The following is a 55,310-nucleotide window of genomic DNA, read 5'->3' on the forward strand; positions in this document are numbered from 1 at the left end:
TGTACTCGGGGTACAGATCGTCGCGGAAGGTCTTGCCCTTGGCGTCGAACACGCAGGCGATGTAGGCGGCGGGGAAGTCGGCGCGCAGGCGGCGCAGCATGTTGACCATGCCGTGCATGGCGCCGGTCGGATGGCCGTCCGGGCTGCGCAGGTCGGGCAGCGCGTGGAAGGCTCGGTAGAGGTAGCTGGAACCGTCAACCAGCAGCAGGGTCTTTTGCATATAAGAAAATTAAGCGTTCCGGCGTTATAACAATGGAGTCGGCCATTATCGCAGACTATTTTAAAACCGGAACCGTGTCGGTTTGTTACAATGGGCACATACGGAATCTAGCAATTCATCTAACAGGGCGGTATACATCATGCGTGCATCCACAATCTGGCCAGTCCTCATTCTCGCCCTGAGCAGCGTCGCCCAGGCTCAAACGCCTTCGGCCGCGCCCCCGAAACTCGACAAAATCGAAGAAGTTGACACGCCGATCACGGTTACCACCAAGCCGGCCAACGAACGCAAAGTCACGGAAAAACGCGAAGGCGGCCGGGTCACCGAGGCCAAGGTCAAGAGCGGCCCCAGCACCTACACCGTCAAGGCGCAAAACACCACCAGCACCACGGCCCTGCCCGGCGACGCCGCCGGCCAGGCCAACCGCGGACCGCAGTGGACCGTGATGGAATTCGACATCGGCAAGAAGAAGACCAAGCAGAAGGAAGACGAGGCGGCCGACGACACGCCGGCCCCGCCGCCTCCGCCAGCGAAACGCTGAGCATGCGCTGAGTCACCGGCTTCTTGCTCCCGCAGCTTAATTTCAATCATATTCGCTTCTCATGGCAGTTTTTACCCCGGTCAGCCTGGATGACGTCCGCCAGTGGATCACGCAATTTCCCCTCGGCAAACCGGTTGCGATCAAAGGCATCGCTTCCGGCATCGAAAACAGTAACTTCTTCCTCACTACCGAGAGCGGCGAATACGTCCTCACGATATTCGAGAACCTGTCTTTCGAGCAACTTCCCTTTTATTTGAACCTGATGCGCCATCTGGCCGACCGGGGCGTGGCCGTGCCCGCGCCGATCGCCAATGCCGGCGGCGAGCTGGTCACGGCCCTGCACGGCAAGCCCGCGTCTATCGTCACCAAGCTGGTGGGCAAGTCGCAGATGGACCCGCAGCCGGTGCATTGCGCCGAGGTGGGCGCCATGCTGGCCAGGATGCATGTGGCGGCGCTGGACTACCCGGCGCAGCAGCCCAACCTGCGCGGCCTGGACTGGTGGAACTGGGCCACGCCGCAAGTGCTGCCCTTCCTGAGCGAGTCCGAAGCGCACCTGCTGCGCGCCGAAATGCATTTCCAGGAAGCGTTCTACGGCTGCGGCACCTACAAGCTGCTGCAACAAGGTCCGGTGCACGCCGACCTGTTCCGCAACAACGTGATGTTCGACGGCGACAAGCTCACCGGCTTCTTCGACTTCTACTTCGCCGGCTGCGACAGCTGGCTGTTCGACGTGGCCGTGACGGTCAACGACTGGTGCATCGACCTCGACACCGGCGTGCTGGACACGGCCCGCGTGCGCGCCATGCTGGACGCCTACCACGCGGTGCGCCCCTTCACGGCAGCCGAACAGACCGCCTGGCAGCCGATGCTGCGCGCCGGCGCGCTGCGCTTCTGGCTGTCGCGCCTGTACGACCTGCACCTGCCGCGCGAAGCGGAAATGCTGACGCCGCACGATCCGACCCACTTTGAACGCATCCTGCGCGAGCGCATCGCCGTTGCGGCACCCGCACTGTACTGAAAAACCGACATGGGCAAACTCCCCGCAAGCACCGGCTGGCTCTGGATCAAACAGGGCTTTGATTTGTTCAGGCAGCAGCCTGGCAGCCTGACCTCGCTGGCCATGCTGTACGCCATGCTGAACCTGGTGCTCAGCATCGTGCCCATGATTGGCCAGCTGGCCGCCATTGTGCTGATCCCGGCGTTCTCGGTGGCCTTCATGCAGGCCTGCGCCGACGTCGAGCAGGGCAAGCGGGTGGTGCCGGCGCTGCTGCTGTCGGGCTTCCGCAAGCCGGCCCTGCCCAAGCTGGTGGCGGTCGGGCTGCTGTACCTGTCGGCCGCCGCGCTGGCCATCGGCATGGCCTCGCTGGTCAGCGACGGCATGCTGGTCAAGCTGTTGACCGGCAAGATTGCGCATGACTCGGCCGAAGCGCGCGACGCCAGCCTGGGCAGCGCGCTGCTGCTGATCCTGGCGATCGGCCTGCCGGCCGCCATGGCCTTCTGCTTCGCCGCGCCGCTGATCTACTTCCAGAACATGGGCGTGGGCAAATCCATCTTCTACAGCTTCTTCGGCGTGCTGCGCGCCTTCAAGACCTTCGTGGTGTTTGCCGTCAGCCAGTTCGGCCTGATGCTGCTGCTGTCGCAAATCGTCGGCGCGCTGTTCGGCGGCAGCCCCACCCTGTTCGTCATGGTGATGCAAATCGTGCTGGTGCTGTTCTCGGTGCTGTTCCACTGCGCCTTCTACGCCAGCTACCGTCAGATCTTCGGCAATCCCGTGGCGCCCGGCGCCGCAGCGGGCAACGCGCCGACCGACGCGCCCTGACCCCGCCGCCCCTGCTGCCTGGCGCGTGCCGCGTGGCGCCCGCTAGCCATGCAGCGCCAGCGCCCATTCAACGTGCTCGCGCACCAGCGCCGAGGGGTGCGCGCGGCGCGCCTGCAGCGCGGCCACGATGACGGGGTCGCCCCGCGCGCCGGCCGCCGCCGCGTTGCCCAGTCCGACCGCGATATTGCGCAGCCAGCGCTCATGGCCGATGCGGCGGATCGGACTGCCCTCCATCTTGCGGTTAAATTCCTCCTCGCTCCAGCCGAACAGCGCCACCATGCCGGCGCTGCCCAGGCCGTGCCGCTCGTCGAAATCCGGCAGGGTGGCGCGCTGGGCGAACTTGTTCCACGGGCAGGCGGTCTGGCAGTCGTCGCAGCCGTACACGCGGTTGCCGATCAGGGGCCGCATCTCCTCCGGTATCGCGTTCTTCAGTTCGATGGTCAGGTAGGAAATGCAGCGGCGCGCGTCCAGCCGGCCCGGGCCGAGGATGGCCTGCGTGGGACACGCCGTGATGCAGGCGCTGCACTGGCCGCAGTGGGCGCCGGCCGGTTCGTCCACCGGCAGCGGCAGGTCGACCAGGATTTCACCCATGAAGAACATGGAGCCGGCGCTGCGGTTGATCAGCAAGGTGTGCTTGCCGCGCCAGCCCAGGCCGGACTTCTCGGCCAGCGGCAGCTCCATCACCGGCGCCGAATCGGTAAACACGCGGTAGCCGAAGTCGCCCACGGCGCCCTTGATGCGGTCGGCCAGCTGCTGCAGCCGCGCGCGCAGCACCTTGTGGTAGTCGCGGCCGCGCGCATAGACCGAAATTACGGCCGCCGATGGATCGGCAATGCGCGCGGCCTCGCGTTCGCGCCAATCTGCGTCCAGCGACCCGGGCAGGTAGTTCATGCGCGCGGTGATCACGCGCACCGTGCCCGGCACCAGCTCGTCCGGGCGGGCGCGCTTCATGCCGTGGCTGGCCATATAGTCCATTTCACCGTGCATGCCGGCGTCCAGCCAGGCTTGCAGGCCCGCCTCCTGGGCCGACAGGTCGATATCGGCCACGCGCACTTCGGCAAAGCCCAGCTCCATGCCCCACTCCTTGATGGAACGGGCAAGTTCGTCTAAATTGAGGTGGGCAGGAAGTGTCGGCACAAGTGTGATCGGCTATACAATGCAACGGTTTACAACCCACATTTTATGCGATGCAGCACTTTAAATCCCACCTCCACGACGAAGCCGGCACCGCCGCCCTGGGCGCGGCCCTGTCGCGCGCGCTCCTGCCGGGCATGGCGATCTACCTGCACGGCGACCTGGGCGCGGGCAAAACCGCCCTCACCCGCGCGCTGCTGCACGCGGCCGGCCACCAGGGCAATGTGAAAAGCCCCACCTACACGCTGTCCGAACCGTACAGCGTGCAGCTCGACGGCCGCGCCGTCAACGTGATCCACTTCGACCTGTACCGCATGAGCAGCCCCGAGGAATTCCTCGACGCCGGCTTCCGCGAGGACTTCAACGGCAACAACATCTGCATCGTGGAATGGCCCGAGAAAGCCGACCCGGTGCTGCCGCCGCCGGACCTGCATATATTCTTGGCTGTGGCTGGCGAAGGACGTGATGTAGAATTGCAAGCGTCCTCCGCTTTAGGTCTGTCATGCCTGCAACGCCTCAAATTCGCACCGAACATGTAAAGTCCCGCCACCGGCGCACGGTACTGCGCGCCGGCAGCGCCCTGCTGCTGTCGGTCATGGCGCCGCTGTCGGCGCGCGCCGCCCAGATCCTGGCGGTGCGCGTGTGGCCCGCCGCGGACTACACCCGCGTCACCCTGGAGAACGATTCCAACCTGAAGGCCACCCACTTCGTGGTGAAGGACCCCGAGCGCCTGGTGGTGGACATCGAAGGCCTGGAGCTCAATCCCACGCTGAAGTCGCTGGTCGCCAAGATCCAGTCGAACGACCCCTACATCCGCCAGGTGCGCGTGGGCCAGAACCGGCCCAACGTGGTGCGGCTGGTGTTCGACCTGAAAGAGGAAGTGACGCCGCAGGTGTTCGCGCTGGCGCCGGCCGGCCAGTACAAGCACCGCCTGATCTTCGACCTGTACCCGGTCAACGCGCTCGATCCCATTGCCGCCATGATAGAAAAAGGCGACTGGAGCGACGCGCCGGCGCTGCCGGCGGGCGAGGCCATCGCCACCGCGCCCGCAGTTCCCGCCGCCGCCACACCTGTCCCCGGCGCTCCGGGTTCCCCCGGCACCGGCGTGCAGGCCAGCCAGGCCACGCAGGCCGCGCAGGCGAAGGCCGAGGCGCGCGCCGAGATCAAGGCCGAGGCAAAGGCCGAAGCGGCCGCGCAGAAGACCGAGATCGCCGCCGCGCATCCGGACGCCAGGCCCGAGGCCAAACCGGAAACGCGTGAACCGCTGCCGCAGGCCAAGCCCCTGCCGGGCCAGAAGGTGGCGCGCATGATCACCATCGCGCTCGACCCCGGCCACGGCGGCGAAGACCCCGGCGCCATCGGCTCCAGCGGCTCGCGCGAAAAGGACATCGTGCTGGCCATCGCCAAGCGGCTCAAGGGCAAGCTGGAACAGCATCCCAACATCCGCGTCATGCTGACGCGCGACGGCGACTACTTCGTGCCGCTCGGCACCCGGGTCGACAAGGCGCGCAAGGTGCAGGCCGACCTGTTCGTGTCGATCCACGCGGACGCCTTCGTGCAGCCGTCCGCGCGCGGTTCGTCGGTGTTCGTGCTGTCCGAAAAAGGCGCCAGTTCCAGTGCGGCGCGCTGGCTGGCCAACAAAGAAAACGACGCCGACAACATCGGCGGCGTGAACGTGCAAGGGCACGACAAGCAGCTCGCCAGCGTGCTGTTCGACCTGTCCACCACGGCCCAGATCAACGACAGCCTGAAGCTGGGCAAGGCCGTGCTGAGCGAGATCGGCGGCATCAACCGCCTGCACAAGGGCTCGGTCGAGCAGGCCGGCTTCGCGGTGCTGAAAGCGCCCGACATTCCGTCGATCCTGATCGAGACCGCCTTCATCTCCAACCCGGAAGAAGAAGCCAGGCTGAAAGACAACGGCTACCAGGACAAGCTGGCCGACGCCGTCGTCAAAGGCATCCGCCAGTACTTCGCCAAGAATCCGCCGCTCGCCAAGAGCCGCACCACCTAAAGGACATCCATGATCAACAGTGGAATCGAGCACGTCACCTACGGCGCGCTGCCGGCAATCCGTGTCACCGCGCCCGACGGCGCGCAGGCCATCATCACGCTGTTCGGCGCCCACCTGCTGTCGTGGACCACGCCGGAGGGCAAGGAACGCCTGTTCCTGAGCGAATGCTCGCCGATGGACGGCAGCGCGGCCATACGCGGCGGCGTGCCGGTGATCTTCCCGCAGTTCTCCACGCGCGGCGACGGCCAGCGCCACGGCCTGGCGCGCTTGTCCAGCTGGCGCCTGGGCGAGCATGGCGCCGACGCGGAGGGCGTGCAGGTGGAATTCGAACTGACGCAGGCCGACGTGCCGGCGCAACTGGCCGCCGGCTGGCCGCACGACTTCGCGCTGCGCCTGCGCTTCGCGCTGCGCGGCAACGCGCTGCAGATGCGCTTCAACGTGCGCAATACCGGACAAAGCAGTTTCGACTTCGCCAGCGCGCTGCACACCTATTATGCGGCGGGCGACTTCCTGAAAAGCGCGCTGCACGGCCTGGAGCCCGGACCCATCGCCTTCGGCCCGCCACTGGACAATATCTACGCCGCGCCGCAGGAGCTGGAACTGCACACCGCTGTCAGCAAGCTGCTGCTGCAGCAGCAAGGCTTCTCGGAATGGGTGGTATGGAACCCGGGCGCGGAAAACGCGGCCAGGCTGACCGACATGGCCGACCACGAATGGCGCGAGTTCGTCTGCATCGAACCGGCGCGCGTGGACCAGAAAGAGCTGAAAGCCGGCGCCGAATGGACCGGCCTGCACACCATTACTGCGATTCCTTGATGATGCGGCCCGATGCAGGCTGGATCGGGCGCGCATTGAGCGGATACAGGCGGCTGAACAGCGCCATCTGCGCCGGCGACGCCTGCACCGGCTCCTTCATCACCAGCCACAGCACGTTCTCGGTGCACGGCGGCTCCGTGATCGATCCCATATAGGTGAAATAGTCGCGCCGCTGCGGCAGCAGGTCGTTCGGATCGAGCACGATGGAGGGCGCCGTCACGTCCCCCTTCTCCAGCGGCAGGTTGTTCCACACGGTCTGGATGGCCGGCTGCGGCTTGCCGCGCTCCAGCAGCAGCGCCAGCACCGCCAGGCGGCCCTCGCCGTCCTTGTGCACCAGGTGCATTACCATCTCGAAACCCTTGCCGTTGATGCGCTCCTCCGACGGCCGGTGGAAATGGAACTGCACCAGCTCGTACATGCGGTTGCCCACCGACAGGAAATTCCCGCCGCCCATGGTCACCTGCACGGTCTTGCCGTTGTCCTGCACGTTGAAGGCGGACGGGCGGTAATCGAAAGTGATCTGCTCCAGGTCCACCTTCATGCCGTCGCGGATATCGATCGGCGACTGGCGGTTGCCGCTGCCGCACTTGGCCCAGTCCGCGTTGATCTTGCTCCAGTTGGCCGGGCCGAATTCGCCCTCGTAGGCCCAGTGCGTGCCGTTGGCGCGCGGCGGCGGCATGGCGGCGATTTTCGCGGCCTTGGCCGCGGCATCCTTCCTGGCCTTGGCGGCGGCGGCGGCGCGCGCGGCCTGGTTGGCGCGCATCTGCGCCAGGCGCTCGGCGATCTTGGCCGACAGTTCCGCTTCGGCCTGCTCCTCGCGTTCGCGCTCGCTCAGCTTGGGCGCGGCAGGCGCCCTGGCGCCCGGCTTGGCGGTCCCGCTAGCGGCGCCATTGGCGCCATTGGCGCCGCCAAGACCGATAGGCGACGGATTGGACGGACGGATGTTGCTGATATTGGCCTGCGCCATCTTGCTCAACGGCGGCGCATAAGGCGAAGGATCGGCGGCGCCCGCTGCCGCAATGGCAAGCCAGCTGGCACTGAAGGCGATCAGGTTACGCATGGGAGTCCAGGAATGAGAAATGCATACCTGGTTTAACGGTTGCACAGGGGGAAAACTTGAGCTGTGCAGGACGAAATCAGCCGCAGCATGGCGCTGCGGCCGTTGTTGCCATTATTACTAGTATTGCAATTGCCGCGGTCAGCGGCCCAGCACGCGGCGGCCCAGCTTCCACGCGCCGCCCAGCATCAGCGGCACGATGGCTGCGCCCACGCCCACCATGACGATGGTGGTCAGGTGGTCGCGCACGATAGGCATATTGCCAAACAGATATCCGCCGACGGTCAGCGACACCACCCACGCCACCGCGCCGGTCACGTTGTACAGCTGGAAGCGGCTGAAGGTCATGTCCGACACGCCCGCCACGAAGGGCGCGAAAGTGCGCACCACGGGAATGAAGCGGGCCAGGATGATGGTCTTGCCGCCGTGCTTCTCGAAGAATTCATGCGTGCGGTGCAGCGCGTCCTTGTTCAGCCAGCGGTAGTCGTGGGTAAATACCCGTTGACCGATGGCCTCGCCGATCCAGTAATTGACGGTGTTGCCGGTGACGGCCGCCGTGATCAGCAGCGCGATCAGGACCGGCAGGTTCATCTGGCCGGTGGCGCACAAGGCGCCGGCGATGAACAGCAGGGTGTCGCCAGGGAAGAAAAACAGCACGACCAAGCCTGTTTCACTAAAAATGATGAAAAACAGCACCGCGTAGATCCACACCCCGTAATGGGCGATCAGGGTGTCCAGGGCCTTGTCGACATGCACCAGCATGTCCAGTAATTGCATGAATTCCATAAAAATCCCAAAAAGGTAACGCCGGTAGCGCCGGAATCATACACCACACTGAGCGGTGCAAGATTGTAGTCACGGTTTAATTTTGCCCACCTGCAGTATGGGGGCGCATGCCGGTATTACAATTCCCCGACTCGCAAATGAGAAACCAGGAGACCAATAGATGCATGCGTACAACGTAGCGAAAACCGTGCTGGCGATCCCGGCACTGGCCGTGCTGTGCACCCAGGCCGTCCGGGCCGCCGAGCCGGCCAACCCGCCCAGGCCCACCGTGGCCGACGTGGTCCAAGCCTCCAGGGCGGCGGACTGGCGCCCGCTGGACCCGGAGCACACGCTGTATATGGACCTGCCCGCCGGCCGCGTGGTGATCGAACTGGCGCCCGCCTTCGCCCCGGCGCACGCCGCCAACATCCGCGCCCTGGTGCGCGAGCACTACTTCGACGGCCTGGCCATGCTGCGTTCGCACGACAACTATGTGGCCCAATGGGGCGACCCGGACGAAAAGAACCCGCGCCCCTTCAAGGCCGCCAAGGCCAAGCTGCCGGGCGAATTCACGGTGCCGCTGTCGAATGACAAGCAATTCACGCTGCTGCCCGACCGCGACGGCTATGCCGCCCAGGTCGGCCACTCGAACGGTTTCCCGTCCGCGCGCGACCCGAAAACCGGGCGCGCCTGGCTGGCGCACTGCTACGGCATGGTCGGCGTGGGCCGCGACGTGGACAGCGACAGCGCCAACGGCAGTTCGCTGTACGCGGTGACCGGCCACGCGCCGCGCCACCTGGACCGCAACATCACCGTGGTGGGCCGGGTGGTGTCCGGCATGCCGCTGCTGTCCTCGCTGCCGCGCGGCAGCGGCGCGCTCGGCTTCTATGACAAGGCCGAGCAGCGCACGCCGATCAAGTCCGTGCGGCTGGCGGCCGACGTGCCCGAAGCCGAGCGCCTCAAGCTCGAAGTCATGCGCACCGACTCGGCCAGCTTCAAGGCCGTGGCCGAAGCCCAGCGCAACCGCGGCGGCCCGTGGACCAAGGTCCCGGCCGGCTACGTCGAGCTGTGCAACGTCACCATCCCCGTGCGCGAAGTTGGCAAATAAACAAAATGGGGTCAGGGTTAATTAACTGGGCAACTAATTTCCCGGAGCACCGTGTTTTATAATCACGGCATGAACGCTCCCGCCCCACACCGTCCCATCCAGGCCCTGCCCGACCAGTTGATTTCCCAGATCGCCGCCGGCGAGGTGGTGGAGCGGCCGTCGGCGGTGGTCAAGGAATTGCTGGAGAACGCGCTCGACGCAGGCTCCACCCAGATCACCGTGCGGCTGGAGGAAGGCGGCGTCAAGCGCATCGCCATCACCGACAACGGCCGCGGCATCGCCCCCGAGCAGATGCCGCTCGCGCTGGCGCGCCACGCCACCTCCAAGATCGCCTCGCTGGACGACCTGGAAAACGTGCACACGCTGGGCTTCCGCGGCGAGGCGCTGGCCTCCATCGCGTCCGTGGCCGCCGTCACGCTCACCTCGCGCACGGCCGACGCGCCGCACGCCTGGGAAATCACCGGCTCGCACCTGGGCACCGTCACGCCCTCGTCCGGCGCCCACGGCACCACCATCGACGTGCGCGACCTGTATTTCAACACACCGGCGCGCCGCAAGTTCCTGAAGTCCGAGCAGACCGAATTCAGCCACTGCGCCGACGTGGTGCGCCGCATCGCGCTGGCGCGGCCGGACGTCGCGTTCTCGCTGGCGCACAACGGCAAGACCGTGGACCACTGGATGGTGGGCGAAATGGCCAAGCGCAGCGCGCAGATCCTGGGCGAGAATTTCGCCACCGCGCGCCTGCCGATCGACGAAAACGCCGGCCCGCTGCGCATCCACGGCTACGCCGGCCTGCCCACCGCTTCCAAGGCGCGCGCCGACGGCCAGTACTTCTACGTCAACGGCCGCTTCGTGCGCGACAAGGTGCTGATGCACGCGGTGCGCGCTGCCTACGAGGACGTGCTGCACGGCGACCGCTTCCCGTCCTACGTGCTGGCGCTGGACCTGGACCCGGCGCTGGTGGACGTGAACGTGCACCCGTCCAAGATCGAGGTGCGCTTCCGCGACAGCCGCGCGGTGCACCAGTTTGTGTTCCACGCGGTGCAGCGCGCGCTGGCGCAGACCTCGGCCACCTCGCACGGCAGCGTACCCTCGCCGCTGCCAGCGGCGGACGGGCTGACCGCCACCGCGCCGTGGCGCCCGCAGGAGCAGACCTCGTTCGGCTCCATCCTCAATCCCGACTACCAGCCGACCTTCTCGGCCTCGCCGTTCGGCCAGCCGCAGCGCCAGTTCGGCGACACGGGCAACCACGGCGGCGTGGCCCAGAGCACGGAGCGTTACGGCGCCCTGTTCAGCGGCGGCAGCGCCTTCGGCGCGCGCGCCAGTTACGGTGTTGATGGCGGCGATGGCGCCGGCAGCGGCGGCGCGGACGGCAACGGCCAGGGCGGCGCAGGCCTCGGCGGCGGCATGTCCGGCGCAGGCGCAGCGGGCGCAGGCTACGCCCTGCCCCAAGCCGCCCCCTACATCGCCTCCTCGGCCGCCATGGCCGCCGAAGAATTCCCGCTCGGCTTCGCGCTGGCGCAGCTGCACGGCATCTACATCATGGCGCAAAACAGCAAAGGCCTGGTGCTGGTGGACATGCACGCCGCGCACGAGCGCATTTTGTACGAACAGCTGAAAAACGCGCTGGACGCGCAAGTGTCCGGCCAGGACATGCAAGTGCAGCAGCTGCTGATCCCCGTCACCTTCTACGCCGACGCGGTGGAAGTGGGCACCGCGCAAGAGCACCAGGAAACGCTGCACTCGCTGGGCTTCGACATCGCCGCCCTGTCGCCCACCACCCTGGCGGTGCGCACCGTGCCTGCCCTGCTGAAGAACGCCGACGCCCAGACGCTGGCGCGCGACGTGCTGCGCGACGTGCGCGAATTCGGCGGCTCGCGCGTGCTCATCGAGCGCCGCAACGAGCTGCTCGGCACCCTGGCCTGCCACACCGCCGTGCGCGCCAACCGCATCCTGTCGGTGCAGGAAATGAACGCCCTGCTGCGCCAGATGGAAAGCACCGAACGCGCCGACCAGTGCAACCACGGCCGCCCGACCTGGGTGCAGGTCGAAATCAACGCGCTGGACAAGCTGTTCCTGCGCGGCCAGTAACCGAAAAAAAAAGCATCATGACGCAAGCAAGCAAACCGCCGGCCGCCAAGCCGCTGGCCGTGGCCATCATGGGCCCCACCGCCAGCGGCAAGACCGCCGCCGCACTGGCCATCGCGCAGCAGATCCCGTCCGAAATCATCTCCGTCGATTCGGTGCTGGTGTACCGCGGCATGGACATCGGCACCGCCAAGCCCACGCGCGAGGAGCGCGCCGCCGCGCCGCACCACCTGATCGACATCATCGACCCGCTCGACTCCTACTCGGTGGCCCAGTTCCGCAGCGACACCCTGCGCCTGGTGGACCAGATCGTCGCGCGCGGCAAGCTGCCGCTGCTGGTGGGCGGCACCATGCTGTACTTTAAAGGCCTGGCCGACGGCCTGGACGACCTGCCCGGCGCCGACCCGGCGCTACGCGCCGCACTGGAAGACGAAGCCGCGCGCCACGGCTGGCCGGCGATGCACGCCCGCCTGGCCCAGCAAGACCCCGCCACCGCCGCCCGCCTGGCGCCGAACGACGCGCAGCGCATCCAGCGCGCGCTGGAGATCATCGCACTGAGCGGCAAGCCGATGTCGGAGCTGCTGGCCTTGCGCGAGAAGACCGCGCTGCCGTTCGAGCTGCTGTCGTTCGCGCTGGAGCCGTCCGACCGCGCCGTGCTGCACGAACGCATCGCGCGCCGCTTCGACATCATGCTGCAGGCAAGCCCGGATGGCGACCTGATCAGCGAAGTGGCCCAGCTGCGCCGCCGTGGCGACCTGCATCCCGGGCTGCCGTCCATGCGCTGCGTGGGCTACCGCCAGGCCTGGGAATACCTGGACGGCAGCATCGACTTCAAGACCATGCGCGAGACCGGCATCATCGCCACGCGCCAGCTGGCCAAGCGCCAGCTGACCTGGCTGCGCTCGATGCCGGAGCGCGCGGTGATCGATTGCCTGGCGCCGGACCCGGCCGGCACCATGCTGGCCGCGATCAACACCCGGGGTCAGCCCCGGGGGGGCTGACCCCGGAAGTTATGTAATCGCCATCAAAAACAGCCCTGCAGCAAAATAATTCCGCCGTTTCCTTGACAGCCCCCGGCCCAAAACGCGATAATGCTGGCCGTTGCGGTGATATAGCTCAGTTGGTTAGAGCACAGCATTCATAATGCTGGGGTCGGTGGTTCAAGTCCACCTATCACCACCAACCTTTCGGTGATATAGCTCAGTTGGTTAGAGCACAGCATTCATAATGCTGGGGTCGGTGGTTCAAGTCCACCTATCACCACCAGGATTCATCAGGAAAGCCCTGCCCCGGAAACGGCGCAGGGCTTTTTTGTGTTCAGAACGGCTTATACGGCAGGAATTTGCCGTCCAGCGTGATGATGGCGCGCGAGCCGCCCTCGGGGTCGTCCACCTTCTGGATATCCAGCTTGAAGTTGATGGCGCTGATGATGCCGTCGCCGAACTGCTCGTGCACCAGGGCCTTCAGCGTGGTGCCGTACACCTGCACCATTTCGTAGAAGCGGTAAATGGTCGGATCGGTCGGCACGCCGCCCGGAATGCTGCCGCGCAGCGGGATGGTTTGCAGCAGCGCTGCCGCCTCCGCGTCCAGGCCGAGCCGCTGCGCCACCGCGAAGGCGGCCGCCTTCGGCAGCGCGTGCTGGCCCAGCAGGGCCGCCGTCACATACGGCACGCTCAGGCCCGTGCCTTCGGCCAGCTGCGCCCAGCTCAGGTCCCGCATGGCCTTGGCGGTGACGATACGGGCGCTCAGCGCCATGTGCGCGTCCTGGGTGTGGGTCGATTGCGGCATGGGATTCCTTTCAAGAGTGAGGTATCGGTCACTCCCACGATGCAACTACCGTGCCATTCTTTTGCACCAATTTGCGGCAGAAAACCCGCTGCTGGTAAAGTAAGGGCATGGACAAATCCGAACTGACCGGCTGCATCGCCTTCCTGCAGGAGGCCGAGCGGCTCAAAAACGTGCTGCGCACGGCACACACCTCCGAGGGCCGGCGCGAGAGCACGGCGGAACACAGCTGGCGCCTGGCCCTGTTCGCCATGCTGCTGGAAGACGAGCTGCCGGGCCTGGACTTCGCGCGCATCCTCAAAATGTGCGTGATCCACGACCTGGGCGAGGCGCTCCATGGCGACATCCCGGCCATCGCGCAAACGCCCGGCATGCCGGACAAATCGGCGCGCGAACGGGAGGACTTGCAGACGCTGGCCGCCCCGCTGCCGGAACGCCTGCGCACCCAGCTGCTGTCGCTATGGGACGAGTACGACAACGCCGCCTCGCCCGAGGCGCGCATCGTCAAGGGGCTCGACAAGCTGGAGACCATGATCCAGCACAACCAGGGCATGAACCCGGACGATTTCGATTACGCCTTCAACCTTGGCTACGGCACCCGGCACACGGCGCGCCACCCGCTACTGGCGGCCCTGCGCGAGATGGTGGATGAGGTGACACGGGAGCGCGCCGGCCAACGCCGGGCGTAAAACTTGCTAGCAACACCAGGACTACGCTACCTGGGAATGCAAAATGCCGGTGTCTGCACCAAAAACGGGCGTGGCCGATCAGGAACCGCCGCAGCGCATCGTCAAGATCCGCCGCGACTACAACACCTGGGTGGCCAACGAGACCATCGAAGACTACGCGCTGCGCTATACGCCGCGCTCGTTCCGCAAATGGTCGGTGTTCCGGGTGTCGAACACCGCCTTCGGCGCCATCTCCTTCCTGGTGCTGGAAGCGATCGGCGGCACCATCGCCGTCAACTACGGCTTCATCAACGCCTTCTGGGCCATCATGGCAGTGGGCCTGATCATCTTCCTCACCGGCCTGCCGATCAGCTACTACGCCGCCAGGTACGGCGTGGACATGGACCTGCTCACGCGCGGCGCCGGCTTCGGCTACATCGGCTCCACCATTTCGTCTTTCGTCTACGCTTCCTTCACCTTCATCCTGTTCGCGCTGGAAGCGGCCATCATGGCCTACGCGCTGGAGCTGTATTTCGGCTTGCCGTTATGGATAGGCTATATGGTCAGCGCGCTGGTGGTGATCCCCCTGGTGACGCACGGCGTGACCCTGATCAGCCGCATCCAGATGATTTCGCAGCCGGTCTGGCTGCTGCTGCTGGTGCTGCCGTTTATCGCCATCGCGGTCAAGCAGCCGGAGCTGCTCACGCAACTGGGGCAGTTCGCCGGCCAGTCGCCCGGCAACGGCCAGTTCAACATGCTGGCCTTCGGCGCCGCCACCGCCGTCGGCGTGGCGCTCATCACCCAGATCGGCGAACAGGTGGACTTCCTGCGCTTCATGCCGGAAAAGACGGCCAGGAACCGCATCCAGTGGCACCTGGGCGTGCTGGCCGCCGGCCCCGGCTGGATCGTGCTCGGCATCGCCAAGATGCTGGGCGGCGCGCTGCTGGCGCTGCTGGCGATTAACAGCGGTGTGGCGCTGGCACAGGCGATCAACCCGAACCAGATGTACCTGGCCGGCTTCCAGCAGGTGTTCGCCAGCCCCACCGCCGCCGTGCTGGTGACGGCCTGCTTCGTCATCATCTCGCAGGTGAAGATCAACATGACCAACGCCTACGCCGGCTCGCTGGCGTGGTCCAACTTCTTCGCGCGTCTGACGCACAGCCATCCGGGACGCGTGGTGTGGGCCGTGTTCAACGCGCTGATCGCCGTGCTGCTGATGGAACTGGACGTGTTCCAGGCGCTGGACCAGGTGCTGGGACTGTATTCCAATATCGCCATCTCGTGGGTGACGGCCGTGGTGGCGGACCTGGTGGTGAACAAACCGCTGGGACTGAGCCCCAAGGGCATCGAGTTCCGCCGCGCCTACCTGTACGACATCAACCCGGTGGGCGTGGGCGCCATGGTGCTGGCGTCGGTGCTGTCGGTGGCGGCGTTCACCGGCCTGTTCGGCGCGCAGGCGCAAGCCTTCTCGGCCTTCATCGCACTGGGCACCGCCTTTGCCGCCGCGCCGCTGATCGCCATCGCCACCAGGGGCAAGTATTACATTGCCCGCCAGCCGGCGCCGGCGGCCACGCTCGGCAAAGTCTGCTGCATCTGCTCCAGGGAGTACGAGTCGGAAGACATGGCGCACTGCCCGGCCTACCAGGGCCCGATCTGCTCCCTGTGCTGCTGCCTGGACGCGCGCTGCAACGACGTGTGCAAGCCGCACGCGCGCTTCACCGAGCAGTGGGACAGCGCCATGAAGGCGCTGCTGCCCAAGTCCATGTGGCCCTACATCACCAGCGGCCTTGGCCACTACCTGCTGCTGATGATGGTGACGCTGCTGTTCCTGGGCGGCCTGCTGGGACTGATCTACGTGCACGAGGAACGGCTGCTGCTCCAGGCCGGCTCCACCATGCTGCCGCAACTGCGGCTGGCCTTCATCAAGATCTTCGGCGCGCTGCTGCTGGCCAGCGGCATCGTGGCGTGGTGGCTGGTGCTCACCAGCGAGAGCCGCCGCGTGGCGCAGGAGGAATCGAACCGCCAGACCGGCTTGCTGACCCGCGAAATCGAACTGCACAGCCGCACCGACGCGCAGCTGCAGCAGGCCAAGAAGCAGGCCGACCAGGCCAACCAGGCCAAGAGCCGCTATATCGCCGGCATCAGCCACGAAATCCGCACCCCGCTCAACAGCATCCTCGGCTACGCGCAGCTGCTCGACAACGACCCGTCGATACCGGAGCACCGCCAGCAGGCCATCCGCGTGATACGCGGCAGCGGCGAACACCTGCTGTCGCTGATCGAAGGCACGCTGGACATCGCGCGCATCGAGGGCGGCAAGCTCAGTTTCAACATCAAGGAAGTGAAGCTGCCGGACTTCATCGGCCAGATCGTGCGCATGTTCGAGCAGCAGGCAGGCGCCAAAGGACTGTCGTTCCGCTACGAACTGACCGGCGAGCTGCCGCGCGTGGTGCGCGCGGACCGCAAGCGGCTGGGCCAGATCCTGATCAACATCCTCGGCAACGCGGTCAAGTTTACCCAGCGCGGCGGCATCGTGTTCCGGGTGCGCTACGCGCGCGACATGGCGGCCTTCGAGGTGGAGGACAGCGGTCCGGGCATTCTGGAACATGAACGCGAGTCCATCTTCGAGCCGTTCACGCGCGGCAGCGCCGGCGAGCACGCGGGCGCCGCCGGCACCGGCCTCGGCCTGCCGATCAGCAAGATGCTGACGCAGCTGATGGGCGGTGAACTCACGCTCAACAGCACGCCGGGCAGCGGCAGCGTGTTCAAGATCAAGCTGATGCTGCCGCGCGTGCACACGGAAGCGCGCGCGGACGGCGCGCCCGAAGCGGTGCGTACCGGCTACGCGGGCCGCCGCCGCAAGGTGCTGGTGGTGGACAATGAGCGCGTGGACCGCGAGCTGCTGGTAAACATACTGGCACCGCTGGGCTTCGAGATGGCGCAGGCCGTGTCGGGCGCGGACTGCGTGGACAACTATGCCGCCCTCGGCCCGGACCTGATCCTGATGGACCTGGCCATGCCCGGCATGGACGGCTGGGAGGCCAGCCGCATCATCCGCCAGGTGCACCGCTCCGAAGTGCCGATCGCCATCGTGTCGGCCAACGCGTACGACAAGGGGCTGGAGAACCCGGCGGCGATCCCGGCCGAGGACTTCTTCGTCAAGCCGGTGAACGTGGCGGAGCTGCTGGACTGGATTGGCCGCCGGCTGCAGCTGGAGTGGATATCGCACGCGGGGCCGAAGAGCATCAGCAGCGAGATTGCCGCTGCGGAGACGGCGCCGCCGCCCGTGCTGCTCTTCCCGCCCGCCGCCCAGTTGGTGGAACTGCGCGCCCAGCTCAAGCTGGGCTATGTGCGCGGCATTGTCCACCAGCTCGACGAAATCGCCACGCTCGGCCCGCAATACTCGGCCTTCATCGCCGCCATGCGTGGCCACGCCGCCCGCTTCCAGCTGGATGCAATGGCGCGGCTGCTGGAGCAATGCAGCGAAACAGACCAAGACTTGGGAGAACAACATGATACCGAAGCAATTTGAGCACCGCCCCGGCCACCTGGTGCTGATCGTCGACGACGTGCCGGAAAACCTGGCGGTGCTGCACGACGCACTGGACGAATCGGGCTTCACGGTACTGGTGGCGAACAGCGGCGCGGACGCGCTGGAACGCTGCGCGCAAGCGGTGCCGGACATCATCCTGCTGGACGCGGTGATGCCGGGCATGGACGGCTTTGAAACCTGCCGCCAGCTGCGCGCGCAGATCGCCACGCGGCATGTACCCATCATCTTCATGACCGGGCTGACCGAAACCGAGCATGTGCTGGCAGCCTTCAGCGCCGGCGGCACCGACTACGTGACCAAGCCGGTGCGGCAGAGCGAAGTACTGGCGCGTATCGCGGCGCACTTGCAGACCGCGCGGCTGATGAACCAGGCCCGCAGCGCGCTGGACGCGTTCGGCAACGCCACCCTGGCGATCGGGCCGCGCACCGGGCGCATCGTCTGGCAAACGCCGCTGGCGCGGCAGCTGATGCAAAACTATTTCGCGTTGCCGGGCACCGGGCAACTGGCCGATACGCCGGCCGAGCTGACGGCGTGGCTGGCGGCCACCGTGCAAGCGCGCCAGGCGGGCCTGGATTATCCGCCGCTCAACGTGATCCAGGGCGCGCAACGGCTGATCTTCAGCGCGGGCGACCTGGGTAACCCGGAGCAGTGGATGGTGGTGCTGCGCGAAGAGTCGGACGCGGCGCAGGTGCAGGCGCTGGTGGCGCTGTTCAAGCTGACCATGCGCGAGTCGGAGGTGCTGCACTGGGTCATCAAGGGAAAGACCAACCGCGACATCGGCGACATCCTCGGCACCAGCCCGCGCACGGTGAACAAGCACCTGGAGCACGTGTTCGAGAAACTGGGCGTGGAGACACGCACCGCCGCCGCGTCGCTGGCGATGAACAAGCTGCGCGGCTCGGCCGACTCGGGCGCGATGGTGGCGAGCGCCTGAGCCGGCGGCAGCTGCGCTACACCGCCAGGTGCCGCCGCACGGCCTCGCCGTCCATTTCGTCCGGCGCGCCGGCGGCCACCACTTCTCCGCGCGAGAGCACCACGAACTTGTCCGCCAGCGCGCGCGCGAAGTCGAAGTACTGCTCGCACAGCAGGATGCCGATATCGCCGCGCTGCCGCAGCAGCCGTATTACCCGTTCGATGTCCTTGATGATGGACGGCTGGATGCCCTCGGTCGGCTCGTCGAGGATAATCAGCTTGGGCCTGGCCAGCAGCGCGCGCGCGATGGCCAGCTGCTGTTGCTGCCCGCCCGACAGGTCGCCGCCGCGCCGTCCCAGCATCTCCTTCAGCACAGGGAAAAGCTCGTACACTTCGCCGCTGATGGTGGACGCTTCGCGCCGCGACAGCGTTGCCATGCCCATCTGCAGATTCTCCTGCACCGTCAGGCGCGCGAAAATTTCCCGGCCCTGCGGCACATAGGCGATACCAGCCGCCGCGCGCTGGTGCGGCTTGAGGCGCGTGATGTCGCGCCCGTTGAACGTCACCTTGCCGCGCGCCACCGGCAGCACGCCGGTCAGGCACTTGAGCAGCGTGGTCTTGCCCACGCCGTTGCGGCCCAGCAGCGTCAGGCATTCGCCCTTTTCCACCGACAGCGACACGCCGCGCAAGGTGTGCGACGAGCCGTAGTACTGGTTCACTTGTTCTACTTGCAGCATATGGCTCCCTAGCGTCCCAGATAGACTTCAATCACGCGCTCGTCGGCCTGCACCTGCTCCATGCGGCCCTGCGCCAGCACCGATCCCTCGTGCAGCACCGTCACCTCGCCCTGCTGCGCAATCTCGGCGACAAAGCCCATGTCGTGCTCCACCACCATGATGGAATGCTTGCCGCGCAGCTCGTTCAGCAGCTCGGCGGTGCGCGCGGTTTCCGCGTCCGACATGCCGGCCACCGGTTCGTCCAGCAGGATCAGCTGCGGCTCCTGCATCAGCAGCATGCCGATCTCCAGCCACTGCTTCTGGCCGTGCGACAGCAGCCCGGCCAGCCGCTCTTCCTGGCCGTTGAGGCGGATCAGGCGCAGGATCTCGGCGATCTTGTCGCGCTGCTCCGAGCCGAGCCGGGCGAACAGCGTCGGACGTACGCGCTTGTCCATCTTGGCGGCCAGCTCCAGGTTCTCGAACACCGTGTGCTGCTCGAACACCGTAGGCCGCTGGAACTTGCGGCCGATGCCGGCGTGGGCGATGTCGTATTCCGTCATGCCCGCCAGGTCGTAGGTCTGGCCGAAGAAGGCGCTGCCGGAGCTTGGCCGGGTCTTGCCGGTGATGACGTCCATCATGGTGGTCTTGCCCGCGCCATTGGGACCGATGATGCAGCGCAGCTCGCCCACGCCGATGTTCAGGCTCAATTTATTGAGCGCCTTGAAGCCGTCGAAAGACACGGTGATGTCGTCCAGATACAGGATGATGCCGTGTTCCGTGTCCAGGCCTTCGCGTTTGACGGTCATGCGGCCTCCTTGGCAGGCGTGCTCGCGTGCGGCGCCGTATCGGCTGCGGGCGCCGGTGCGGGTTCCGGCGGCGGCGCGCCGCGCTTCAGTTTCTCCACCAGGCCCAGTATGCCCTTCTGCATGAACAGCGTGACCAGGATGAACAGCAGCCCCAGTGCGAACAGCCACAGGTCGGGGAACGCTGCCGTGAACCAGCTTTTCAGGCCGTTCACGGTGAAGGCGCCGATGATGGGGCCCACCAATGTGCCGCGCCCGCCCACCGCCGCCCAGATCACCATCTCGATCGAATTCGCGGGCGACATTTCGGACGGGTTGATGATGCCCACCTGCGGCACGTACAGCGCGCCCGCTATGCCGCACAGCACCGCCGACAAGGTCCACACGAACAGCTTGAACCACAGCGGGTTGTAGCCGATGAACATGAGGCGCGATTCGGCGTCGCGCACGGCCTGCAGCACGCGGCCCAGCTTCGAGGTGACGATCCAGCGGCACAGCAGCAGCGCGCCCACCAGGAAGGCCAGCGTCACCAGGTACAGCACCGCCTTGGTGCCGGGAGCCGTCACGCTGAAGCCGAGGATGCGCTTGAAGTCGGTGAAGCCGTTGTTGCCGCCAAAGCCGGTGTCGTTGCGGAAGAACAGCAGCATGAAGGCGTACGTCATGGCCTGCGTGATGATGGAAAAGTACACGCCCTTGATGCGCGAGCGGAAGGCGAAGTAGCCGAACACGAAAGCCAGCAGGCCCGGCACCAGCACCACCAGCGCCATGCAGTACCAGAAGTTGTCCGTCATGGACCAGTACCAGGGATAGGTTTTCCAGTCGAGGAAGACCATGAAGTCCGGCAGCGTGCTCTGATAGACGCCGTCGCGGCCAATGGCGCGCATCAGGTACATGCCGTGCGCGTAGGCGCCCAGCGCGAAGAACACGCCGTGGCCCAGCGACAGGATGCCGGTGTAGCCCCACACCAGGTCGAGCGCCAGCGCGGCCAGCGCGTAGCACATGAACTTGCCGACCAGGCCCATGGCGTAGCTGGAAACGTGCAGCGCATGGCCGGCCGGGAACACCAGGTTCAGCAGCGGCAGCAGCGCGGCCACCGCCACCACCGCGCAGATCGCGCTCCAGGCGCGGGGAGAATACAGACTGAGGCTCATTCGACGCTCCTGCCTTTCATCGCGAACAGCCCTTGCGGCCGGCGCTGGATGAAGATGATGATGAATACGAGGATGGAGATCTTGGCCATGACGGCGCCCGCCAGCGGTTCCAGGAATTTGTTCACTTCGCCCAGGCCCAGCGCGGCGATCACCGTGCCGGCCAGCTGGCCGACGCCGCCCAGCACCACCACCATGAAGGAGTCCACGATGTAGGCCTGGCCCAGGTCCGGCCCCACGTTGCCGAGCTGGGACAGCGCCACGCCGCCCAGGCCGGCGATGCCGGAACCGAGGCCGAAGGTCATCATGTCGATGCGGCCGGTGGGCACGCCCACGCAGTCGGCCATGCGGCGGTTCTGCATGACGGCGCGCACGAACAGGCCGAGCCGGGTCTTGTTCAGGATCAGCCACACCGCCACCACCACCACGATGGCGAAGGCGATGATGGCGATGCGGTTGTACGACAGCACCAGCGAGCCAAGCACGGTCACGCCGCCGGACATCCACGACGGGTTGGCCACTTCCACGTTCTGCGCGCCGAAGATGGTGCGCACCAGCTGCATCAGCATCAGGCTGATGCCCCAGGTGGCCAGCAGGGTTTCCAGCGGCCGGCCGTAGAGCCAGCGGATCACCGTGCGCTCCAGCGCCACGCCGACCGCGAAGGCAACCAGAAAGGCCGCCGGCAGCGCGGCGGCGAGATACCAGTCCAGCGCGTCCGGGAAGTAATGGCGGAACAGCGACTGGCACAGATAGGTGGTGTAGGCGCCTATCATCAGCAGCTCGCCGTGGGCCATGTTGATGATGCCCATCAGGCCGAAGGTGATGGCCAGGCCGAGCGCGGCCAGCAGCAGCACGCTGCCCAGCGACACGCCGTAGAACAGGTTGCCGACGAATTCGGTGCGGGCGATGCGGCTGTCGATGCGGTTCAGCGCGTCCACGGCGGCGCTGCGCACCGAGGGATCGGGTTCGGCGAAGCTGCCGCCGTCCTGTACGAGCATAGCTTGCAGCACAGGGCGCAGCGCGGCGCCGCCGGTGTCGGCCAGGCTTGCCACGGCGGCGCGGCGCACGGCGGCGTCGGGCGAGTGCAGGTCGGCGGTGGCGACCAGGGTTTGCAGGATGGTTTTGATGTCCGCGTCCCGCTCCAGCGCGTAGGCCTTGCGTACCAGCGGCGCTTGCGCGGGGTCGGCGGATTTGGCTTGCAGCTGGAGCGCTGCGGCCAGGCGCTGTTCGCGCTGCGGCGACAGCAGCGCCAGGCCGGATAGCGCGCCCTCGACCGCACCGCGCAGGCGATTGTTGACGACCACGCCGTCCACACCGTCCGGCACGGGGCCGGTGGCGCCGGTGGCAGGGTTCCAGGCCTTGTCGCCGTCGACGACCAGGATGGCGCCGTCCGGCGTGGCGTACAGCGTGTCGCCGTTCAGCGCTTGCAGCACCTTGAGCGCATCGGCATCGGCCAGCGCGGCGATCCTGCCGACCGCTTCGATGCGCGCGTCGGGATCGTCGCCGGCCAGCGGCGCGAGCAACGCCGGAGAAATTGCGGCATGCACGCCCAAGGCGTGCAGGCAAAGCAGCGCTGTTAGCAGAATTCGTTTCATGGGATATGCCGGGTTGTCATGCTGTACGAAGGGCGGGTCGGCGTGCCTGCACGCGCAACCTGCCATGAGCCGCCGGTGGCCTGTGGTGGCGGGTTACGGCGCAAGCGCCCAGCCCGCCCGACACTGGGCGCCGGCGTTCCTTTACATCTTCTGCTTGCCTTCATTGCCCTTGATGAAAGGACTCCATGGCTGGGCGCGCAGCGGGGCCTTGGTCTTCCAAACCACGCTGAACTGCCCGTCGCCCTTGATCTCGCCTATCATCACCGGCTTGTGCAGGTGGTGGTTGGTCGGGTCCATGGTCAGGGTGAAGCCGGACGGCGCCTTGAAGCTCTGGCCGCCCATCGCCGCAATTACCTTGTCGGTATCCGTGGTGCCGGCCTTTTCCACCGCCTGCTTCCACATGTGGATGCCGACGTAGGTCGCTTCCATCGGGTCGTTGGTCACCACGGTGTTTGCGTTCGGCAGCTTCTTGGCCACGGCGTAGGCCTTCCACTTCTTGATGAACTCCGAGTTGACCGGGTTCTTCACCGACTCGAAGTAGTTCCACGCCGCCAGGTGGCCCAGCAGCGGCTTGGTGTCCACGCCGCGCAGCTCCTCCTCGCCTACCGAGAACGCCACCACCGGCACGTCGGTCGCCTTCAGGCCGGCGTTGCCCAGCTCTTTGTAGAACGGCACGTTGGAGTCGCCGTTGATGGTGGAGATCACCGCCGTCTTGCCGCCGGCCGAGAATTTCTTGATGTTGGCCACGATGGTCTGGTAGTCCGAATGGCCGAACGGGGTGTAGACCTCGTCGATGTCGCTGTCCTTCACGCCTTTGCTCTTCAGGAAGGCGCGCAGGATCTTGTTGGTGGTGCGCGGGTACACGTAGTCGGTGCCCAGCAGGACGAAGCGCTTGGCGGCGCCGCCGTCCTTGCTCATCAGGTATTCCACCGCGGGGATGGCTTGCTGGTTGGGCGCGGCGCCGGTGTAGAACACGTTCTTCTCCAGCTCCTCGCCTTCGTACTGCACCGGGTAGTACAGGATGCTGTTCAGCTCCTTGAACACCGGCAGCACGGACTTGCGCGACACCGAAGTCCAGCAGCCGAAGACAGCGGCGACCTTGTCCTTGGCGATCAGCTGGCGCGCCTTCTCGGCGAACAGCGGCCAGTTGGAGGCCGGGTCCACCACCACGGCTTCCAGTTTCTTGCCCAGCACGCCGCCGTTGGCGTTGATTTCGTCTATGGTCATCAGGGCCACGTCCTTGAGCGACGTTTCCGAAATGGCCATGGTGCCCGACAGCGAATGCAGGATGCCGACCTTGATGGTGTCGGCGGCCTGCGCGGAAACGCCTCCCATCAGCATGGCGGCGCCGGCGGCGATCTGCGTGAAGGTGGCGATGAATGTGCGGCGAGTTTGCATGGCGGTCCTCGTAATGGGTTGGGTCAGTATTGGAGTTGCAGCGCGACGACGAATTTGTTCTGGTCCGGCGCGGCCGCGACCTTGGTGCGCGAATACACGGCGCTCACTTGCGCGTTGTAGCCGTCGATGATGTAGTTCACGCCGACGTCGCTCTGGCGCGTGTTGAGATGCGTGTCGGGCGTGAATTTCTGGAAGCGCACGAAGGGCTGCAGCTTGCCCGCGCCCATGCCCTGCTCGAAAATATAGGACGCGCCGGCCGACCAGGCCTCGCCCTGCTCGGACTTGATGACGTTGTCGGTGTCGTGGTCGTAATAGGCCGCCTCGATGGCGAACGCGCCCGAGCCGGGGATGCGCTTTTCCAGCAGGAAGTCGACGTTCCAGGCGCTGTAGTCGCCCACGCCGGACAGCGTCAGCACGCCGTCCTTCTGCTGACGGGCAGCCACGCCGATGGCCAGGATGTCCTTGCCGCCGAGGTAGTTGCCAGTGCCGTAGTAGCCCGGCTCGGCGTCCCAGAAGTCGTATTGCACCCGGCCGGCGTACATCAGCGAATCGGAGGTTTTCACGCCGGCGGCCCTGGCCTGGTTCTGGGTCAGCGAGCCGATGCCGAAGGTGTGGCCTTCGAAAGCACCGAAGGAGTAGCCCAGCTTGCCGCCTTCCAGCACATTGCCCCACACGACCACGCCGTCGTCGCGGCCGCGGAAGATGCCGCCGTTGTAGCCGTAGCGGGAGGAGACGCCGGCCCAGTAGCCGCCGCCCAGCGAGTAATATGGTCCGGCCATGTTGGCGCGGTCGCTCGGCGAGAGCAGGCGGCCGGCCCAGATATTGAGTTCGGGCGAGATGGCGAACTGGCCGGCAGCATCCAGCACGCGGATCTTGTCGCCGTCCCACTCTGTGTTGAACATGCCCTTGATGTTCTTGTTCAGCGATGCGCCGAAGAACAGGCGGGCGCTGTCCAGGTTCAGGTCATTCGAGCGCGAGGTGCCATTACTGGCGCCGTCCTCGATGCTGGAATAGGAGCCGCGCATGCCGAAGCCCACGCTGACCGATTTGTCCTCGCCGATTGGTATCGTGGCGCCCGCGTGCGCCAGCATCGGCGCCGCCGCCGCGAGTGCAGCCAGCAACGCTCGTTTTCGTATCTTCATCATCCCAGGCCTCTCTCATGTTGTGGTTCACTATTGACATGAGATTAACCATTGAGGAATGACTACGACATACGTCAACCTACGTAGGAGGGCTGGCCCTGCGCTGGCGGAAACTGGCGACTTTGTGGCGGTTGCCGCAAATCGCCATGCTGCACCAGCGCCTGCGGTGCGACTTGGTGCGGTCCATGAACCACATCGAGCATTCCGGGTTCTCGCAGTGCTTCACCAGCGCAAAGTCGCCGGCAAGCAGCTCGGCCGCCGACTCGGCCAGCGGCACCAGCACCTGTTGCGCCGTATCGGCCGCGTACACCGGTCGCAAGGCCAGCGCGCCATCCTGCCCGGCCGCCAGCGCCATGTGGCGCCGTCCATACGCCAGCGCCGCATTCAGCGTCGCCAGGTCCGTCCCGTCCAGTGCCAGCCCGGCCTTGCGCGCCGCCACCAGCCTGCGCAGCAGCTCGCGCAGCGCGCGCGCCTGCTCCAACAAGTGCGGCAGCCCGGCAGCAGCAGCAGCAGCAGCAGCAGCGCCGCCCGGCAAATATCCCGCCTGCGCCAGCCATTGCGCCACGTCGGCACCGCTCTGCCAGCGCTCCACCGCCTCGCCGTTGACTTGCACCACGGTGTTGAGCAGGTCCAGCGCCGGGTGATCGCCCAGAAAATCCATCATTATTCCATTCTCCGAAAGAGTGAATTTCACTGTAACCGTTAAAAAATGATTTTACAAGTTTCAATTCTACGCTAATCTAGTAACCAGTAAAACGTAATTTAACCAGTTTCATTGAGAACGGAGCCAACCATGTCGAACCTAGCCACCTTCCGCAATGTCGAAGCCGACGGCGTGAACATCTTCTACCGCGAAGCCGGCGCGCCGGATGCGCCTGTGATGCTGCTGCTGCACGGCTTCCCCAGCTCCTCGCACATGTACCGCGACCTGATCCCGCTGCTGGCCACCAAATACCGCGTCATCGCACCGGACCTGCCGGGCTTCGGCTTCACCACCGTCCCCGGGGAGCGCAATTACGGCTACACCTTCGACAACCTGGCCGCCACCATGGAAGCCTTCGTGCAGGCGCTGGAGCTGAAAAAATACGCGCTCTACGTGTTCGACTACGGGGCTCCTGTCGGCCTGCGCCTGGCCGCCGCCCATCCCGAACGCGTGACCGCACTGGTCTCGCAGAACGGCAATGCCTACCTGGAAGGCCTGGGCGATCCGTGGACCGGCATCAAGCAGTACTGGGCGGCGCCGGACGAACACCGCGAGGCCATGCGCGAATCGCTCAGCCTTGAGGGGACCAAATGGCAGTACACCCACGGAGTGGCCAACCCGGACGCGGTGGCGCCGGAGGCCTACTACCTGGACGCGCTGCTGATGCAGCGCCCCGGCAACGCGGAGATCCAGCTGGCGCTGTTCCTCGACTACCAGAACAATCTGCCGAAGTACCCGGTGTTCCAGCAGTTCTTCCGCGACACGCAATTGCCGACGCTGGTCATCTGGGGCAAAAACGACCCCTTCTTCATCCCGGCAGGCGCCGAAGCCTACCGCCGCGACAACCCGAACGCGGTGGTGAAACTGCTGGACACCGGCCACTTCGCGCTGGAAACGCACGTGCAGGAAATCGCCGCGCAGATCCACAAGCTACTGGCGTGACAGGGATGGCCGGCCCCCTTCCCACCAAGGAGGCCGGCTTGGGATAGACTGGAGGCTGACCCGGTTTTCCCTCAACCAAAGTAAGGCAACATGAAACGCTCCCTACCCGCGCTGCTGCTGGTCGCCGCCGCCATCGCCGGCTGTGCAGGCAGCAAGAACAAACCAACCCAGTCCCAATCCGAACCCGTCACCGACAATCCGCAGGTGCTGCTGCTGGGCGAAGTGCACGACAACCCCGACGGCCACAAGCTGCGCTACCAGCAGCTGTTCCGGCGCGTGGAAGCCGGCTGGCGTCCCGCCATCGCCATGGAGCAGTTCGACCGCGAAAACCAGGAACTGCTCAGCAAGGCGCAGAAGGACTGCCGCGACGCCCAGTGCGTCATCCTGGTGATGGCCGGCCCGCGCTGGGACTGGGACCAGTACCGTCCCATCATCGACCTGGCCTTGCGCTACGAGCTGCCGCTGATCGCCGCCAACCTGTCGCGCAAGGATGCCTCGCTGGTAGTGCGCGACGGCGTGGCGTCCAGCTTCGACGAGAAGACCGTGGCGCAGTACCGCCTGAAGGAGCCGCTGCCGGCCGACATTCTCAAGGGCCAGGAAAAGGAAATCGTGGCCGGCCACTGCAATATGCTGCCTGACATGATGGTGCCCGGCATGGTCAACGCCCAGGTCGCGCGCGACATCTGGATGGCCAAGCTGCTGCGCGCCCAGCAGCCGCGCGACGTGGTGCTCATCGCCGGCAACGGCCATGTGCGCAAGGACTACGGGGTGCCGCGCTGGCTCAATGCGGTCGAGCCCAAGCTGACCGTGCGCAGCGTGGGCTACGTGGAGAGCGCCGCCGCACCCGGCCTGTACGACGCCAGCTATACCGTGCCGAAGAAGCCGCGACCCGACCCGTGCGCCAGCCTGAAGCCGAAATCGTAGATCATGAGCCGTATCAGGAGGACAAGCTAATGGAAACCACCTACAAGGAAAGCGCGCCCACGCGCGCCGACATCGACGCGCTGGCCGGGCCGGCGGTGCTGGAATTCGGCACCAACTGGTGCGGCTACTGCCGCGCCGCCCAGCCGCCCCTGGCGCAAGCCTACGCCGCCTACGAACAGGTGCCGCATTACAAAGTGGAAGACGGGCCGGGACGCCTGCTGGGCCGTTCCTTCCGCGTGAAGCTGTGGCCCACGCTGATCTTCCTGCGCGACGGCAAGGAGCTTGCGCGCGTGGTGCGGCCCGAGTCCGCCGATGAAATACGCGTAGGCTTCGCGGCCATAATACCGGCCTCCAGCGCGGCCGGGGACCAAGCCTGACCGCTGCGCCGGTCCGACATGATGCGTCCTTGGCGTTTTTCGCCGCCGGGACGTATCATGTTGGCCTCAGCAGGCCTGCCGCGCGTTCCACCCGAAACCGGCTGTCCCCGCCGCACACTGCACCTGGCACCATCCCCGCCCGTGCAGCGGCGCATTCCTTGCCGGCCATCCGCGCCGCTTGCCCGCCTGCGCCCGTCGTCCATCGCAACCAGGAGCAGTAATGAGTCAGCCTCACCCCGGCGCACCGAAGGCCAATTCCCCCGCCACCGTCTTGTTCGCCAGCCTGATCGGCACCACCATCGAATTCTTCGATTTTTATATCTACGCGACCGCCGCCGTGCTGGTCTTCCCCAAGCTGTTCTTCCCGGCAGGAGACCCCGCCGCCGCCACCCTGCAATCGCTGGCCACGTTCGCCATCGCCTTCTTCGCGCGCCCGGTCGGCTCGGCCGTATTCGGCCACTTCGGCGACCGCATCGGCCGCAAGGCCACGCTGGTGGCGGCGCTGCTCACCATGGGCTTGTCCACCGTCGCCATCGGCCTGCTGCCGACCTACGCCGCCATCGGCACCATGGCGCCGCTGCTGCTGGCGCTGTGCCGCTTCGGCCAGGGGCTGGGCCTGGGCGGCGAGTGGGGCGGCGCGGTGCTGCTGGCCACCGAGAACGCGCCGCCGGGCAAACGCGCCTGGTACGGCATGTTCCCGCAACTGGGCGCGCCGATCGGCTTCTTCCTGTCCGGCTCCATCTTCCTGCTGCTGACCCAGGTGCTGAGCGACGAGCAGTTCTTCTCCTACGGCTGGCGCATTCCCTTCCTGTCCAGCGCGCTGCTGGTCATCGTCGGCCTGTACGTGCGCCTGAAGATCACCGAAACGCCGGACTTCCAGAAGGTGCTCGACAAGGGCGAGCGCGTGAAGATCCCCGCCGTCACCGTGTTCCGCGACCATACCCGCATGCTGGTGCTGGGCACCCTGATGGCCATGGCCACCTTTGTGCTGTTCTACCTGATGACGGTGTTCACGCTGAGCTGGGGCACCACCGCGCTGGGCTATACCCGCAAGGACTTCCTGATCCTGCAGCTGTTCTCGGTGGTGTTCTTCGGCCTCACCATCCCCATCACCGCGCTGGTGGCGGACCGCTATGGCCGCCGCCTGACCTTGATCGTGGTCTCCGCGCTGATCATGGCGTTCGGGCTGGTGCTGGCGCCGCTGTTCGGCTCCGGCAGCACCATCGAAGTCACGCTGGCCATGTCGATCGGCCTGGGCCTGATGGGCATGACCTACGGCCCGCTGGGCACCATGCTGTCCGAGCTGTTCCCGGCCGAGGTGCGCTACACCGGCGCCTCGCTCACGTTCAACCTGGCCGGCATCCTGGGCGCCTCGCTGGCGCCGTACGCCGCCACCTGGCTGGCCACGCACCACGGTCTGAGCTACGTCGGCTACTACCTCTCCACCGCAGCGGGCCTGAGCCTGGTCGCGCTGCTGTTGTGCCGCTCGCGCAACTGACCGCGTGACGCCGGCGCGACAGTGCGCCTGGACGTGAGGCGGCCACGGCCGCCGTCCCTACATTCCAGGCCGCAGCTCCTTCTACAACGCACGTGCCACGGACACGGTGGCTGCGGCGCGGGCAATACACTGCCAGGCGATGGCGGCGGCGGCCAGCAGCAGCGCGGCGGAGATCGCCATTGCGGTGCGCAAGCCGGTCATCGCCATCGCCGGCGTGGCGGCAGCGACCATGGCGCCATAGACCGCCACACCGAGCGCGCCGCCCACCTGGCGTGCGGTGTTGAGCACTGCCGAGGCGGTGCCGGCCTGGCCGGCGCCGACACTGGATAAAATCGAGGTCGTCATGGCCGGCACGGCCAGGCCCATGCCGGCCGGGATCAGGGCCAGGCCGGGCAGCATGGCCCAGAAGCCGGCCTCGGCGGAGATGCCGAACACGCCCAGCAAGGCATAGCCGCTGGCGCCTATCAGCCCGCCGGCTATCATGGGCGCCCGCAAGCCGGTGCGCGCCGACATCCGTCCGCTGGCGATGTTGGAGAAGATGAACGTGCCGGTCAGCGGCAGGAAGATCATGCCCGCCTCCAGGGCGGTGTAGCCGCGCATGCTCTGCAGGTAAAAGCTGAGCACGAAGATCACGCCGTAGTAAGCGAAGTTGACCAGCACACCGAACGCCACCGCGCCGCTGAAGCCCGCGCTGCGGAACAGCGCCAGCGGCAGCATGGGCGCCTTGCTGCGCGCCTCCACCCACAGGAATATCGCCCCCGCCAGCGCGGCCAGCGCCAGGCCGCCCTGCACTATCGCATGGGTCCAGCCCAGCGCGTGCACTTCGATCACGGCGCCGATGAAGGCGGTCAGCGCCACCACGGCCAGCAGCTGGCCCGGCATGTCGAAGGCGCGCTGCGGATCCTTCCCGGCCGCCGCCGGCACGGCGCGCAGCGTCAGCCAGGCACCCGCCAGGCACAGCGGGATGTTGACCCAGAAAATGCTGCGCCAGCCGGCCAGCTCCAGCAGCGCCGCGCCCAATACCGGGCCCAGCGCGATCGAGACGCCGCCGGCCGCCGTCCACCAGCCCACGGCCTTGGCCAGCTGCACCTTGTCGTGCGCGTAAGCGGCGTTCAGGATGGCAAGCGAACTGGGCACCAGCAGCGCAGCCCCTATGCCCTGCACGGCGCGGGCCAGGTTGAGCATCATGGCGCCGCTGGCGGCCGCGCAAGCCAGCGAGGCCAGCGTGAACAGCCAGAAGCCGGCCAGGAACACGCGGCGGGAGCCGAACTTGTCGCCGAGGACGCCGGCCGATAGCAGGAAGACGGCAAAACCCAGGGTGTAGGCATCGACTACCCATTGCAGGTCGCCAACGCTGGCGCCGAGCTCCTGCCCCATGCGGGGCAAGGCGACGTTGACGATGGTGACGTCAAGCTGGACGATGATGAAGGCGAAGCTGCAGGCCAGCAATACAGCGCGCGAGGGTGGGGTGGCGGTTTTCATGGATACACTATAGGCGGGTTTGCATATCCAGAAAAATGAATAATAATGATCTTATCTATCGTATTTTGAGAATCACAGGAGAGCCATGGAACTGTCCGCACTGCGCATCTTCAAAGCCGTGGCCGAGGAAGGCAGCGTCACGCAGGCCGCCGCGCGGCTCAACCGCGTGCAATCGAACGTGTCGGCCCGGCTGGGGCAGCTGGAGGAATCGCTGGGCGTGGCGCTGTTCCACCGCGCCGGCCGGCGCCTGCTGATCACGGCCGAAGGCGAACGCCTGCTGGCTTACGCGGACCGCCTGCTGACCCTGGCCGACGAGGCGCAGGCCTCGGTGCGCGGCGACCAGAAACCGGCCGGACAGTTGCGCATCGGCGCCATGGAAACGGCCGCCGCCGCGCGCCTGCCGCTGGTGCTGGCGGCGTTTCACAAGCAGCACCCGCAGGTGGACCTGCTGCTGGAAACCGCCCCTACCGACCAGTTGCTGCAGGCCGTGCTCCAGCACAAACTGGACGTGGCGCTGGTGGCCGCGCCGGTGCTGCGGCCGGAGCTGGCGCAACTGGCGGTATTCGAGGAGGAGCTGGTGCTGCTGACCGATGCGGCGCAAGGGCCGGTGCACAGCCCGCGCGACGTGGCGCGGCGCGCCCTGCTGGTATTCCGCAGCGGCTGCGCTTACCGGCGGCGGCTGGAAAACTGGTTTGCGGAAGGCGACGTGGCGGCCACGCGCATTTCGGAGTTCGGCACGTTCGAGGCGATACTGGGCTGCGTGGCGGCCGGCATGGGGGTGGCGCTGATGCCGAAGGAAGTGCTCAAGCAGCGCAAGCTGGCCGGCAGCATCCAGTGCCACGCGCTGCCGCCGGAAACGGCGCTGGTGCAGACCATGCTGGTGTGGCGCAGCGACGTGCTGCACCATCCGGCGCGCCAGGCCTTCGCCGCCTGCTTTCAGGTGACTTGAGCCGCCCTGGGGGCAGACCCGGGGCCAGACCCCGGCATCTCAGCGGCCCAGCCCGCAGACCGAGGCGATATTGCCCAAGGAAATGCCGCTGGCAATGGCGCGGCCGACACAGCCGGCCTTCTGCACGCCGTTGTCCGACAGCGCGAAGCCGCCCACCACCAGCACCACCAGCACGGCGGCCATGATCAGCGCGCCCTTATACAGATCTTTGTTCATTTTGTTGCCGCATAGCAAATAATTGCGCCATTGTAGCGCAAACGCTAGGGCAGGGCCGCAATCACATAGTCGAACGTGTAAAAGTGCTTGCCGTCCTCGATGCGCAGGTCCAGTTTGCCGCTCAGCCCGGTCAAGTCCCCGCTGCCCGAATCCGGCACCACCAGCACGCTCAGGCTGGGCTGGCCCCGGTCCATGATGCCGCTGTGCTGCAAGGTGAAGCCGCCGCGCAGGCCGTCCAGCTTGCCTTCCACGCGCTCCATCGCCACATAGCCGGCCGAACCTTGCGCCGCGCCCATGAAGCTGAGCATTTCGCCGTTGCCGCTGGCGTCGAGCGCGCCGTGGTAGCGCTTGTCGAGCACCATGCGGTGCAGGCCGAAGCCGGAGGCCCCCACCGACATGTGCTCGGGACTCATCGTGACCTCGAATTCGCCTTCCACCAGTGCCATCATGTTCTCCTTGAATTCAAGCCGGCCGCTGGCAGGCCAGCGCGTGCAGTTTGCTGATCGTGGTCCAGTTGCGGGTGGTGACGGCGTCGCCCAGCACCTTGCCCATGGCGGCCGCCGCGCGGCTGGCCAGAATGCCGTCGGCGCACCACAGGTAGGCCGCCCAGCGCCCCAGCGCGAACGCTTCCGGCTCCCAGCTCTGGTGCGCCAGCGGCAGCAGCCGTTCGCGGTCGGCCGGGTTGTTCAGCACCGCCACCAGCAGGCGCGACGGATCGTCGGCCAGCGGATGCAGGCTGTTGTCCTCCACCACGTGCGCAAGTTGCCCGGCGTCGAGCACCGTCACGCGCGCGCCCACGCCCAGCTTGAGCACCAGCGCTTCCTCGATGCGGACGGCCGCCTCGGCAGGATCGGCGGCGTCTTCCGGGCAGTCGTAGACCACATTGCCGCTGTTGAGCACGGTGCGCACGTCGGCGTAGCCCAGGTCGGTGACCAGCTTGCGCAGATCGGCCATGGCGACGCGCTTGGCGCGCCCCACGTTGATGCCGCGCAGCAGGGCGATTTGCCTGCGTGTCTCCATCGTCGCCTCCTTCACAGCAAAACCGTAGTATGCGGCAGTTGCCGGTTCTTTGGCGGGCGCTTCGCGCCCGGTCCTATGCGTGCAAGGGCGCGTCGGCGTGCGGCCGGCCGCTGTCCTCGCCCTCGATCGGCGTCACACGCGGGATGCGCAGCACGAAACTGGCGCCCTGCCCCAGTGTGCTGGTCACCGTGATGGTGCCGGCGAACTGCTTGGCGATCAGATTGAACACGATGTTGAGCCCCAGCCCGGTGCCGCCCTGGCCCCGGCGCGTGGTCACGAAGGGATCGAACACCTTGTCCAGCATGTCCGGCGGAATGCCTTTGCCGTTGTCGACCACCTGCATTTCCACCCAGTCGCCGTCCAGCTTGACGTTGATGGCGATGCGGCCTTCCGCGTCGGGTTCGAAGGCGTGCTCCACGCAGTTCAGCGTGAGGTTGGTGATGACCTGGGCCAGCGCGCCCGGGTAGCTGTCGAGCACGATCTCGACGGGACAGTTGATGTCGACCTGGATATGGGTTTTCTTCAGCTTGGGCTGCAGGCTGGACACCACCTCGCCGATGTATTCGCGCAGTTCGAAGCGGCGCCGCACCTCGCTCACCTGGTCCACCGCGATCTGCTTGAAGCTGTGGATCAGGTGCGCGGCGCGGTAGGCGTTGTTCATGATCAGCTTGGTGCTCTCGCCGGCCGTCTCCAGGTACTTCAGGATGTCCGATTTCTTGATGGCGCCCTCGGCCACCGACTGGTGCACCCGCTCGGTGGCCTCGGACAGGATGGAGGCGCTGGTCAGCGCGATGCCGACCGGCGTATTGATTTCGTGCGCCACGCCGGCCACCAGGCCGCCCAGCGAGGCCAGGCGCTCGGCCTGCAGCAGCGATTCCTGGGTGCGGCGCAGGTCGTCCAGCGCTTTCGCGGTTTCCTGCGCGGCGCGGCGCGCCTCGTCCTCGGCTTCGCGGGTGCGGGCGATGATGGCCTTCACGCGGCGCTGGATGGCGTTGAAGCCGCGGATCACCTGGCCCAGCTCGTCGCGCCGGTTTTCCGGCAGCTCGCCCACCTCGTCCGAGCCGCGCGTGGCCAGATCGTGCAAGCCGTCGCGCAGCTGCTTGAGCGGGTCGAACACGATGCGCAGGCTCAGCGCCAGCGCGGCCACCAGGATGGAGTCCAGCAGCAGCACTTCGATGACCTTGCGCTGCACCTCGCTGCGCAAGGTGGCGTCCATCTGCGCGCGGCTGAAATTGACCACCACCCGGCCCACGATGACGGGCTTGGGCGCGTTGCCGGCCGCGCCGGCGTCGCGGTAGGCCAGGTCGGCCACCACCGGCGTGCCGCCCACCGGGACGTCGGACTCGATCTGGGTGACGCTGCCGTTTTCCTTGCGCAGCTTGCCCGAGAACAGGCCGACCGAAGTGTCGTAGACGCGGATCGCCACCAGTTCGGGCGGCAGCATTTCGGCCGCCACGATGTTGTCCACCTTGGCCTTGTCCAGGTCCCACAGCGCGGAGGGCAGGCTGGTCTGCAAGCGCGTCAGCACGCCCTGGCGCAGGCGCTGGTTGTTGACTTCAAGTTCATGGCTCAGGCTGTACTGCGCATAGGTGCCGGAAATGCCGAGCACGAGCGTGACGATCACCACGAACAGCAAGGTCAATCGACCTTGGATACCATACATCGAGCTACTCCTCCCAGTCCCGCGCGGCACGGATATGACGGCTACGCCCCAATGTAAAGTATGCCTAGCAACTTGGCAAGATTTTCGACTCGCCCGCGGCGCCGATGGTAAGATCGTGCGACGAGAACGACGGAGGCCGCAATGACTGCCACTTATCAGCACCTGCCGGTGGGCCAGGTGGAAGCAGGAATGATATTGTCGGACGAACTGCTGGATGCGCACGGCAAGGTGCTGCTGCCGCAGGGCACGGTGCTGACCGAGTCCATGCTGGCGCTGATGGCGCGCCACGGCATCGAAGCGCTGCCCATCGCCACGGTGCAGCAGCCCAGCGAGGCCGAGCAGGCCGCCGGCCGGCAGCAGCAGCTCGCCCGCATCGGGCAACTGTTCCGTAAAAACGACCCGGACAGCGACAGCGACTGGGCCACGGCGCTGCTGCGCCGCTTCGTGACCGATTACCGCCTGGGCCACGCCCCCGCTGACGAATGAGCGCCATGCTGACATACGACGACGTAGTAAAAAACCTGGATGACCTGCCCTCGCTGCCCGCCGTGGTGATGGAACTGCTCAACAGCATCGACCAGGAGGATGTGGATATTTCCGTGCTGGCCAAGAAGGTCTCGCACGACCAGGCGCTGACCGCCAAGACCTTGCGCCTGGCCAATTCCTCGCTGTACGGCCTGCAGGTGAAAGTGACCACCATCCAGCAAGCCATCACCTTCCTCGGCTTCCAGGCCACGCGCAACCTGATCACGGCGGCCGCCCTCACCGGCTGCTTCGCCGAGCGCTCTTGCGCCGGCTTCGACCACAAGGCGTTCTGGCGCCACTCGATTGCCAGCGCGGCCTGCGCCAAGGTGCTGGCGCGCCAGATGCGCTTCAACCAGGATTACGCCTTCACGGCCGGGCTGCTGCACGACATCGGCCGCCTGGTGCTGGTGGCGTGCTTCCCGCAAGCGTACCAGCAGGCCATCGCCTACCGCAACGAACATGACTGCATGCCGCTGGAAGCGGAACGCGCAGTGCTGGGCATCGACCACGTGGACGCCGGCATGGCGCTGGCGGAGCATTGGAATTTTTCGGACACGATGCGGCTGGCGATCGCGCACCACCACCACCCGGAAGCACCGGGGGCGGGATTCTTGGCGGCCATCATCCATGTGGCGGACGCCATTGCCCATGCGCTCGATTTGGCGCAAATGCCGGACGGCCTGGTGCCGCCGGTGTCCACCGTGGCCTGGACTGCGCTGGGCCTCGATGAAACGGTCTACCTGCAGCTGTTCCGCGAAACGGAACTGCAGTATGAAGAAATTGCCATGGTCCTGCTGAGCTGAACTATTGCCGCGCCGCCGCGTGCGCACCGGCCCGCCAGGCCGGGACATCGCAGTCCCGGCTCCGGCGCCGCTGCCTCGCGCCGCACGTCAGTGCGCGTAGGTGCCGGCGTCCTGCTGCTTTTCCGGACGGTCCTCTGGCTTTGGACGTCCCTGGGCATCGGACAGGCGGTACTTGGTGCGGCGGTCGCCCATCAAGTCGCGCAGGTCGCGAATGCTCATGCCGGTCACTTCGTGCATGCGGATCAGCAGCGAGGCGCCGACCGGCAGGCGGTGGTGGCGGATCTTGCTGATCACAGGCGGCGCCACTTCCAGCATGCGCGACAGCGCGGCGTCATTCTTCAGCTGCATCTTGCCCAGCAGCATATCCAACAGATGATTAGGGTTGTAACTTTCTTGAGAAGCAAGGGCGTGGTGTGCCATGATTTTTCCTCGTCTGGGTGAGTTGTCTATCCCGGAATGGCATTGCAATTTCAATAACAATTCTAATACCAAACCAGCCCGTTCCGGCCAAGCCGCGACTAGCGAAGCTTGTGTAATGTCAAGCACCCGCTAGAATTCTTAGCAACAATGCCATTTCAACACACGGACATATTCCGTGGCGCACGGAAGAACTTTTAGGAAATAATTACGGCCCGTTATGGCCGTCAGCGGCTGCTGAAAGGGCCCGCAGGACGCGGGCCGAGGCGGGATTTACGCAGTCGTGTTGATGTTCTGGCCGATCCTGGCGGAAGGCGACGTGCTGTTCTGGCTGCTCTGCTGCGATTCGAGTTGCTGCCGGCGCACCGCGTCGGCCTGCTGGGTCTGGCGTTCCTGCTCGGCGCGCGCGGCCTGCTGCGCCTGCCGGCTTTGCTGTTCGGCGCTGGCCACCTCCTGCTCGCGCCGCGCCGCTTCCTCGCGGCGCAACTGGCGGGCCTGCTCGGCGCGCGGGTCGCTGACGGCGCTGCTCTGCTGCGCGGGGTTGCTGCCGCTGACGCTGGGAATCGCACTGACTGCCATGGTTTGCTCCGTGGGAAAGTAAGACCGTTGATTCGACTGTAGGGCAAGCTGGGCCGAAAGCAATGTCTAAGCGTCAACTGGCAGGGAAAATCGCGGCGCGCGCCACGATACGGTAAACTAACGGCATTCAGTAAAACCTACCAGGCAGCGCCCTTTGAAAACCAAGACACCAAGCCAGCCGCACTATTTCATCCCGGAACCGCTCGACAACACGCGCCTGGCGCACCTGTGCGGTCCGCTGGACGAAAACCTGCGCCAGATTTCCGCCGCGCTGGACGTGACGATTTTCCGCCGGGGCGAAAAATTCATTGTCAACGGCACCAACGCCGAGCGCGCGGTGCAGATCCTGGAACAGTTCTACAACGTGGCGCAGAAGGTGGTGCCGGTGGAAGAAGTGCAGCTGGCCCTGGTCGAGCAGCGCGCCGGCCTGGCGCCGCCACTGGAACCGGACCAGGAAGAGCCGCCGTTCAACGAGCCGGACATCACCAGCCCGGTGCTGAAAACCCGCCGCGCCGACCTGCGCGGGCGCACGCCGCACCAGATCAAATACCTGCGCAACATCCTGGACCACGACATCAGCTTCGGCCTGGGCCCGGCCGGCACCGGCAAGACCTACCTGGCCGTGGCCTGCGCGGTGGACGCGCTGGAGCGCGACGCCGTCAAGCGCATCATCCTGACCCGCCCGGCGGTGGAAGCGGGCGAACGCCTGGGCTTCCTGCCGGGCGACCTGGCGCAGAAGGTGGACCCTTACCTGCGCCCGCTGTACGACGCGCTGTACGACCTGCTGGGATTCGACCGCACCCAGAAAATGTTCGAGAAGGGCGTGATCGAGATCGCGCCGCTGGCCTATATGCGCGGGCGCACGCTGAACCACGCCTTCGTGATCCTGGACGAAGCCCAGAACACCACGGTGGAGCAGATGAAGATGTTCCTGACCCGCATCGGCTTCGGCAGCAAGGCCGTGATCACCGGCGACACCACCCAGATCGACCTGCCGAAGAGCTTGAAGAGCGGCCTGGTCGACGCCAGCCATGTGCTGCGCGACGTGCGCGGCATCGCTTTCACCCAGTTCAGCAGCGCCGACGTGGTGCGCCATCCGCTGGTGGCGCGCATCGTCGACGCCTACGAGAGCGCGCACAACGCGTCCGCCGAAATCTCGCCCCTGTTCACCCCTGCCAAGACTGCCGCCGTCAAACATGCCAGAAAAAAATAAACTGTCCCTGTCGGTGCAGTACGCCGACCCGCGCCTGCAGGACAGCATCACCCGCCCCATGGTGCGCAAATGGATCAAGGCGGCGCTGTTCGCGCCGGCCGAACTGACGGTACGCTTTGTGGACGCGGAGGAAGGACGGGAACTGAACCGCGGCTACCGCGAGAAGGACTACGCCACCAATGTGCTGACCTTCGCCTACAACGAGGGCGAAGACTACGCCGAGGACGAGCCGACCCGCGCCGACATCATCCTGTGCACGGACGTGCTGCAGCAGGAAGCGGCCGAGCAGAAAAAATCGGTGGAGGAGCACACGGCCCACCTGATCGTGCACGGCGTGCTGCACGCGCAGGGCTACGACCACCTGGACGATGAAGAGGCTACCGAAATGGAAGGCCTGGAAACGGAGATCCTGGCCGGCCTGGGCTACGCCGACCCGTACGCGGAATAAATTAGCCGCCCTGGGTGCCGGTGGTGCCCAGCAAGGCGCGGTTGACGTCGAACGGCGTCTTTTCGATCAGGCGGGCGGTGGTGTCGGGCGGCGGGGCGCTGTCGAAGCGCATCGGCACCGGCGCTGCCGGCGGCGGCGCTTCGGGGCTGGCTTCGGCCGGCGGCAGGCCGCCGATGGACTGCGGATCCGGCGCCACGGTGGCCACGTCGGGCGGCGCTTCCTGCTCGGCGATTTTACGCTGCGGCAGCAGGCCGCCGGCCGGGTTCAGGGATGAAACGCTGCTGATCATGGCGGACTCCGCGCGGTTGGATTGAGCCTGCATTGTAGCCGGAAAAACGATGCTCCGCGCCATGCCATTCCGACAAAACCGGAGTGCCCCCGCCATTTGTAGTATCCTATAGACCTTCGAAACAACTGGCTCACGCCTCCTATGCAAGAGCACCCTAGTGGCGTCAAGACTGACGCCAAACCCCATAGATCGCTTTTTGAGCGACTCACCGCTTTCATCTCCCCCGAGCCCGAGAACCGCGCGGAACTGCTCGAAGTGCTGCACGATGCCCACGAACGCAACCTGATCGACGCCGATGCGCTGTCCATGATCGAAGGCGTGTTCCAGGTCTCGGACCTGTCCGCGCGCGACATCATGGTGCCGCGTTCCCAAATGGACGTGATCGACATCTCCAAACCCATCGAGGAATGGATGCCCGACGTGCTGGAAACGGCCCACTCGCGCTTCCCGGCCATCGAGGGCGAGCGCGACAAGGTCATCGGCATCCTGCTGGCCAAGGACCTGCTGCGCTACTACGCGGAAGACAGCTTCGACGTGCGCGACATGCTGCGCCCGGCCGTGTTCATTCCCGAGTCCAAGCGCCTGAACGTGCTGCTGCGCGATTTCCGCGCCAACCACAACCACATGGCCATCGTGGTGGACGAATATTCCGGCGTGGCCGGCCTGATCACCATCGAGGACGTGCTGGAACAGATCGTCGGCGACATCGAGGATGAATACGACTTCGACGAGGAAGAGGACAACATCCTCTCGATCAAGGAAGGCAAGTTCGGCCCGCGCTGGCGCATCAAGGCGCTCACCGAGATCAGCCAGTTCAACGAGGAACTCGACACCGACCTGTCCGACGAGGACGCCGACACCATCGGCGGCTTCGCGGTCAAGCACCTTGAGCGCATGCCGCACAAGGGCGACACCTTCGACATAGGCAACCTGCGCTTCGAAGTGCTGCGCGCCGACGCGCGCCAGCTGCATGTGCTGCTGGTGGAGAAGCTGCCGCCGGCCGTGGACGAACAAGACTGATGCGCTGGCGCCGCGCCAAACCCGGCGACGCTCCCGCACCACAACGCAGCACCCGTGGCCGCATGATCATCGCCGCGCTGGCGGGCGCCGCCAGCGTTTTTTCCTTCGCGCCCTTCGGCTGGTGGCCGCTGCAGATCGCCTGCCTGGCGCTGCTGTTCTACCAGGCGCTGCGTTCGGCCACGCCGAAAGCCGGCGCGCTGGTGGGCTGGGCCTTCGGCTTCGGCTGGTGCCTGGCCAACACGCACTGGCTGGTGGTGGCGCTGAACCGCTTCGGCGGCCTGCCGCTGCCGCTGGCGGTGGCCGCCATCGCCCTGCTGGCCGTGGCCATGGGCACCTACGCCGCCATGGCCATGTATTCGGCGCTGTGGCTGCGCAAGCGCTGGCTGCTGCCGCTGCCCGCCGCCAACCTGCTGATGCTGCCCGCCATGTGGGCGCTGTTCGAGTGGGTGCGCGGCTGGCTGTTTACCGGTTTCCCCTGGGCCGCCGCCGGCTACGCCCATAACGACGCGCCGCTGGGCGGCTATGCCGCCATCGCCGGCGTATACGGCGTCAGCTGGCTGGCCGCGCTGTGCGCCGGCGCGCTGCTGCTGGCGGCGCACCGCACGCGCTGGTTCGCGCTGGGCGGCCTGGCCGCCGTCATGGGCCTCGGCATCGGCCTGCGCTACGTCGACTGGACCCACCCGGTGGGCGAGCCGATCTCGGTGCGCCTGCTGCAAGGCAACACGCCGCTGCAGCAGAAGTTCGACGCGCGCCACACCGAAGCCACGCTGAACAAGTACCGCGACACCATCACCGCCGAGGCTGCCGACCTGATCGCCACGCCGGAAACGGCCATCATGCTGTTCCAGCACCAGTTGCCGCCGGACTACCTGCCCAGCCTGGGCCAGTTCGCCAAGCGCTCGCGCAGCCACCTGGTGCTGGGCATTCCGCTGATGGACAGTCCGACCAGGTATTCGAACAGCGTGATCGGTCTGCCGCCCGAATCGGGCCTGCCCACCTACCGCTACGACAAGCACCACCTGGTGCCGTTCGGCGAGTTCATTCCGACCGGCTTCCGCTGGTTTACCGACATGATGCACATCCCGCTGGGCGACCAGACCCCGGGCAAGGCGCTGCAGGCGGCGTTCCAGGTGAAGTCGCAGCGGGTGCTGCCCAACATCTGCTACGAGAACCTGTTCGGCGAGGAAATCGCGGCCAACCTGGCCAACGATCCCAAACCGGCCACCTTGCTGCTGAACGTGTCAGAACTGGCCTGGTATGGCGAATCGATCGCCATCCCGCACCACCTGCAGATTTCGCAGATGCGCACGCTGGAAACCGGCCGCCCGATGCTGGGCGCCACCAACAGTGGCGCTACCGTGGTGATCGACAGCCATGGCAAGGTGACGGCCGCGCTGCCCTACTACCAGGCCGGCGTGCTGAAGGCCTCGGTGCGCGGCATGGCGGGCGACACGCCCTACATCGTCCTGGGCAACCGCCTGTTCCTGGCCCTGGCAGCGCTGGCGGTGGCCGGCGCGTGGCTGTGGGCCCGAAAAAACGCAAATAAGCGCTCCACCAACCCCGATTAGTTGCCAAATACGGCTAAAATTAACCGTTTATGGCTAGCCATCCCAAAGAATAACGATGCTCACATTTCAACAAATCATCTTGACGCTGCAATCCTACTGGGACAAGCAGGGTTGCGCCCTGCTCCAGCCGTACGACATGGAAGTCGGCGCGGGCACTTTCCACACCGGTACCTTCCTGCGCGCGATCGGCCCCGAGCCCTGGCGCGCGGCCTACGTGCAGCCATCGCGCCGCCCGAAAGACGGCCGCTATGGCGAGAACCCGAACCGCGGCCAGCATTACTACCAGTACCAGGTGGTGATGAAGCCGGCGCCGGAAAACATCCTCGACCTGTATCTGGGCTCGCTGGAAGCGCTGGGCCTGGACTTGAAGCAGAACGACGTGCGCTTTGTTGAAGACGACTGGGAAAGCCCGACCCTGGGCGCCTGGGGCCTGGGCTGGGAAGTCTGGCTGAACGGCATGGAAGTGACCCAGTTCACCTACTTCCAGCAAGTGGGCGGCCTCGATTGCAAGCCGGTGCTGGGCGAGATCACCTACGGCATCGAGCGCCTGGCCATGTACCTGCAGGGCGTGGAAAATATGTACGACCTGGTGTGGACCCGGTGGGAAGAGAACGGGGAGACCAAAACGCTGAAGTACGGCGACGTGTTCCACCAGAACGAAGTGGAGCAGTCGGCCTACAACTTCGAGCACTCGAACACCGAGCTGCTGTTCGCGCAGTTCAACAACCACGAGTCCGAAGCCAAGCGCCTGATCGAGCTGCAACTGACGCTGCCTGCCTACGAGCAGATCATGAAAGCGTCGCACAGCTTCAACCTGCTGGACGCGCGCGGCGCCATCTCGGTGACCGAACGCGCCGCCTACATCGGCCGCGTGCGCGCCCTGTCGCGCCTCGTGGCGCAGGCTTACTACGATTCCCGCGAACGCCTCGGCTTCCCGATGGCACCCGCAGCCGCCGCTGCCACGGCTCCCGCAGTTGCCTCCACTGCCGCGTAAAAGATTAGAAGAACATGAACCAGACCCTGTTAATTGAACTGCTGACCGAAGAACTGCCGCCGAAAGCGCTGGCCAAACTGGGCGCCGCTTTCGCCTCCGGCATCGTCAACGGCCTGAAATCGCGCGACTTCCTGGAAGAAGACAGCGCCGCCACCATTCATGCCACGCCGCGCCGCCTGGCCGTGTCCATCACCAAGGTGCGCGCCACCTCGCCGGACAAGTCGATCCGCGAAAAAGTGCTGCCGGTGACGGTGGCGCTGGACAAGGACGGCAACCCAAGCGCGCCGCTGGCCAAGAAGCTGGCCGCGCTGGGCTTCCCCGACCTGGCCGTGGCAGACCTGGAACGCGCGCAGGACGGCAAGGCCGAAAGCTTCTTCTACACCTACACCGCGCCCGGCTCGCAGCTGCTGGCGGGCGCGCAGGCCGCGCTGGAAGAATCCGTGGCCAAGCTGCCGATTCCAAAAGTGATGAGCTACCAGCGCCCGGACGGCACCACCGTGCAGTTCGTGCGTCCCGCGCACAGCCTGATCGCGCTGCATGGCGCCGACGTGCTGCCGCTGACCCTGCTGGGCCTGACCGCGTCCAACCTGACCGAAGGCCACCGCTTCCTGACCGCCCCCGGCGCGCGCAGCGTGACCGTGGCCAACGCCGACGCCTATGCCGCCACGCTGGCCGAACAGGGCAAGGTAATCCCGGGCGTGGACGCGCGCAAGGAAAAGATCCGCGCCGCGCTGCTGGAAAAAGCCGGCGCCGACCAGGTGCTGATGCCTGAATCGCTGCTGGACGAAGTGACCGCGCTGGTGGAATGGCCGGTGGTGTACGAGTGCCGCTTCGAGGAAGAGTTCCTGGCCGTGCCGCAGGAATGCCTGATCCTGACCATGCAGACCAACCAGAAATACTTCGCGCTGACCGACGCGGCCGGCAAGCTGCGTTCGCGCTTCCTGATCGTCTCCAACATCGCCACCGATACGCCGGACGCCATCATCGGCGGCAACGAGCGCGTGGTGCGTCCGCGCCTGTCCGACGCCAAGTTCTTCTTCGAGCAGGACAAGAAGAAGACCCTGGAATCGCGCCTGCCGCTGCTGAAGAACGTGGTCTACCACAATAAGCTGGGCACGCAAGCCGAGCGCAGCGAGCGCGTGACCGCACTGGCCGGCGCCATTGCAGGCAAGCTGGGTGCAGACGTGGCGCTGACCGAACGCGCAGCGCGCCTGTCCAAGGCCGACCTGCTGACCGACATGGTGGGCGAGTTCCCTGAGCTGCAAGGCATCATGGGCACCTACTACGCGCGCCACGACGGCGAGCACGAAGACGTGGCGCTGGCCGCCTCCGAACACTACCAGCCACGCTTCGCCGGCGACGCCCTGCCAGCCACCGCTACCGGTACTGCCGTGGCACTGGCCGACAAGCTGGAAACCCTGGTCGGCATCTGGGCCATCGGCCTGGCGCCGACCGGCGACAAGGACCCGTTCGCGCTGCGCCGCCACGCCTTGGGCGTGCTGCGCATGCTGATCGAGAAGCGCCTGCCGCTGTCGATCTCCGGCCTGCTGGCCGACGCCGCCAGGCAGTTCGCCGCCGTGGCCGGCTTCAAGGATCCGACCGCCGACGTGGCAGCCTTCATGCTGGACCGCCTGCGCGGCATCCTGCGCGAGCGCGGCTTCACGCCCAACGAGATCGAAGCGGTGGTGGCCCAGAATCCTGACCGCCTGGACGACATCGTGCAGCGCCTGGAAGCGGTGCAGGCCTTCGCCGCGCTGCCGGAATCGGCCTCGCTGGCCGGCGCCAACAAGCGCATCACCAACATCCTGAAGAAGAACGAGTCCGCTTTGGCCCAAGCCGGCGGCGCAGGCGAAGGGAAAGCTGAAATTCGGCCTGCCCTGCTGCAGGACACCGCCGAGAAGAACCTGCACGCCGCCATCGTGCGCGTGCAGCCGGAAGTGGACGCGGCCTTCGCCAAGGGCGACTTCGCCGGCACGCTGAAAACGCTGGCCCAGCTGCGCGACGACGTGGACGCCTTCTTCAACGACGTGATGGTGATGGCCGAGGATGTCGCCCTGCGCAACAACCGCCTGGCGCTGCTGTCATCCCTGCACGGCATGATGAACCGCGTGGCCGACATCTCGAAACTGGCGGCCTGAGATGGGCGTCGCGATGAAGCTGATCATCCTTGATCGGGACGGCGTGATCAACCATGATTCGCCGGACTTCATCAAGTCGCCCGCCGAGTGGATCCCGGTGCCGGGATCGCTCGAGGCCATTGCCCGCCTGAACCAGGCCGGCTACCGCGTGGTGGTGGCGTCCAACCAGTCCGGCATCGCGCGCGAGTATTTCGATATGACGGTGCTCAACGCCATCCACCAGAAGATGCACTCGCTGGCGCAGCAGGTGGGCGCCGAGATCGAGGCTATCTTCTTCTGCCCGCATGCGGCGGCCGACAACTGCGACTGCCGCAAGCCCAAGCCGGGCATGTTCGCCGAGATCTCCAAGCGCTACAACGTCAACCTCAAGGGCGTGCCCACGGTGGGCGATTCGCTGCGCGACCTGCAGGCCGGGTTCATCAGCGGCTGCACGCCCTACCTGGTGCTGACCGGGAAAGGTGAAAAAACCAATGCCACGGGTGGCCTGCCACCCGGTACAATGGTCTTCGCCAACCTGGCGGCCATGGTGGACCACTTGCTGAAAGCGCCCGTCCCCGCCGCTGCTGCTTCCGCAGCCGCTGCAGCCGCCGCAGCCAACTGATTATGATTCTGGAGTATCGCATTGGGTAAGCCTGTACTGTTTCTGCGTTCCTTGATATTCGCCGTCGTCATGGCGATCGCCACCATTATCTGGTGCGTCGTCTGCATGCTGGCAACGCCGCTGCCGTACGCCCAGCGCTACTACGTCGTCTCGCGCTGGAATGTGTTCATCATCTGGTGCGCCAAGGTCATTTGCGGCATCGAGTACGAAATCAAGGGCTGGGAGAACTTCCCGGACGCGCCGGCCGTGGTGCTGTCGAAGCACCAGTCGGCGTGGGAAACCATCTTCCTGCTGTGCAGCCTGCCGCGCCCGCTGGTGTTCGTGTTCAAGAAAGAGATCCTGTACATCCCCTTCTTCGGCTGGGGCATCGCCGCGCTGCGCATGATCCCGATCGACCGCAAGCAGGGCAAGAACGCCTTCAAGCAGGTGGTCGCGCACGGCAAGCGCCGCCTGAAAGCGGGCCTGTGGATTATCATGTTCCCGGAAGGGACCCGCATCCCGGTCGGCCAGTCCGGCAAGTACAAGAGCGGCGGCACGCGCCTGGCCATCGAGACCGGCGCCATGGTGGTGCCGATCGCGCTGAACTCGGGCGAATGCTGGCCCAAGAATTCGTTTATCAAAAAGCCCGGCAAGGTGACGGTTTCCGTCGGCAAGCCGATTTCCTCGGAAGGACGCAGTCCGGACGAGTTGATGGAGCAGGTGGAACAGTGGATAGAATCAGAAATGCGCGTCATTTCGCCCCACGCCTACAGCGCTGGCTAGAGGACCTGGCCACCGCTGCCAGGCCGGCAGCCAGCAAGGCCGACGAGGGGCAGCTCGATTTGTTCGGCGAGAGTGCGCCGGGCGTGGCATCGCGTCCCGCCGGTCCCGCCGCCAATGCGGCAGTGATGCACCAGCCGTCCTCGCCCGTCCCCGTTCCCGCACCTTCCACCTGGCAGGCTCCCCGCCCTGTATCCCCTGCTTCCGTATCTCCTGCTTCCGCAATACCGGGCCCGCCCGGCCCCGCTTCCCAGTCTGACGCAGCACCGTCCCGCGCCGCGGCCGGCGACGCGTCCGCAACCCACGCACCGCCCAGCGCCAACCTGCTGCGCCCGCCGCCTGTCCCGGTGCGCACGCCGGAGCCGCCCGCGCCGGAAGTGGACGCGCTGCCGCGCCGCCAGCTGCTGGTGGGCCAGTTCATCCTCGAATACACGCTGCGCCGCTCCACCCGCCGTTCGATCGGCTTCATGATCGACGACGAAGGCCTGCGCGTGACCGCGCCCAAGCGCGTCAGCTTGGCCGAGATCGACAACGCCATCCGCGCCAAGCAGCACTGGATCATCTCCAAGCTGGACGAGCGGCGCGAACGGCGCGCGGCGCGGCTGCAAAAGCCGCCGGTGGCGTGGGAAGACGGCGCCGTGCTGCCCTACCTGGGCGGCGAGCTGAAACTGCGCCTGTACACCGCAACGCGCAACCGCACCGACTACAACGCCGACACGCGCGAACTGCATATGGGGCTGGTGCAGGGCGCCACCGAAACGCTGCTCAAGGAGCGCGTGCGCGCGTGGATGCAGCAGCAGGCCAAGGTGCTGTTCGAGCAGCGCCTGGACCTGTACGCGGCGCGCCTGGGCGTGGAATACAGCGCCTTCGCGCTATCGTCGGCCGGCACGCGCTGGGGTTCGTGCACGGTGCAGCGCGTGATCCGCCTGAACTGGCGCCTGATCCACTTCTCGCTGCCGCTGATCGACTACGTGGTGGCGCACGAGCTGGCGCACATCCTGGAGATGAACCACAGCGCGAAATTCTGGTCCGCCGTCGGCCGCATCTACCCCGCCTACGACGACGCCAAAGCCCTGCTGCGCAAGCGCGCGCAGGAGCTGCCGGTGCTGTTCAGCTGAGTTTACCGGCGGCTTCCATGAACTTGCCCCGATCCCGCAGCGCCTCGCCGCGCCAGCGCGGAGCCAAGGCTGAGCCTCCAACCCTCCTCCGCTTCGCCCAGTCCAGCAGCCGGCGTGGATAGCACCTCGACCTGGATCAAAGCCAGCCGGCGTCGCGGGCGAGGCGGAAGGCTTCGACGCGGTTGCCGGCGTTGAGCTTGCTGATGGCCTCGGACAGGTAGTTGCGCACCGTGCCTTCGGACAGGTGCAGCTGGCGCGCGATGTCGGCGCCGCTGCGGCCTTCGCCGGCCAGCCGCAGCACTTGCCGCTCACGCTCACTCAGCGGGTCTTCGCCGCCGCTCCAGCTTTCCAGCGCCAGCTCGGGAGCAATGGCGCGTCCGCCCGCGTGCACGCTGCGGATGGCGGCAGCCAGCGTGTCGGCCGGCGCGTCCTTCAGCAGGTAGCCGCGCACGCCGGCGGCCATGGCCCGCCGCAGGTAGCCGGACCGCGCAAAAGTAGTGACGATGACGACCTTGACCGCGCTGCCCTGCTCGCGCAGCGCGGCGGCCAGCTCCAGCCCCGTCATCACGGGCATTTCGATATCGGTCAGCACCACGTCCGGCTTCAGCGCGCCGCACAGCGCCAGCGCGTCCTGGCCGTTGCGGGCCTGGCCCACCACTTCCATGTCTTGCTCCAGGCGCAGCAGCGCGGCCAATGCGCCCAGCAGCAGCGCCTGGTCTTCTGCGATCAGTACACGTATCAAGACCTTCCTCCCGGCGCGGTGCGCTCCATCGGCAGCCGCAGCTCGAGCGACATGCCCTGTTCAAATTGCATGCCCAGCCAACCGCCCAGCTGCGCCACGCGCTCCTGCATGCCGCGCAGGCCGTTGCCCTGCACCACCGCAACCGCGCCGGCCTCCGCCAGGGCCTTGCCGTTGTCGCGGATGCGGAACACGATCAGGCCGTCCTGGCAAACCAGGCTGACTTCGCAGTGCGTGGCGCCGGCATGGCGCAGGATGTTGGTGACCGCTTCGCGCAGGGCCAGCGCCAGCACGTTCTCCGCCGTGGCGGGCATGGCCGGCATGGACGACATGGCGGCGTCCGCGTGCAGCGTCACGCCGGCGGCGGCCAGCGCGGCGCGGGCCCGCTCCAGCTCATGGGCGAAGCCGGTTTCGCGGTAGCCGCTGACGGCACTGCGCACTTCGGCCAGCGCGTGGCGGGCACTGGCTTCGATGTCCTTGATCTCCTGGCGGCAGGCGGCCGGGTCGCGCTCCAGCAGGCGGCCCGCCAGCTCGGCCTTGAGCGTGATCAGCGACAGCGAGTGGCCCAGCAGGTCGTGCATGTCGCGCGAGATGCGTTCGCGCTCGGCGATGCGGGCCAGGTGTTCGACCTCTTCCTGTTTCAGCAGCAGGTCCTTGCGCGAACGCCGCACCTGGGCGTCCATGATGCAGGCGATGCCGACCGGCGTGCCGGTGGCCAGCGTGGGGATCAGGAAGCTGAGCGGCAGTTGCATGGCCAGCGCCAGGCCGGCTGCCGACATCAGGATGGCGGCCAGGCAGCAATAGGCCACGCGCGGCGGCCCCAGGCGCGAGCACATGGCGGCGGCAAAGATGAAGAAGGTGCTGGCGCCGAAATTGAACGGCGCCCAGGCCGCGCCTAGCGCGAAGGCGACGGCGATGAAGGGCGCCGCCTCGCGCCCGCTGTACCAGAAGCTGCCGAAGTAAATCGGCACAAAGGCAATCAAGGTGAGCGCCAGCAGCACGTACTCCAGCGCGTAAGCGTCCACGTAGAGGTACTTCCAGCCGAAGAAGGCCAGCGAAGCGATCCACAGATAAGGCGCGCGCCCCACCTGCGGCGGCACCCATGGCCCGTCTATCCAGCGCCTGAGCAGCTGCATGCAATACCCTTATTCGGCCAGCAGCCGCACGTCGGCAATCTGGAACTGGTAGGCACCGGGCTTGGGGCCGGCGTTGAAGGAGATCATGGTGATGGCTGCCGTGTCCACGCCCTTGAACGCGTCCAGGGGCAGGCTCACTTCGCGCCACTCCGCCTCCGCCGTGAAGGGCTGGCTGACAGGGATGTTGCCGCTGCGGGACATGATGGACACGCCGTAGCGCTGGCCGTCGCCGCGCACGCGGAACCTGAGCACCTTGGCGCCGCTCAGGTTGGCCGGCTGCATGGGCTGTACGCCCGGCATGAAGGCCAGGCCGGCGAACGGATAGGCGAAGCCCGGAGCCACGCTGGCGTCGATCTGCAGCGCACCGCCCTGGCTGTGTTGCGCGTCCAGGGCAGTCAGGCTGACGGTCGATTTACCGCCGAGGAAAGTGTCGTTGGCAGCCATCCAGCCGGCGCCGAAGGGGCTGGCCAGCTTTTCCTTGCTGAACAGGCTGATGCGGCCATCGGCCGGCAAGGCCTGCACCGGCACGCCGATCAGCTCCTGCGCCACCTTGGCGCGCTGCGCGTCGCGCAGGCCGGTGACCAATGCGCCATCCTTCCACACTTCCACGATGCGGCGGGTGGCCGCGATATCGGCGCCGGGGTCGCCCTGCACCAGCAGCAGGTCAGCCTTGTATCCCTTGGCGATGCGGCCGCGCGCCGGCAGTCCGAATGCCTGCGCAGGAACCGATGTGGCGGCGGCCAGCGCTTCAGCCGGCGTCAGACCGGCCTGCGTCAGCGCCAGCATTTCGTGATGGATGCTGGCGCCATATTGCGTGCCGGCGTTGCCCGCGTCGGTGCCGGCCAGCAGCGGCACGCCTGCCTTGCGCAGCGCCGCCACCACCGCCTTGGGCGCCGCCATCAGTTGCGGCCTGGCCTGCTTGCCGTAACCTTTGGCCAGCTCGGACTTCTGCTGCTTGTCCAGCAAGGCCTGCATGGCGGGGTCGCCGATGATGTCGGCCGACGTCAGGCCGGCGATACTTTCCATGACGCTGAAGGTGGGAATGATGAAGGCCTTCTTCGCATGCGCCAGTTTTGTGAAGCCCTCCAGCTCCTGCGGCGTGATCTGCTCGCCCACGAACAGGTGCACCAGGCCGTCGGCGCCCGCCTCCAGCGCGGTGCGCGCATCGGCCAGGGTGCTGATGTGGACCACGGCCAGCTTGCCGCGCTTGTGCGCCGCGTCGATCAGGGCCTTCACCGTGGCGGCGTCCAGGGACTGGAACGCGCGGCCGGGGCGGCCGGCTTCCATGACGATCTTGATGAAGTGGGAACCTTCGGCGATGCGGGCGTCCACGAAAGCTTGCGCCTCTTCCGGCTTGCTGAGCGTGGGAATGGCCATGCCGTATTCGGTGCCGTGGCCGCCCGGCGCGGTGGCCAGCGTGCCGGCCGAGTACAGGTCGGCCTGGTCGCCGTTGGCGCCGCTTTGCATGCGGCGCGTGATGTCCTGCATCACCGAGACGCCGGTGAACATGTCGATCTGCGTGGTGACGCCGAACAGCAGCGGCAATTCGTGGTGGCGATAGGCGTGCACGTGCGAATCGATCAGCCCTGGAAGCAGGGTCCGGCCTTTGCCATCGATGATCCTGGCGCCGGCCGGCGCCTTGCCGCGAAAATCGCCATCGGCGATGCTGGCGCCTTCCACCAGCACCGAACGGCCGGCGTGCATGCGCTGGCCGTCGAACACGCGGACGTTCTGGATCAGCCATACGTCGGCGAAGGCCGGCAGCGCTGCGGCCAGGCCGCAGGCGAACACCAAAGATTGCAATGGGCGGAATTTCATACTGGTCCTCCAGGTTGGGATGACACGAGTATGTATTTTTTTACATCGCCGCGCCAGCACCATATGCCACCATTTGCGCATGACAAATGTCAGGAGCCAGGGTTCGCGCCAGCACCGGCTAATCCAGTGGCGGCAGCAAGGCCGGCAGCAGCGCCAGCGTGCGTGCGGTGGCGCCGCGGTGCTGGTTGGCGAAGGCTTGCGCGCTGCGGCCCATGGCGGCGCGGGCGCTGTCGTCGCGCAGCAGGCCGGCAGCTTGCAGCATCAGGTCGTCAGCGCTGGCGATGCGGGCGGCGCCGCCGGCTTGCACGGCTTGCTCGGTGACCAGCGCGAAGTTGAACGTGTGCTCGCCGATCAGCACCGGCTTGCCCAGCGCGGCCGCTTCGATCAGGTTCTGGCCGCCCAGCGGCTGCAGGCTGCCGCCGATGAAGGCCACGTCGCAGGCGGCGAAGTAGGCGAACATTTCGCCCATCGAGTCGCCCAGCAGGACTTGCGTTGCAGCGGCCACGGCCGCGCCGGGCTGCGCGAGCGCGCTGCGGCGCTGAACAGACAGGCCGCGCGTTGCCGCCATCTGTTCGACGGCGTCGAAACGCTGCGGGTGGCGCGGGACCAGCAGTAGCAATGTAGCCGGCGGCATGGCGGCCGGCATTGCGGAGGCCATTGCGGCTGGCATCGCCCCGCCGGGCGCCGCAGCCGTGGGCTGCGCGGCGGCGGCCAGCGCAGCGCGGAACGCGTCCAGGATCAGTTCTTCTTCGCCTTCGCGCGTGCTGGCGCACAGCAGGACCGGCCGGCCGCCGACCTGCGCGCGCAGCATGGCGCCGGTCGACAGCGCGGCGGCAGGAACCACCACGTCGAATTTGATGCTGCCGGTGACGGCCACTTCCCGCACACCCAGCGAGCGCACGCGTTCGGCATCCGCCTCGGTCTGCGCCGCCACCAGCGTGATGCCGCGCGCGGCGTCCGCGATCAGCTTGCCGAGCCGGCGCGCCTTGCGCAGCGAGCGCTCGGACAGGCGGGCATTGGCCAGTACCACCGGCACGCCGGCCTTGCCGCATTCGGCGATCAGGGTCGGCCACACTTCGGTCTCCATCAGGATGCAGATGCGCGGTTCGAAGTGCTTGATGAAGCGCCGCACCATGGTGATGGTGTCGTACGGCAGATAGGCTTGCGCCAGGCGCGCGCCGTGCTTGCCGAACAGCTGCTTGCCGGTGGCGCGGCCGGTCGGCGTCATGTGCGTCATGACGATGCGGCTGCGCGGATACTCCTTGAGCAGCGCGTCGACCAGCGGCTCGGCGGCGCGCGTTTCACCCACCGAGACAGCGTGCAGCCAGATGGTGTGCGGCTCGTCGTTGGCGGCGCGCGGCCGGTACACGGCCAGGCGTTCATTCCAGTGCTGGCGGTAGCCCGCTTCCTGGCGCCCGCGCCACCACAGTCGGCCCAGCACCAGCGGCATGGCCAGCCACCACATCAGGGAATAGAGTCTCAGCATGTCAACGGACCGGCAGCAGCGGGCCGAGCAGCGCGCGCGCCGCGGCCAGCACTTCGGCCACGGACGGCGGTGCGCCACGGTCGCCCAGGTTGATGATTTTCGGCGACCAGTTGCCCTCGGTTTTCCAGCGCGGCGAGTCGGCGTAGATTTCCACCGTCGGCGTGGTGAAGGCGGCCGCGATGTGCGTCAGGCCGGTGTCGACGCCGACGGCCAGCGCCGCATGGCGCGCCAGCAGCACCGCGTCGGCCATGGACAGCTTGGGCAGCACGCGCGCGTGCGGCAGGCTGGCGGCCAGCGCTTCGGCTTCGGCCTTCTCCTTCGGCGAACCCCACGGCAGCAAAATCGTCATCGGCGCCAGCGCGGCGCCCAGTTCTATCCAGCTGGCGGGCGCCCATTTCTTGGCGTCGCGCGCGGTGCCGTGGAAGTAGACCACGTACGGCCCGGCCGGCATCCACTCGGGACGCGCATCGGACGGCGACACGGCGGGCAGGCCGAAGTCGGCCGGCGTACCGGCGGCGTCGGCCAGATAGCCCAGCGCAGTGCCCACCACCAGGCGGCCGCGCGCCACCGCGTGCGTGCGCGGGTCGAGCGGAATGCTTTTTGTGTGGAACAAGCGCGAAATGCCTTCGTAGCCGGAGCCTTCGCTGCCGTTGGCCAGGCCCACCTTCTGCCCGCCCTTCACCACGCGCGCGGCGCCCATGATGATGCCGGTCTTGAGCAGGCCCTGGGTGTCGAACACGTAGTCGTACCGCTCGGCGCGCAGCGTGCGGAAGAAGGCCTTGATCTCGGCGCGCGTGGCCGGGTTGCCCAGGCTCTTGCGCCAGCGCCGCAGCGCGAACGGGATGATGTTGCGCACCCGCCCGTTCAGGCGCACCAGGCTGACGTAGCCCTCTTCCACCACCCAGTCGATTTGCGCGTCGGGGTAGTGACGCGCGATATCGGCCACGATGGGCATGTTATGCAGCACGTCCCCCAGCGAGGAGACGCGCACCAGCAGAATCTTCATAGAACTAAAAAGCGCGCGTTAGAATGGCAGTTCCGCGTCCGGCTTGGCGGCCAGGATCACGCGTTTGAACTCGCCCTGGATGCGCGCCAGCGCTTCCGGCGTTTCAGCTTCGAAGCGCATCACGATCACCGGGGTGGTGTTCGAGGAGCGCGCCAGGCCGAAGCCGTCGGCGTATTCCACGCGCAGGCCGTCGATGGTGATGATGCGCTCGTTGCCGGGGAACTTGGCGTCGCTGCGCAGCTTGTCCATCACGATGAAGTTCTCGCCCTCCTTCAAGTGCAGGTGCAGCTCGGGGGTGCTGTCCGACTGCGGCAGGGAGTTCAGCAGCGCCGACGGGTCGGCTTCGCGGGTCAGGATCTCCAGCATGCGCGCGCCCGAGTACAGGCCGTCGTCGAAACCGTACCAGCGGTCCTTGAAGAAGATGTGGCCGCTCATTTCGCCGCCCAGCGGGGCACCGGTTTCCTTCAGCTTGGCCTTCACCAGCGAGTGGCCGGTCTTGTACATCAGCGGCACGCCGCCGCTCTTTTCAATGAACGGCGCCAGGTGGCGGGTGCATTTTACGTCGTACAGGATCTGCTCGCCCGGATGGCGGGTCAGCACGTCCTGCGCGAACAGCATCATCTGGCGATCCGGGTAGATGATCTGGCCGTCCTTGGTGACGATGCCCAGGCGGTCGCCGTCGCCGTCGAAGGCCAGGCCGATTTCGGCGTCGGTCTGCTGCAGCGCGCGGATCAGGTCCTGCAGGTTTTCAGGGTGCGCCGGGTCCGGGTGGTGGTTGGGGAAGGTGCCGTCCACTTCGCAGAACAGTTCCACCACGTCGCAGCCCATGCCGCGATACAGGTCGCCCGCGAAGGCGCCGGCCACGCCGTTGCCGCAGTCGACCGCGATCTTGATCGGACGCGCGATCTTCACGTCGCCGATGATGCGCGCCAGGTATTCGGCGCGGATGTCGTGGGTGCTGTAGGCGCCCGGCTCGGCCGCCACCTTGTCGGCGTTGGCCAGGATGGAATCGTACAGGCCGGTGATCGCCTCGCCATGGATGGCTTCGCCCGCCAGCACCATCTTGAAACCGTTGTAGTCGGGCGGGTTGTGGCTGCCGGTGACCATGATGCCGGACTTGGCCGACAGCACATTGGTGCCAAAGTACACCATCGGCGTGGCCACCACGCCCAGGTCGATCACGTCCACGCCGGCCGACTGCAAGCCTTGCGCCAGCGCGGCGGCCAGCTCGGGGCCGGACAGGCGGCCGTCGCGGCCGATCACCACGCTGCGCTCGCCCTTGGCCGCTGCGGCCAGGCCGAAAGCGTGGCCGATTTGTTTGGCGACGCCGGCGTCCAGCGTTGTGCCGATGATGCCGCGGATATCGTAAGCTTTGAAGATCGATTTAGACAGGGAGACCATAGAGGATACTGGATGGAAAGTGAGAAGAAGGCGGCCCGCACAAAAAAGCAGCCCGCACAAGTGCGGGCGCTGGTGCAATTGCTAGCCAATTGCTTGCAAGTATAACCTGTAACGCGGGCACAAAGCTGACGACAGCCGGCTCCGCGCGCGGGGCGTCAGATGCGCAGGCCGTCCAGCGCCTTGCCGGACTCGACCCATT

55 protein-coding genes and 2 tRNA genes (2 of these 57 running past the window's edge) are annotated in these 55,310 nt (G+C 66.5%); 30 read left to right on the forward strand and 27 right to left on the reverse strand.

The window, feature by feature from the left end; all coding sequences use genetic code 11:
- Nucleotides 1-220: the 5' end (the start) of a DNA polymerase I gene (polA, locus tag AC6H42_RS17485; RefSeq protein WP_497548584.1), read on the reverse strand. It extends 2,588 nt beyond the left edge of the window; the window shows 220 of its 2,808 coding nt (coding positions 1-220); the start codon lies at nt 218-220; the stop codon falls past the left edge of the window.
- A gap of 139 nt (nt 221-359) precedes the next feature.
- Here polA and AC6H42_RS17490 point away from each other — a divergent pair, with 139 nt between their 5' ends.
- The 3 genes from AC6H42_RS17490 to AC6H42_RS17500 all read left to right on the forward strand — a co-directional run bounded on the left by AC6H42_RS17490 (nt 360) and on the right by AC6H42_RS17500 (nt 2,580).
- Nucleotides 360-761, forward strand: a complete 402-nt coding sequence (locus AC6H42_RS17490; RefSeq protein ID WP_229418037.1) for a hypothetical protein — start codon at nt 360-362, stop codon at nt 759-761.
- Between the two features lie 61 nt (nt 762-822).
- Nucleotides 823-1,779, forward strand: a complete 957-nt coding sequence (locus AC6H42_RS17495; protein WP_057153230.1) for a homoserine kinase — start codon at nt 823-825, stop codon at nt 1,777-1,779.
- Nucleotides 1,780-1,788: 9 nt separating this feature from the next.
- Entirely contained in the window at nt 1,789-2,580 is a 792-nt protein-coding gene (locus AC6H42_RS17500) for a BPSS1780 family membrane protein (protein ID WP_497548585.1), read from the forward strand.
- A gap of 42 nt (nt 2,581-2,622) precedes the next feature.
- Here AC6H42_RS17500 and queG read toward each other — a convergent pair whose 3' ends face one another.
- Nucleotides 2,623-3,717, reverse strand: coding sequence for a tRNA epoxyqueuosine(34) reductase QueG (gene queG / locus AC6H42_RS17505; RefSeq protein WP_497548586.1), 1,095 nt, complete (start codon nt 3,715-3,717; stop codon nt 2,623-2,625).
- A gap of 50 nt (nt 3,718-3,767) precedes the next feature.
- Between queG and tsaE the strand changes: the two genes are divergently transcribed.
- From tsaE to AC6H42_RS17520, 3 genes are read left to right on the forward strand one after another with little or no spacing between them, the layout of a single operon-like run.
- Nucleotides 3,768-4,253: a tRNA (adenosine(37)-N6)-threonylcarbamoyltransferase complex ATPase subunit type 1 TsaE gene (tsaE, locus tag AC6H42_RS17510; RefSeq protein ID WP_497548587.1), complete on the forward strand. Its 486-nt coding sequence runs from the start codon at nt 3,768-3,770 to the stop codon at nt 4,251-4,253.
- Nucleotides 4,217-5,725 carry an N-acetylmuramoyl-L-alanine amidase gene (locus AC6H42_RS17515; protein WP_497548588.1) on the forward strand — a complete coding sequence of 503 codons (1,509 nt, stop codon included), beginning with the start codon at nt 4,217-4,219 and terminating at the stop codon, nt 5,723-5,725. The genes tsaE and AC6H42_RS17515 overlap by 37 nt, the downstream gene beginning before the upstream one ends.
- Before the next feature lie 9 nt (nt 5,726-5,734).
- Entirely contained in the window at nt 5,735-6,541 is an 807-nt protein-coding gene (locus AC6H42_RS17520) for a D-hexose-6-phosphate mutarotase (RefSeq protein WP_497548589.1), read from the forward strand.
- Here AC6H42_RS17520 and AC6H42_RS17525 read toward each other — a convergent pair.
- Nucleotides 6,525-7,601, reverse strand: coding sequence for a carbonic anhydrase (locus AC6H42_RS17525; RefSeq protein WP_057153224.1), 1,077 nt, complete (start codon nt 7,599-7,601; stop codon nt 6,525-6,527). The two genes, AC6H42_RS17520 and AC6H42_RS17525, sit on opposite strands and share 17 nt — an antisense overlap.
- A 138-nt stretch (nt 7,602-7,739) precedes the next feature.
- Nucleotides 7,740-8,384: a VTT domain-containing protein gene (locus tag AC6H42_RS17530; RefSeq protein ID WP_057153223.1), complete on the reverse strand. Its 645-nt coding sequence runs from the start codon at nt 8,382-8,384 to the stop codon at nt 7,740-7,742.
- 160 nt (nt 8,385-8,544) lie between these two features.
- On the opposite strand from AC6H42_RS17530, the gene AC6H42_RS17535 reads away from it, so the two are divergent.
- From AC6H42_RS17535 to AC6H42_RS17555, 5 genes are all read left to right on the forward strand, one after another.
- Nucleotides 8,545-9,471, forward strand: a complete 927-nt coding sequence (locus AC6H42_RS17535) for a peptidylprolyl isomerase (protein ID WP_057153222.1) — start codon at nt 8,545-8,547, stop codon at nt 9,469-9,471.
- A gap of 69 nt (nt 9,472-9,540) precedes the next feature.
- Nucleotides 9,541-11,562, forward strand: a complete 2,022-nt coding sequence (mutL, locus tag AC6H42_RS17540) for a DNA mismatch repair endonuclease MutL (RefSeq protein WP_497548590.1) — start codon at nt 9,541-9,543, stop codon at nt 11,560-11,562.
- A 17-nt stretch (nt 11,563-11,579) separates the two neighbouring features.
- The gene (gene miaA, locus AC6H42_RS17545) at nt 11,580-12,560 is read left to right on the forward strand and encodes a tRNA (adenosine(37)-N6)-dimethylallyltransferase MiaA (protein ID WP_497548591.1); all 981 of its coding nucleotides are present in this window, start codon (nt 11,580-11,582) and stop codon (nt 12,558-12,560) included.
- 104 nt (nt 12,561-12,664) lie between these two features.
- A tRNA-Met gene (locus AC6H42_RS17550) sits at nt 12,665-12,741 on the forward strand.
- A gap of 7 nt (nt 12,742-12,748) precedes the next feature.
- Nucleotides 12,749-12,825, forward strand: a tRNA-Met gene (locus AC6H42_RS17555).
- Between the two features lie 51 nt (nt 12,826-12,876).
- Here the strand turns inward: AC6H42_RS17555 and cynS are convergent.
- A complete protein-coding gene (gene cynS / locus AC6H42_RS17560; RefSeq protein WP_057153220.1) occupies nt 12,877-13,347 on the reverse strand; it encodes a cyanase in 471 nt (156 codons plus the stop codon).
- A gap of 107 nt (nt 13,348-13,454) precedes the next feature.
- Here cynS and AC6H42_RS17565 point away from each other — a divergent pair, with 107 nt between their 5' ends.
- Genes AC6H42_RS17565 through AC6H42_RS17575 form a run of 3 tightly spaced genes read left to right on the forward strand, consistent with a single transcriptional unit; the run spans nt 13,455 to nt 18,499 of the window.
- The gene (locus AC6H42_RS17565; protein ID WP_057153219.1) at nt 13,455-14,033 is read left to right on the forward strand and encodes an HD domain-containing protein; all 579 of its coding nucleotides are present in this window, start codon (nt 13,455-13,457) and stop codon (nt 14,031-14,033) included.
- A gap of 43 nt (nt 14,034-14,076) precedes the next feature.
- Nucleotides 14,077-17,544, forward strand: coding sequence for a hybrid sensor histidine kinase/response regulator (locus AC6H42_RS17570; RefSeq protein ID WP_057153218.1), 3,468 nt, complete (start codon nt 14,077-14,079; stop codon nt 17,542-17,544).
- Entirely contained in the window at nt 17,525-18,499 is a 975-nt protein-coding gene (locus AC6H42_RS17575) for a response regulator transcription factor (RefSeq protein ID WP_057153217.1), read from the forward strand. The genes AC6H42_RS17570 and AC6H42_RS17575 overlap by 20 nt, the downstream gene beginning before the upstream one ends.
- Nucleotides 18,500-18,515: 16 nt before the next feature.
- Here the strand turns inward: AC6H42_RS17575 and urtE are convergent, their stop codons facing one another.
- The 7 genes from urtE to AC6H42_RS17610 form a co-directional block, all read right to left on the reverse strand.
- Nucleotides 18,516-19,214 carry an urea ABC transporter ATP-binding subunit UrtE gene (gene urtE, locus AC6H42_RS17580; protein WP_497548592.1) on the reverse strand — a complete coding sequence of 233 codons (699 nt, stop codon included), beginning with the start codon at nt 19,212-19,214 and terminating at the stop codon, nt 18,516-18,518.
- Nucleotides 19,215-19,222: 8 nt separating this feature from the next.
- On the reverse strand, nt 19,223-19,999 hold the full coding sequence (urtD, locus tag AC6H42_RS17585) for an urea ABC transporter ATP-binding protein UrtD (protein ID WP_497548593.1): 777 nt from the start codon (nt 19,997-19,999) through the stop codon (nt 19,223-19,225).
- Nucleotides 19,996-21,147, reverse strand: a complete 1,152-nt coding sequence (gene urtC / locus AC6H42_RS17590; protein ID WP_497548594.1) for an urea ABC transporter permease subunit UrtC — start codon at nt 21,145-21,147, stop codon at nt 19,996-19,998. Before urtC ends, urtD begins: the two co-directional genes overlap by 4 nt.
- Nucleotides 21,144-22,739 carry an urea ABC transporter permease subunit UrtB gene (gene urtB / locus AC6H42_RS17595; RefSeq protein ID WP_497548595.1) on the reverse strand — a complete coding sequence of 532 codons (1,596 nt, stop codon included), beginning with the start codon at nt 22,737-22,739 and terminating at the stop codon, nt 21,144-21,146. Before urtB ends, urtC begins: the two co-directional genes overlap by 4 nt.
- 141 nt (nt 22,740-22,880) lie before the next feature.
- Nucleotides 22,881-24,080: an urea ABC transporter substrate-binding protein gene (gene urtA / locus AC6H42_RS17600; RefSeq protein WP_057153675.1), complete on the reverse strand. Its 1,200-nt coding sequence runs from the start codon at nt 24,078-24,080 to the stop codon at nt 22,881-22,883.
- Nucleotides 24,081-24,160: 80 nt separating this feature from the next.
- Entirely contained in the window at nt 24,161-25,258 is a 1,098-nt protein-coding gene (locus tag AC6H42_RS17605; protein ID WP_497548596.1) for a porin, read from the reverse strand.
- Nucleotides 25,259-25,358: 100 nt separating this feature from the next.
- Entirely contained in the window at nt 25,359-25,943 is a 585-nt protein-coding gene (locus AC6H42_RS17610; RefSeq protein WP_497548597.1) for a CGNR zinc finger domain-containing protein, read from the reverse strand.
- 129 nt (nt 25,944-26,072) lie between these two features.
- Here AC6H42_RS17610 and AC6H42_RS17615 point away from each other — a divergent pair, with 129 nt between their 5' ends.
- From AC6H42_RS17615 to AC6H42_RS17630, 4 genes are all read left to right on the forward strand, one after another.
- Entirely contained in the window at nt 26,073-26,924 is an 852-nt protein-coding gene (locus tag AC6H42_RS17615) for an alpha/beta fold hydrolase (protein ID WP_057153211.1), read from the forward strand.
- A 90-nt stretch (nt 26,925-27,014) separates the two neighbouring features.
- The gene (locus AC6H42_RS17620; RefSeq protein ID WP_057153210.1) at nt 27,015-27,848 is read left to right on the forward strand and encodes a ChaN family lipoprotein; all 834 of its coding nucleotides are present in this window, start codon (nt 27,015-27,017) and stop codon (nt 27,846-27,848) included.
- 29 nt (nt 27,849-27,877) lie between these two features.
- Entirely contained in the window at nt 27,878-28,225 is a 348-nt protein-coding gene (locus AC6H42_RS17625; protein ID WP_057153209.1) for a thioredoxin family protein, read from the forward strand.
- 220 nt (nt 28,226-28,445) lie between these two features.
- The gene (locus AC6H42_RS17630) at nt 28,446-29,723 is read left to right on the forward strand and encodes an MFS transporter (RefSeq protein WP_057153208.1); all 1,278 of its coding nucleotides are present in this window, start codon (nt 28,446-28,448) and stop codon (nt 29,721-29,723) included.
- 81 nt (nt 29,724-29,804) lie between these two features.
- On the opposite strand, the gene AC6H42_RS17635 is transcribed toward AC6H42_RS17630, so the two are convergent.
- Nucleotides 29,805-31,205, reverse strand: coding sequence for an MFS transporter (locus AC6H42_RS17635; RefSeq protein ID WP_497548598.1), 1,401 nt, complete (start codon nt 31,203-31,205; stop codon nt 29,805-29,807).
- Between the two features lie 85 nt (nt 31,206-31,290).
- Here AC6H42_RS17635 and AC6H42_RS17640 point away from each other — a divergent pair, with 85 nt between their 5' ends.
- The gene (locus AC6H42_RS17640) at nt 31,291-32,154 is read left to right on the forward strand and encodes a LysR family transcriptional regulator (RefSeq protein WP_497548599.1); all 864 of its coding nucleotides are present in this window, start codon (nt 31,291-31,293) and stop codon (nt 32,152-32,154) included.
- A 39-nt stretch (nt 32,155-32,193) separates the two neighbouring features.
- Here the strand turns inward: AC6H42_RS17640 and AC6H42_RS17645 are convergent, their stop codons facing one another.
- The 4 genes from AC6H42_RS17645 to AC6H42_RS17660 form a co-directional block, all read right to left on the reverse strand.
- Nucleotides 32,194-32,370: a hypothetical protein gene (locus tag AC6H42_RS17645; protein WP_157200793.1), complete on the reverse strand. Its 177-nt coding sequence runs from the start codon at nt 32,368-32,370 to the stop codon at nt 32,194-32,196.
- 44 nt (nt 32,371-32,414) lie between these two features.
- Complete coding sequence (locus AC6H42_RS17650) at nt 32,415-32,819, reverse strand: DUF3224 domain-containing protein (RefSeq protein ID WP_057153205.1); 405 nt, start codon at nt 32,817-32,819, stop codon at nt 32,415-32,417.
- 13 nt (nt 32,820-32,832) lie between these two features.
- Complete coding sequence (locus AC6H42_RS17655; protein WP_057153204.1) at nt 32,833-33,390, reverse strand: DUF1697 domain-containing protein; 558 nt, start codon at nt 33,388-33,390, stop codon at nt 32,833-32,835.
- Nucleotides 33,391-33,463: 73 nt separating this feature from the next.
- Nucleotides 33,464-35,053 (reverse strand): sensor histidine kinase, encoded by a 1,590-nt coding sequence (locus AC6H42_RS17660; protein WP_057153203.1) that lies wholly within the window; start codon nt 35,051-35,053, stop codon nt 33,464-33,466.
- Between the two features lie 141 nt (nt 35,054-35,194).
- Here AC6H42_RS17660 and AC6H42_RS17665 point away from each other — a divergent pair, with 141 nt between their 5' ends.
- Nucleotides 35,195-35,539, forward strand: a complete 345-nt coding sequence (locus AC6H42_RS17665; protein WP_497548600.1) for a hypothetical protein — start codon at nt 35,195-35,197, stop codon at nt 35,537-35,539.
- Nucleotides 35,536-36,381: an HDOD domain-containing protein gene (locus tag AC6H42_RS17670; protein WP_057153201.1), complete on the forward strand. Its 846-nt coding sequence runs from the start codon at nt 35,536-35,538 to the stop codon at nt 36,379-36,381. Before AC6H42_RS17665 ends, AC6H42_RS17670 begins: the two co-directional genes overlap by 4 nt.
- 87 nt (nt 36,382-36,468) lie before the next feature.
- On the opposite strand, the gene AC6H42_RS17675 is transcribed toward AC6H42_RS17670, so the two are convergent.
- Both AC6H42_RS17675 and AC6H42_RS17680 read right to left on the reverse strand, forming a co-directional pair.
- Nucleotides 36,469-36,801 carry a hypothetical protein gene (locus AC6H42_RS17675; RefSeq protein WP_056393077.1) on the reverse strand — a complete coding sequence of 111 codons (333 nt, stop codon included), beginning with the start codon at nt 36,799-36,801 and terminating at the stop codon, nt 36,469-36,471.
- A 270-nt stretch (nt 36,802-37,071) separates the two neighbouring features.
- Complete coding sequence (locus AC6H42_RS17680) at nt 37,072-37,377, reverse strand: hypothetical protein (RefSeq protein WP_057153200.1); 306 nt, start codon at nt 37,375-37,377, stop codon at nt 37,072-37,074.
- A gap of 154 nt (nt 37,378-37,531) precedes the next feature.
- Between AC6H42_RS17680 and AC6H42_RS17685 the strand changes: the two genes are divergently transcribed.
- Both AC6H42_RS17685 and ybeY read left to right on the forward strand, forming a co-directional pair.
- Entirely contained in the window at nt 37,532-38,590 is a 1,059-nt protein-coding gene (locus AC6H42_RS17685) for a PhoH family protein (protein ID WP_057153199.1), read from the forward strand.
- On the forward strand, nt 38,574-39,038 hold the full coding sequence (ybeY, locus tag AC6H42_RS17690) for an rRNA maturation RNase YbeY (protein ID WP_497548601.1): 465 nt from the start codon (nt 38,574-38,576) through the stop codon (nt 39,036-39,038). The genes AC6H42_RS17685 and ybeY overlap by 17 nt, the downstream gene beginning before the upstream one ends.
- Before the next feature lies 1 nt (nt 39,039).
- Here the strand turns inward: ybeY and AC6H42_RS17695 are convergent, their stop codons facing one another.
- On the reverse strand, nt 39,040-39,327 hold the full coding sequence (locus AC6H42_RS17695) for a hypothetical protein (protein WP_057153197.1): 288 nt from the start codon (nt 39,325-39,327) through the stop codon (nt 39,040-39,042).
- Between the two features lie 141 nt (nt 39,328-39,468).
- Here AC6H42_RS17695 and AC6H42_RS17700 point away from each other — a divergent pair, with 141 nt between their 5' ends.
- The 7 genes from AC6H42_RS17700 (at nt 39,469) to AC6H42_RS17730 (ending at nt 47,525) form a co-directional block, all read left to right on the forward strand.
- Entirely contained in the window at nt 39,469-40,347 is an 879-nt protein-coding gene (locus AC6H42_RS17700) for a CorC family transporter (protein ID WP_057153196.1), read from the forward strand.
- Nucleotides 40,347-41,915: an apolipoprotein N-acyltransferase gene (gene lnt / locus AC6H42_RS17705; RefSeq protein WP_057153195.1), complete on the forward strand. Its 1,569-nt coding sequence runs from the start codon at nt 40,347-40,349 to the stop codon at nt 41,913-41,915. The genes AC6H42_RS17700 and lnt overlap by 1 nt, the downstream gene beginning before the upstream one ends.
- A 55-nt stretch (nt 41,916-41,970) precedes the next feature.
- Nucleotides 41,971-42,909, forward strand: coding sequence for a glycine--tRNA ligase subunit alpha (gene glyQ, locus AC6H42_RS17710; RefSeq protein ID WP_497548602.1), 939 nt, complete (start codon nt 41,971-41,973; stop codon nt 42,907-42,909).
- A gap of 14 nt (nt 42,910-42,923) precedes the next feature.
- Complete coding sequence (gene glyS, locus AC6H42_RS17715; protein ID WP_497548603.1) at nt 42,924-45,047, forward strand: glycine--tRNA ligase subunit beta; 2,124 nt, start codon at nt 42,924-42,926, stop codon at nt 45,045-45,047.
- 13 nt (nt 45,048-45,060) lie between these two features.
- Nucleotides 45,061-45,648 (forward strand): D-glycero-beta-D-manno-heptose 1,7-bisphosphate 7-phosphatase, encoded by a 588-nt coding sequence (gene gmhB, locus AC6H42_RS17720; protein WP_057153673.1) that lies wholly within the window; start codon nt 45,061-45,063, stop codon nt 45,646-45,648.
- A gap of 69 nt (nt 45,649-45,717) precedes the next feature.
- Nucleotides 45,718-46,410, forward strand: coding sequence for a lysophospholipid acyltransferase family protein (locus tag AC6H42_RS17725; RefSeq protein WP_056394927.1), 693 nt, complete (start codon nt 45,718-45,720; stop codon nt 46,408-46,410).
- Nucleotides 46,356-47,525, forward strand: a complete 1,170-nt coding sequence (locus AC6H42_RS17730) for a M48 family metallopeptidase (RefSeq protein ID WP_229418035.1) — start codon at nt 46,356-46,358, stop codon at nt 47,523-47,525. The genes AC6H42_RS17725 and AC6H42_RS17730 overlap by 55 nt, the downstream gene beginning before the upstream one ends.
- A 136-nt stretch (nt 47,526-47,661) precedes the next feature.
- Here the strand turns inward: AC6H42_RS17730 and AC6H42_RS17735 are convergent, their stop codons facing one another.
- The 7 genes from AC6H42_RS17735 to AC6H42_RS17765 all read right to left on the reverse strand — a co-directional run.
- Nucleotides 47,662-48,267, reverse strand: a complete 606-nt coding sequence (locus AC6H42_RS17735; RefSeq protein ID WP_497548604.1) for a response regulator — start codon at nt 48,265-48,267, stop codon at nt 47,662-47,664.
- Nucleotides 48,264-49,400: a sensor histidine kinase gene (locus AC6H42_RS17740; protein WP_497548605.1), complete on the reverse strand. Its 1,137-nt coding sequence runs from the start codon at nt 49,398-49,400 to the stop codon at nt 48,264-48,266. Before AC6H42_RS17740 ends, AC6H42_RS17735 begins: the two co-directional genes overlap by 4 nt.
- A 9-nt stretch (nt 49,401-49,409) precedes the next feature.
- A complete protein-coding gene (locus AC6H42_RS17745; RefSeq protein ID WP_497548606.1) occupies nt 49,410-51,218 on the reverse strand; it encodes a CIA30 family protein in 1,809 nt (602 codons plus the stop codon).
- A 118-nt stretch (nt 51,219-51,336) separates the two neighbouring features.
- Entirely contained in the window at nt 51,337-52,704 is a 1,368-nt protein-coding gene (gene waaA, locus AC6H42_RS17750) for a lipid IV(A) 3-deoxy-D-manno-octulosonic acid transferase (RefSeq protein WP_497548607.1), read from the reverse strand.
- 1 nt (nt 52,705) lies between these two features.
- Entirely contained in the window at nt 52,706-53,710 is a 1,005-nt protein-coding gene (waaC, locus tag AC6H42_RS17755; RefSeq protein ID WP_057153188.1) for a lipopolysaccharide heptosyltransferase I, read from the reverse strand.
- A gap of 18 nt (nt 53,711-53,728) precedes the next feature.
- On the reverse strand, nt 53,729-55,111 hold the full coding sequence (locus tag AC6H42_RS17760; protein WP_057153187.1) for a phosphomannomutase/phosphoglucomutase: 1,383 nt from the start codon (nt 55,109-55,111) through the stop codon (nt 53,729-53,731).
- Nucleotides 55,112-55,266: 155 nt separating this feature from the next.
- Nucleotides 55,267-55,310: the 3' end of an H-NS histone family protein gene (locus AC6H42_RS17765; protein WP_057153186.1), read on the reverse strand. 268 nt of this gene lie beyond the right edge of the window; 44 of the gene's 312 nt are visible here — the last part of the coding sequence; the start codon falls outside the window, past its right edge — the gene reads right to left on this strand; the stop codon is at nt 55,267-55,269.

This window comes from Massilia sp. NBRC 108631 (genome assembly GCF_059704565.1).

Excerpts from the sequence above, each read along its gene's own strand:
- AC6H42_RS17490 (WP_229418037.1), top strand. The coding sequence starts at position 360 with ATGCGTGCATCCACAATCTGGCCAGTCCTCATTCTCGCCCTGAGCAGC.
- AC6H42_RS17495 (WP_057153230.1), top strand. The coding sequence starts at position 823 with ATGGCAGTTTTTACCCCGGTCAGCCTGGATGACGTCCGCCAGTGGATC.
- AC6H42_RS17500 (WP_497548585.1), top strand. The coding sequence starts at position 1,789 with ATGGGCAAACTCCCCGCAAGCACCGGCTGGCTCTGGATCAAACAGGGC.
- tsaE (WP_497548587.1), top strand. The coding sequence starts at position 3,768 with ATGCAGCACTTTAAATCCCACCTCCACGACGAAGCCGGCACCGCCGCC.
- AC6H42_RS17515 (WP_497548588.1), top strand. The coding sequence starts at position 4,217 with ATGCCTGCAACGCCTCAAATTCGCACCGAACATGTAAAGTCCCGCCAC.
- AC6H42_RS17520 (WP_497548589.1), top strand. The coding sequence starts at position 5,735 with ATGATCAACAGTGGAATCGAGCACGTCACCTACGGCGCGCTGCCGGCA.
- AC6H42_RS17525 (WP_057153224.1), bottom strand. The coding sequence starts at position 7,601 with ATGCGTAACCTGATCGCCTTCAGTGCCAGCTGGCTTGCCATTGCGGCA.
- AC6H42_RS17530 (WP_057153223.1), bottom strand. The coding sequence starts at position 8,384 with ATGGAATTCATGCAATTACTGGACATGCTGGTGCATGTCGACAAGGCC.
- AC6H42_RS17535 (WP_057153222.1), top strand. The coding sequence starts at position 8,545 with ATGCATGCGTACAACGTAGCGAAAACCGTGCTGGCGATCCCGGCACTG.
- mutL (WP_497548590.1), top strand. The coding sequence starts at position 9,541 with ATGAACGCTCCCGCCCCACACCGTCCCATCCAGGCCCTGCCCGACCAG.
- miaA (WP_497548591.1), top strand. The coding sequence starts at position 11,580 with ATGACGCAAGCAAGCAAACCGCCGGCCGCCAAGCCGCTGGCCGTGGCC.
- cynS (WP_057153220.1), bottom strand. The coding sequence starts at position 13,347 with ATGCCGCAATCGACCCACACCCAGGACGCGCACATGGCGCTGAGCGCC.
- AC6H42_RS17565 (WP_057153219.1), top strand. The coding sequence starts at position 13,455 with ATGGACAAATCCGAACTGACCGGCTGCATCGCCTTCCTGCAGGAGGCC.
- AC6H42_RS17570 (WP_057153218.1), top strand. The coding sequence starts at position 14,077 with ATGCCGGTGTCTGCACCAAAAACGGGCGTGGCCGATCAGGAACCGCCG.
- AC6H42_RS17575 (WP_057153217.1), top strand. The coding sequence starts at position 17,525 with ATGATACCGAAGCAATTTGAGCACCGCCCCGGCCACCTGGTGCTGATC.
- urtE (WP_497548592.1), bottom strand. The coding sequence starts at position 19,214 with ATGCTGCAAGTAGAACAAGTGAACCAGTACTACGGCTCGTCGCACACC.
- urtD (WP_497548593.1), bottom strand. The coding sequence starts at position 19,999 with ATGACCGTCAAACGCGAAGGCCTGGACACGGAACACGGCATCATCCTG.
- urtC (WP_497548594.1), bottom strand. The coding sequence starts at position 21,147 with ATGAGCCTCAGTCTGTATTCTCCCCGCGCCTGGAGCGCGATCTGCGCG.
- urtB (WP_497548595.1), bottom strand. The coding sequence starts at position 22,739 with ATGAAACGAATTCTGCTAACAGCGCTGCTTTGCCTGCACGCCTTGGGC.
- urtA (WP_057153675.1), bottom strand. The coding sequence starts at position 24,080 with ATGCTGATGGGAGGCGTTTCCGCGCAGGCCGCCGACACCATCAAGGTC.
- AC6H42_RS17610 (WP_497548597.1), bottom strand. The coding sequence starts at position 25,943 with ATGATGGATTTTCTGGGCGATCACCCGGCGCTGGACCTGCTCAACACC.
- AC6H42_RS17615 (WP_057153211.1), top strand. The coding sequence starts at position 26,073 with ATGTCGAACCTAGCCACCTTCCGCAATGTCGAAGCCGACGGCGTGAAC.
- AC6H42_RS17620 (WP_057153210.1), top strand. The coding sequence starts at position 27,015 with ATGAAACGCTCCCTACCCGCGCTGCTGCTGGTCGCCGCCGCCATCGCC.
- AC6H42_RS17625 (WP_057153209.1), top strand. The coding sequence starts at position 27,878 with ATGGAAACCACCTACAAGGAAAGCGCGCCCACGCGCGCCGACATCGAC.
- AC6H42_RS17630 (WP_057153208.1), top strand. The coding sequence starts at position 28,446 with ATGAGTCAGCCTCACCCCGGCGCACCGAAGGCCAATTCCCCCGCCACC.
- AC6H42_RS17635 (WP_497548598.1), bottom strand. The coding sequence starts at position 31,205 with ATGAAAACCGCCACCCCACCCTCGCGCGCTGTATTGCTGGCCTGCAGC.
- AC6H42_RS17640 (WP_497548599.1), top strand. The coding sequence starts at position 31,291 with ATGGAACTGTCCGCACTGCGCATCTTCAAAGCCGTGGCCGAGGAAGGC.
- AC6H42_RS17645 (WP_157200793.1), bottom strand. The coding sequence starts at position 32,370 with ATGAACAAAGATCTGTATAAGGGCGCGCTGATCATGGCCGCCGTGCTG.
- AC6H42_RS17650 (WP_057153205.1), bottom strand. The coding sequence starts at position 32,819 with ATGATGGCACTGGTGGAAGGCGAATTCGAGGTCACGATGAGTCCCGAG.
- AC6H42_RS17655 (WP_057153204.1), bottom strand. The coding sequence starts at position 33,390 with ATGGAGACACGCAGGCAAATCGCCCTGCTGCGCGGCATCAACGTGGGG.
- AC6H42_RS17660 (WP_057153203.1), bottom strand. The coding sequence starts at position 35,053 with ATGTATGGTATCCAAGGTCGATTGACCTTGCTGTTCGTGGTGATCGTC.
- AC6H42_RS17665 (WP_497548600.1), top strand. The coding sequence starts at position 35,195 with ATGACTGCCACTTATCAGCACCTGCCGGTGGGCCAGGTGGAAGCAGGA.
- AC6H42_RS17670 (WP_057153201.1), top strand. The coding sequence starts at position 35,536 with ATGAGCGCCATGCTGACATACGACGACGTAGTAAAAAACCTGGATGAC.
- AC6H42_RS17675 (WP_056393077.1), bottom strand. The coding sequence starts at position 36,801 with ATGGCACACCACGCCCTTGCTTCTCAAGAAAGTTACAACCCTAATCAT.
- AC6H42_RS17680 (WP_057153200.1), bottom strand. The coding sequence starts at position 37,377 with ATGGCAGTCAGTGCGATTCCCAGCGTCAGCGGCAGCAACCCCGCGCAG.
- ybeY (WP_497548601.1), top strand. The coding sequence starts at position 38,574 with ATGCCAGAAAAAAATAAACTGTCCCTGTCGGTGCAGTACGCCGACCCG.
- AC6H42_RS17695 (WP_057153197.1), bottom strand. The coding sequence starts at position 39,327 with ATGATCAGCAGCGTTTCATCCCTGAACCCGGCCGGCGGCCTGCTGCCG.
- AC6H42_RS17700 (WP_057153196.1), top strand. The coding sequence starts at position 39,469 with ATGCAAGAGCACCCTAGTGGCGTCAAGACTGACGCCAAACCCCATAGA.
- lnt (WP_057153195.1), top strand. The coding sequence starts at position 40,347 with ATGCGCTGGCGCCGCGCCAAACCCGGCGACGCTCCCGCACCACAACGC.
- glyQ (WP_497548602.1), top strand. The coding sequence starts at position 41,971 with ATGCTCACATTTCAACAAATCATCTTGACGCTGCAATCCTACTGGGAC.
- glyS (WP_497548603.1), top strand. The coding sequence starts at position 42,924 with ATGAACCAGACCCTGTTAATTGAACTGCTGACCGAAGAACTGCCGCCG.
- gmhB (WP_057153673.1), top strand. The coding sequence starts at position 45,061 with ATGAAGCTGATCATCCTTGATCGGGACGGCGTGATCAACCATGATTCG.
- AC6H42_RS17725 (WP_056394927.1), top strand. The coding sequence starts at position 45,718 with ATGGCGATCGCCACCATTATCTGGTGCGTCGTCTGCATGCTGGCAACG.
- AC6H42_RS17740 (WP_497548605.1), bottom strand. The coding sequence starts at position 49,400 with ATGCAGCTGCTCAGGCGCTGGATAGACGGGCCATGGGTGCCGCCGCAG.
- AC6H42_RS17745 (WP_497548606.1), bottom strand. The coding sequence starts at position 51,218 with ATGAAATTCCGCCCATTGCAATCTTTGGTGTTCGCCTGCGGCCTGGCC.
- waaA (WP_497548607.1), bottom strand. The coding sequence starts at position 52,704 with ATGCTGAGACTCTATTCCCTGATGTGGTGGCTGGCCATGCCGCTGGTG.
- waaC (WP_057153188.1), bottom strand. The coding sequence starts at position 53,710 with ATGAAGATTCTGCTGGTGCGCGTCTCCTCGCTGGGGGACGTGCTGCAT.
- AC6H42_RS17760 (WP_057153187.1), bottom strand. The coding sequence starts at position 55,111 with ATGGTCTCCCTGTCTAAATCGATCTTCAAAGCTTACGATATCCGCGGC.